This window comes from Enterovibrio makurazakiensis (genome assembly GCF_050336585.1).
In the GTDB taxonomy this organism is placed as follows: Bacteria; Pseudomonadota; Gammaproteobacteria; order Enterobacterales; family Vibrionaceae; genus Enterovibrio; species Enterovibrio gelatinilyticus.
This window is the reverse complement of the sequence record NZ_JAKJSE010000005.1, coordinates 1-57,671: the sequence shown is the minus strand read 5'-3', so window position 1 is coordinate 57,671 and position 57,671 is coordinate 1. Positions and strand designations below refer to the sequence as shown.

Here is a 57,671-nt window from a genome sequence, read left to right as displayed (position 1 = left end):
CACCGCAGCTTCGACACGTTGTGCCAACGTCAGCGCTGATTCTTCTTGTTCATTTTTTTGGCTGTCTTGATTAACGACAAGATCGAAATCCGTTCTGTGTTCCAAATATCCCATCGGCTGAACAATGTTGTCCGGGGTGATATCGATTTCAGCGTGATGTCGGTAGAAGCGGCGGAAACGCGTTTCTTCACCAATCACGCCGACAAAGAATGCAGCGAAAAGATCCAATAAGATCGACAGGAAAACCACCAAACCAAATTGAGCAGTTTGCTGAGAAACCTGAAATGCATCCGCGAGACTGTCGATAAGTCCAATAGCAGAACCTTGAGCAACAGGAGGAAGTGAATCACGTTCTCCCGCCAGTCGAATTTGCTCTTCTCTCAGCTTATTATTTTGAGCCTGTATACGAGTCACGCCAGTCGCGATACGTTCCATTTGAATGTACTTTTCTGCAGCGAGGTTGTTCAAATCGATTTGTTTTTCTATCGCCTCGATTTGTCGGTTGTACGCATCGACTTTAGCTTGTTCAATCGCGATAACACTTTGCGCTTTGTTTGTGGCGCTATTGATACCGCCCACACTTCCGCCAATCGAAATCGCAGCAAGTACAAGGTAGAAAGTCAGCGCAGTAAACGAACCCACATAATTACGATGAGCTCGTCGCTCTCCAAATTCGTACCACGCGTAAAACTTACCTGCCTCAAAGATGATCGCCAAGGTACCAAATAGTGCCTTCATCATTGGGCTGTCATCTATCGAGAGGAAAAGCAGGAGTGAGAATACCGTTGAGGTGACCACAGCAGCGCCAGTGAAGCTGTAAACGCTGATCATGGCGAAAGGGCCTTTAGGGTAACGATACCCGAGCATATTTTTGTAGTGCATAGTTTTCTTTCAAGTCACGGTATGAAGGGCGCGAGGATACCGCATTGACGGCTTACCTTCCGCAACTGTGACCTATCTAACAGTTTGACTGCTGCTTTCACAACCAAATCGTTAGCGTTTTATACGATTCAAGCTCTTCATCAACAACGTTTTATGACCAAAGTGTCAGTATCCTTGCTCAGATTGCATGGCCCATAGGTGCGCGGCGACTAAAGCACGCCACGGTGAAAAGTCATTAAGCCAAGCCTGCGTTTCCTTTTCTGAAGGTTTTTCGTCACAGCCAAGCAACTGTTGCAGGTTTCTTCGTACCGCTACATCGCCATGTAATGAGCCATCCAAATAGCCAAAGCCTCGCAGCAAGGTATAACTGACAGTCCAAGGGCCAACGCCTTTAATGGAAAGAAGGTCTCGTGAGACGGCGAGGGGGTTAGCGCTTGGGGATAGATCGAGTTCATTCTCTACCAGCATTTGGGCAACACGCTGAATGGTCGTGGCTTTGCTATTGGAATACCCACAGCTGCGATAGGTATCAATGTCTGTCGCGGCGAGCGTATTTGGGTCTGGAGAACACCAAATGCCACTACTGTGTGGCTTACCCGTCGTTTCGATGAGTCGTCGACGAATGGAAACTGCCGCTTCCACGCTGATCAGTTGCCCTGTAATCGCCCAAGTAATCGCTTCAAAGGGCGTGACTGTTTGGGGAATCCTTAAGCCGCTATGATGTGCCAGCAAACGAGAAATCTCAGGGTGGGAATGGTACTGGCTTTCAAAGGTCTCGATATCTTGATTGAGCCCTAACATGTGTATGAGTAGCGGCATTAGTGATGCGTTATCAAGCGGAGGTGTCTCCGCATCGGCATCGAGTTCTAGTCGTGCGCAGTTATCATTTAGTTCCAGACTCAAACAACAAGTTACACCATTAATCAGCATGCCTTTACGAAGTAGGTTACCGTCCACTTTCTCTGCTAATTCCGTTTTGTCACGTTGGTGGAATGCGAGAAAATCTCTGTGTCTAAAGGTACTTGGTAGTGACGTTGTCACGGAGTAGGTGGCGGTCATGAGACTGGTTCCTAATGTATCGTGAAACCAGCTTAAACCGCACAGTAAGACAAGGCGAGATAATTCATCTTAACGCACTATAACTGAATATTTTGGCGTTCATTTCTACAAACTGCCTCACATAAACGCACTAAGGCCACTTAGCCACACGCATATCATCGCCTTTGCGAAGCCAGTTATTATTGGGTTTGTCAGTTGCATTGTGTCTCTAGCACAAATACGACTAATTCCCAATTCTTGGTCAGAAAGTCTTAGCGACGTGTTGGTATCATCCCCAAAATCACATGCTAAATCAGTTGTATGTGGTTTTGGGATTTATACATTTACTAAAAAGAGTTGTAAACGACACGGAGGTTGGTGATGGGCTATTTCATAATGGCATTAAAAAACTACGCGGTATTTACTGGTAGAGCGAGAAGAAAAGAGTACTGGATGTTCATGCTGTTCTACCTGATCTTTTCTATTGTTCTCGCTATTCTCGATGGAGTCTTGGGGATTGGCGTTCTCTCTCTAATTTTATCATTGGGTATGTTTATTCCAAGTATCAGTATTGCTGCGAGAAGGCTTCATGATACGGGTAGAAGTGGTTGGTGGCAGTTGATCGCTCTCATTCCTTTGGTTGGCGCCATTATTCTGATCGTTTTTCTTGTTCAAGACAGTCGTGAAGACAACGAATATGGAGTTAACCCTAAAGGCATTAAAGCAGGTGTGACGGTTTAACGAGCCGATCTAGCCTGGAAAGTGATAATCACTGTCGTTGCTGTTTGATATGGCATTGGCGGTGATTTTTTTATCACTTGGCAATGGCCAACAACGTTTTATCGCTACTGCTTCCCAGTTTAGTTCTTACCCATTTAGTTCATACCTATTTAGTTCACACCAATGTAACGCCTTTCGGGTCGTCCGACACTGCCATAGTTAACCTGCGCTTCTAGCTCTAACGTGCTAACCATATATTCGAGGTAGCGACGTGCAGTTGTGCGGCTTGCACCAATTAAGTTGCCAACTTCCTCAGCATTGAGCGAACCCTCTAAGTCAGCAAATACGGCGCGAATTTTATCGAGCGTAATAACGTCAATGCCTTTCGGGAGACGCGGGAGATTGTTGCTGGTGGAATTATCGACCGTTGGTACGGACGTCATTCGTTGCGGAAGAAGTGTGTCGACATCCGTTTGGGCAAGCGATTCCATCGCTCTAAGTTTCTCTAGGTGGGCAGCATATTGTCCAATGACTTCTTGCAAGCGCTCAAACACTAAGGGTTTGAGAATGTAGTAGAAAACGCCACTGCGAAGGGCTTCTCTTAGCGTATCAACTTCTTTGGCTGCGGTGATGAGAATGACATCTGTGGCGCAGTTGTTGGCCCGCAGTTTTCGCAGTAAATCTAGCCCTGTTCCTTTTGGGAAGTGATTATCTAACAACAGCAGTTCGGGTTTAAATACTTCAACGAGGTCTTCAGCATCCTCCAAAGAATGGGCGATACCGACGAGTTCTACACCGTCAATACGGTCTAGGAAGCGTTTTTGAATCTCAGCGATTTGAACGTCATCTTCAGCGATAACAACGCGGATACTTTGAGTCATAGGTACAGCATTATCCTTTTTTCCTAGTTTCTCGTACGTTACGTTATTTTAGTTGTTGATCGTCGCCCTAGCTTTGGGAATGTATACGGTGAAGCGACTTCCTTTGTGAACTGTGGGTTCGAGCAAAATAGTGCCCCCCAGCTTTTGCAGTAGTTTCTCGACAAGATGAAGTCCAAATCCATGTCCTTCGCCTTGTTTCGTCGTGACGCCTTTACGAAAAATGCTATCTTGCTCATGCTCTGGGATACCGGAGCCTTCATCTTCAATTTCGAAAATCAGATCATTTCCCAAGTCTGTCATTGATAGTCGTACATCGGTACGTTGATTTTTCAATGTGGCTTCTAAGGCATTGTCTATCAAGTTACCTATAATGCTCACGATCTCTTCTCGAGGGATGTGATCAGGAATCTCCTTCATGCTGCTTTCTGGGTCAATTTCTAGGTGCAACCCCAGCTCCTTGGCTCGGTTGTATTTGCCCAGCATACACCCTGCGAGGATAGGATCAGGGACAGCTTCCACAAGCAGTTGAATTAAGGCTTGGTGGCTTTGGGTTTCTTGACCAATCAACGCCAGGGCTTCGTCGTTCGCGCCTAGTTCGATTAAGCCTGCAATGGTGTGAAGTTTGTTCGAATACTCGTGGGATTGGCTGCGCAATGTATCAGCATATTGCTCGATTTGACTGAGTTTTTTACTGATTGCATCAAGCTCGTCTTTGCGCCTAAAGCTTGATACAACCCCAGTAATGCTACCATCTTGCAGCACAGGAAGACGATTGACGATAAGGTTTCTGTCTTGCAGCCATACGTCTTTGTCGATTTGTGGTGTGCCCGTTCGAAGTACATCCATTAAACGGCTGTCGGGAAGCACTTCTTCTATGGGGCGCCCTGTAAGTTTGGTATTGGCATCCAACCCTAAGGTATCTATGGCAGCACGGTTGAACGTGGTGATGTTGCCTTCGCCGTTCACTGCGATAATCCCTTCTCTAATAGACTCTAGCGTTGCGTTTCGTTCCTGAAAGAGGCGTCCAATTTGCTCTGGCTCCAGCCCAAAAATCGCCTTTTTGAAGTGTGAGGCAAACCAAAGCCCTGTGAGCACGCTCAAGCCGAAACTCAGTACGATCACCATGTACAGGGTGTTTCTGTACCTGTCGATAATGCCTTCCACAGTGTCGAGCATAAAGCCGACGGAAATAATACCAATGACGTTCTCGTGGCTCGCATCAAAGATTGGCGCTTTTCCGCGTACGGATGCGCCAAGGCTTCCTATCGCTTTTTGGATGTAAGGCTTTCCATAGAGAAGGGCGGGCTCGTTGTAATCACCATCATCGTCATACATGGGTTTTCCCAAGCGTTTCCATGAAGGGTGTGCAAGTCGAATCCCGTTTCTATCTCCTATCACCACGAAGCGCGCATCGTTGATGTCGGCGAGTTCGAGAGTCAGCGTTTGCAGGAATTCGCTGTCACGGTTATCTACAGCGTCAACGACTTCGGGTATAGCGGCGATGGTCTTTGCAACGTGTAGGGCGCGTTGGCCGATTTGCTCATCCAGAGAATGGCTGAGGTACCCCAATGCAAACAAGCCAATTAATCCAGTTTGTAGCAGGGCCATCAGGCCCAAGATGAGCATCATGCGGGTTTTGAGCTTGAGAGAGCGAAGTGAAAACATAGATTTGAATGCGCCTTGATAACAGCCTTATAACTTAATGGTAGCGGCATTATCTATCTTGTTGAAATGATGATTCTTTGTGGTCTGTCACGCAAGTGAACAATATGAACATAATGCTTTTTATAGTTTAAAAAAACATTAAATCCACAAGGTTTCCAAGTGGCCGATCAGTTAATAGGTTGAATGGGTAGGACAACAGTCAATTAAGACAAGAATAATTAACGCGTCCAAAGGACGGAACGACACAAGGAAATATGTATGTTTTCAAAATTGTTCGCTAAAAAGCGCGCTATCGTTGCTGCGGTTGCGCTGACATCTGCAATGACGGCGGGTGTAGCTTCGGCTGCGGTAGAAGAAGTTCACTTCCTCATTCCAGGCGGTGCTGGTGGTGGCTGGGATGGTACTGCTCGTGGTACGGGTGAAGCCCTGTCTAAATCTGGCTTAGTAGAAACGGTATCTTACGAAAACATGTCTGGTGGTGGCGGTGGTAAAGCGATTGCACACTTGATTGAAGTTGCGGAGCAATCAGACAACACGTTAATGGTTAATTCAACGCCTATTGTGATTCGCTCTCTTTCTAAAGTTTTCCCACAATCTTTCCGCGATTTGACGCCTATTGCCGCGACGATTGGCGATTACGCCGCTTTTGTTGTGCCTAAAGATTCTAAGTACAACAGCTTCAAAGAAATCGTGGCTGACTATAACGAAAACCCTCGCTCAGTGGCAGTTGCTGGCGGTTCTTCACGTGGTGGCATGGACCACCTCGTTGCTGCGATGGCATTTAAAGCCGCAGGCGGTGATCCAAAACGTGTGAAATACGTGGCGTACGATGCGGGCGGTAAAGCCATGGCAGGGATGCTTTCGGGCGAAACCCAAGTGCTTTCTACAGGCTTTAGTGAAGCATTGGCGCTGAAAAATGCAGGTGAAGTACGTATTCTTGCTATCACCAGCGATGAGCGTTCTGCTGCGGCACCTGATGTACCGACCTTGAAAGAACAAGGTTATGACGCGAGCTTTGTTAACTGGCGTGGTTTCTTCGGTGCGCCTGGTTTGTCTGATGCCCAAGCGGATGAATACGCACAAACGCTCGAGAAAATGTACACAACTGATGAATGGGTGGAAGTTCGCGACCGCAATGGTTGGACTGAAATCTTCAAACCACGTGCAGAGTTCGTCACCTTCCTTGAAGGACAAGAACAAGAAGTGGGTAGTTTGATGAAGGAACTTGGCTTCCTACGTTAATCATGAAAAACACGCCGAGTTGCTAATAAGCACTCGGCGTTCTTATTTCTGACGGGCTTGCTCGTTTGTTGTTGTATCAAGGAGTGTCAGATGGTTGTCACTAAAGACCATATCGGTGGTCTCGTCTTTCTCTGTCTTTCAGTGGCCTATGGTTTTTACGCGCGTGAAATCCCTATGTTTCCCGGCGATGAGTATGAACCGTTTAACGCGCAAACTTTGCCCATCTTCCTATCTTGGTTGGGCGGAATTCTAGGTTTTCTTATGTTGGTAACGGCGCGTCGCGACGTTGCAAGCAAACTCTCTGTGGCCGGGCTTGATTTTCTGCTGGTGGCGAAGCTTCTCATCCTGATCATGATTTTTGCTTTCGCCCTTGAGTGGGTGGGCTTTATGTTATCGACGATTCTGTTTTTGGTGGGCGGATATTGGATCCTCGGTGAACGCCGTCCAAAAATGCTGTTCATTGCATCCGTGCCTTTTGCTGTCGGCATCTGGTTTATTCTTGCGAAGTTGTTGGATATCTATCTCGCACCAGGTCGCTTCTTTACACAAGTTTTAGGAGGGTAAGACGATGTGGGAAGGAATCTCAACGGGCTTAGGCACTGCCTTAATGCCGTTCAACCTCATGATGGTCGTCGTTGGCTGTTTCGCTGGCACCTTCATTGGCATGCTGCCGGGTCTTGGCCCTATTTCTGCGGTTGCGTTAATGATCCCGATTACCTACGGCCTTGATCCTGCGTCTGGCATCATCTTGATGGCGGGTGTGTATTACGGTGCGGTATTTGGGGGCTCAACGTCTTCTATTCTGATCAACGCGCCAGGTTGTGCAAGCACGGTTGTTACTGCGTTTGATGGCTACCCAATGGCGCAACAACGCCAAGCAGGTAAAGCGTTAGCGTTGGCGGCGTACTCGTCGTTCACTGGCGGCACGATTGGTGCAATTATCTTGCTTTTCGCGGCGCCTGCTTTGGCCTCGGTTTCTCTCAGTTTTCAATCTTCTGACTACTTTGCACTGATGATCCTCGGTCTTACCGCCGTTTCTGCCTTTGCGGGCAAAGGCCAAGTGTTGAAAGCCATGGCGATGACTGTATTTGGATTGATGATTGCCACGATTGGTACGGATGCGATAACAGGCGCACCGCGATTTACTTTTAACAATATCGATTTGGTGGATGGCATCAGTTTCTTATTGCTCGCGATGGCGACGTTTGCATTGGCAGAAGTTGTCACCACAGTGATGAAAGGGCAGCACAAAGAAAAAGAAGCGGACATGGACATGGCGGCGCTCGGCAGTATGAAACTGTCAAAAGAAGAAGTGAAAGAAGTCGCTCCGACCGTGGCGCGTTCTTCTATCTTCGGCTTTATCGTCGGTGTTTTGCCGGGGGCTGGTGCGACGATTGCGTCTTTCCTTGCTTATGGGCTTGAACGTAACCTCGCGCCAAAGCGTCTGAAAGAGAAATTTGGTAAAGGTGCACTGCGCGGATTGGCAGCGCCAGAGTCTGCGAATAATGCGGCGTCTACAGGCTCATTTGTACCCTTGCTGACATTGGGTATTCCTGGGTCGGGGACAACGGCTATCATGCTGGGTGCGTTGATTGCCTATGGTATTCAGCCGGGGCCACGTTTGTTTATTGATAATCCTGATGTGTTCTGGTCGGTGATTATTTCCATGTACTTCGGTAACTTGGTGTTATTGATCCTGAACCTCCCACTGATTCCGTACATTTCGCGCTTGTTGGCCATTCCGCGCCCCATCTTGATTCCGTTGATTTTGTTCTTCTCCATCACCGGTGTGTACTTGGTGAGTTTCAACACTTTCGATATCAATATGATGGTGTTAATTACCGTGGTGGCGATATTCCTTAAACTGCTCGATTTCCCGATGGCACCGATGTTACTCGGCTTCATTTTGGGCGGGATTATGGAAAACAACCTGAGTCGCGCATTGATTATCTCTGATGGCAGTTTGAGCTTCCTGTGGGATCGTCCGTTAACGCTGACCATCATGTGTATTTCGATATTTGTGTTGTTCTTGCCACTGATTCGACGTGTGCTCGACAAAATGGGGGTCGGCATCAAACTGCAGCCTAATAAAGCACAAGTCGATCGTAATGACGGCTAGGAGGACGCATGCACGATGCATTGTCATCCTTTAGGGTGTTGGATTTAACCAACGTACTGGCAGGCCCATTCGCCTGCCATCAGTTGGCGCACTTGGGTGCAGAAGTGATAAAAGTGGAGGTTCCCCATAGTGGGGACCTTGCGCGTCAATTGGGTGCTGATGCGGATTTAAACCGCGAGAAAATGGGCATTTCCTTTCTTGCTCAAAACTCGGGTAAACGCTCCATTACCGTCAACCTCAAACACCCTGACGGCAAAGCCGTGCTCAAAAAGCTGGTTGAATCTGCTGATGTGTTAGTGGAGAACTTCCGGCCGGGTGTCATGGCGCGCTTGGGGCTCGACTACGACGTGTTGAAAGCGGTAAATCCCAAGCTGATTTACTGCGCCATTTCTGGTTACGGTGCTGATGGCCCCATGAACAATCTGCCTGCCTATGATCAAATTATTCAGGGCATGTCGGGCGTGATGTCGATAACTGGTGCGCCTGATAATGCGCCGTACCGTGTTGGTTATCCCATTGCAGACACCATTGGTGGCCTGACTGCCGCATTTGCGATTTCTTCTGCGCTCGCGGGACGAGCTCACACGGGCAAGGGCTGCTTCATTGATGTGTCCATGTTGGAATCAACACTCGCCACCATGGGGTGGGCGGTATCGAATTTCCTTGTCGCAGGTCGTGAACCGCAACCCATGGGCAATGACAATGTGACTGCCAGTCCTTCTGGTGCGTTTAACACCGGTGATGGCCTGATCAATATCGCCGCCAACAAGCAGGAGCAGTTTGACGCCATTTGTGATTTGTTAGGGCGGGCTGAACTGAAAACTGACCCTCGCTTTAGCGAGCGACAAGCCAGACTGAAACATCGCGCTGTGCTGACAGAGATTCTTGAAGATGCGTTTTCAACGGATTCTGCCGAAGTCTGGGAACAAAAGCTCAATGCCATTGGCGTGCCAGCAGGGCGTGTGCTGTCGGTGCCTCAGGCACTGAGTTTAGACCAAGTAAAACAACGCGACTTTGAAGGCACATTCGATGATGTCGAAGGCGTAGGGCGAGATGTTCATATCGTCAGAACCGGTTTTCTTGTGGATGGACAACGCCCTAAAGTGGCATCGCCGCCACCCCAATTGGGTGAACACAGCGCTGATATTCTCTCTGAGCTGGGGTTTAGCGATGACGACATTAAAACGTTTAGAGCAGAGGGCGCAGTATGAGTATTCGACGGCCGACTAACGGCCCAGAAAAAGCGGTTGCCGATTGGTGGCGCACAGACATTATCGATATGACGCCGGGGGAGATTGGCTATTACGGGTATCCGATAGAAGATCTCATTGGCAACGTCAGCTTTACCCAAATGATTTGGTTGATGACGCAAGGTTCTCTGCCTTCGCCAGAAAAAGCGAAATTGCTCGATGCCGCGTTAATGTCTGCCGTTGATCATGGCCCACAAGCGCCAAGTATTGCGATTGCGCGTATGGCAGCAACCTGTGGCGTTGGTTTGAACAATGCGATGGCGTCTGCGGTGAATGTGTTGGGCGATGTACATGGCGGCGCGGGTGAGCAAGCAATAGCTTTCTATCACATGATTGATGACATTGTTCAAAACGAAGGTGTGGATATTGTTACTGCCACTAAGCAAGGGCTTGAGAAACAGCGCGAACTGTTCGGAAAATTTATACCGGGCTTTGGACACCGCTTCCATCCTGTTGATCCACGAGCACCGCGTTTAATGGCGGTGGTAGAAGGCGCGAAAACGGATGGTGTGGTAGAAGGGCGTTATTTGGCGATAGCTCAACAAGTCGAATTACAACTTGAACAGGAGAAAGGGAAGAAAATCCCGATGAACATTGATGGGGCAACGGCTGTGATTTACGCAGAACTTGGTGTTGCTCCTGAGCTTGCCAGAGGGTTGTTTTGTTTATCTCGTTCAGTAGGAATACTGGCGCACGCTTGGGAGCAGACACAACAAGGTGGCAGAAACAAAGGCCCAATCCCTCGAGACTTACTGTGGACGTATGACGGTCCTGCGAAGCGTTCGATGCCTGATAGCGATTAACTTCTGCGCGAGCTTGTTTGTTTAGTTCACCGACATCAACGCCATCCATCGATGGCGTTTTTGTGTTTGGAGGTGCAACGAAAGCTTGGTTTATCGTCTATCTTGAATAATTATGAACACTGTTTTATTGTTGCTTGAACTGTGACCATGTGTAGTATTACATTTGTCATTGCATTAAAGGACACTTTTAGGTGTCGTTGCGGTCTGTATTAGCATGCCGTATTTCGAACACACAGTAAGATAGAGGCTTGGTGTCACCAAAGGATAGGAGCATGAATATGAAAATTACATCGATTTTATTTACCTTGCTATTGTGTTTGCCCATAGCGGCGAATGCGGAAGAAAGTAGCTGGGATAAAGCAAAAGAGTCAGCGGCAGAAGCGTGGGATTCAGCGAAAGACGCAGGCGGAAGTGCGTGGGATGCAACGAAAGAGAAGAGCGGTGAACTGATTGATAAAGCAGAAGAAGGTAGTTCTGATTTATGGGACAGTGCCAAAGAAAAAAGTAGTGACCTTTGGAATAAGAGCAAAGAAAAGGGCAGTGAAATCATAGAGGAAGCAGAAAAGAAAGCTGATGAAGTGCTGACCAAGCCAGAAGAAACTGAACCGACTCCTGCACCAGTCGTACCGTTGAAACCAGAGGATTCCCCCGACTTCACTCAATCTGCTTGATTCGCGAAAGGAAGTGATCGTCATGGATATCCGGTTAAGAAAAGCGCTAAACAGTGATATTTCGTTTCTTATGTCGCTGCGAAAGCTAACCATGCAGCAGTATCTTGAAGCGGTGGGTATGCCAACCTCTGATGAAGCTCATTTAACGCGCATTAACTATAAGTTTGACTGCGCGGAAATCATCACGGTGAGTGACATCCCAGTTGGCTTATTCAAAGCGGAATTTATCGAAGACCAAAATCAGTGGTACCTCGTTCAGTTGCAAGTGCACCCTGACTACCAGAACCGAGGCATCGGTTATACCGTGCTTGAACGATTGTTGAGCTGTGCTAGTGAATCTGCATCTCGCATAAGGTTAAGCGTGCTAAAAACCAATCCGGCTCGAGATTTGTATATACGATTGGGCTTTGAGGTTGTTGAGCAAAGTGATTGTGAATACATCATGGAAAACAACAGTCTGCTGAAAAACATTGCAGAGTCAAAAGTGAAAAATACCGCTTAGTTCTTGCTTAAGAAGAGTGCAAAATACATCCAGAACTTAGACGTGGTGAATTACTGCACGACACTTTTTGAGTGATACAAACGACAAAGAATACTGAGCCAAAGGCCAAAGTCAAAAATCAAAAGTTAGAGAAAAGGGAGCGAATATGCTCCCTTTTTTGATCGTTTCATTCGCCTTACGGACTTAAAGCGTATTAACCGTCTTTGGGTAGCGAAGGGAGTGCGTGATCATTTTGCATATGTAGATGCACATCTTGTTGTGGGAATGGAATAGAAATTCCTTCCTTGTCGAAGCGGATTTTCACCTCCCGCGTTACGTCCCAGTACACATCCCAATAGTCGTCTGTTTTTACCCAAGGGCGAACAATAAAATCCACAGAAGAGTTATTGAGCACATGAACTTTGATCATGGGTTCTGGAGCTCGAAGAACAGCAGGGTGGTTTGTCACAATGTCATTGAGTACGTCTTCAACGTGGGGGATGCTATCGCTATAGCTGACGCCAAATACCATATCGACACGTCGAACGCGTTCATGGGTGACGTTCTTAATAACATCTCCCCAAATCTTGCTGTTAGGCACGATGATGATTTGATTATCAAAGGTTTTAATCGTCGTGTTTACCAAACTCATGTGGCTAACCTTGCCTTCGACACCCCCTGCGGCAACATAATCACCGACATCGAATGGGCGATAGATCAGCAGCATCATGCCCGCCGCGAAATTCGATAACGTATCTTGCAGCGCAAAACCGATAATGACACCAGCAATACCGAAACCGGTGAGAATTGGGGTGAGGTTCAAACCCACTTGTGACAAGGCGATCAGGATACCTATAAACCACACGCCCTTGCCAGACATGGAAATGAAGAACTCTTGCATGAGTAACGAAAAGTTGAGGTTCTTTGAGGCAACGGCACGCTTAACCACTTTTCGAGCAATATTGGCGATGAAGCGCGCAATAAAAAGAATGATTAAAAAGACAAGGAGTTGAAAAATGTGCTGCGGCGCATTCTCGAGTAACCATCCCCAAAATTTGCTAGACCAGGTCTTTACGATGGAGAGCAGTACATCGCCACTAAGCAGATCCTGCGTTACGCTGCCTGTCACTTCAAAATATAATCGTTTGTACTCAGCAGTCGGGATCCCTTCAGCGTCTGACAGGTCAATCATCACCTTAAGGCTGTCGGTTGTGATGCTCATTCGACGTTGAGTGACTAGTTTACTGAGTTGAAGGTTGGCTTTTTCTGCTTCAGGGGCAACTTTTAGCTGCGCATCTTCAGCATTCAATTGTTGCCTTAGGTACTCGATATTTGCAGCGAGTTGTTCAGAACGTTGGGAAACTTCTTGCTTTAAGTTGTCTTCTTCGTGGGGGGCGAGTGCGTTGAGCTCTTTCAGCCATGCTACGTTTTGTGATAGCTCTTCATACATACTATCTAGATATTTACGTGATTCTTCATACTCTGCTAGTAAACCGAAGACCTCTTCATTCTTGGCGTCATTTAATTTCTGGGAAAGGCTTGATGAACGTTTGATCAGATATTGAATAGCTTCGTTGGCATAAACTTGTTGCTGTTTTACCTGTTTAATAAGAAAGGGCTTCGCTACGTCGTCACGGTTTATGCTTGAGGCAATGAGGGCACGCAGTTGCTCATTTTTCTGAAACATTTGAAGCTGCATTGCGAGCTTGTCTTCGCCATCTACTTGGTTCTGCATAGAAACCAACTTCGTGAGTTCCTGATGAATCGCCAGTATGCGGTCTTCAATTTTTTCAGAAGCCGCCTTTTGATCTTCTGAGGTGGCTTGCATTGACTCAGTGTTTGCAAAAACGGGATAGGAAAACGCAATAATAACGGCGAAAAAGGCCACAGAAATTAATGACCAGTGCATGCGTAAACTCATCGATAAAGCTCCATCAGACCAAATTAACAATAGGGAAGTATGGCATTTTGTACGACGTTAGGTGTTCAAACTGGCTCTCACATTTGAATAAATAGGGCAATTGTTCAGAAGGGTGTTGTCTAGGTTTTTGAGGTGGTCTACGTATTTTCATATTTTACTTAAATTTACGTTGGTGCGATTGATTAGTGACCAGTGCGAGCGCAAAATATGACCGTTTATTAGCTTTCACTTTATAAGGAGATTTACCGATGAGTAATTCGTCATCATTATCCAAGCAGACGATCTTCTTTCATTGGTTAGTTGCAATCAGTTTTATCGCCGTTCTAGCATTTGGCTTGTACGTGGAAGATTTACCGAAAGGCCCAGAAAAGGGAGAACTTATTGGTTTGCATAAATCCTTTGGCGTATTGGTTCTCGTGTTAGCAGCATCCCGTTTGTTATGGCGCTTTAAGGAAGGTGCAATATCTTCTATTCCTGGCTCGCCGAGATGGCAGGAAAAAATCGCGGCTGGGGTTCATCATTTACTTCTACTCGCCACGTTATTGATGCCCATTTCAGGGATAGCCATGTCGATTGGTGGTGGGCGTGATGTGGGGGTTTTTGGTTTCACTCTCATTACTGCTGGCGAGAAGAATGAACTGCTGGGGCAGATCGGCCATACGACCCATGAAGTCCTTGCCAACATTGTGATTGTCACGTTGGCGTTACATTTACTGGGTGCCTTAAAACACCATATTATCGACAAAGACGCTACGCTTAAGCGAATGTTAGGGAAATCCTGACGTCCCTTAGCATCTCCGTTTTGAAAGCCATCTTAATCGGGTGGCTTTTTTGTTATGGCCGAACCTGAATCCTGCTAATCGAGAGCTATCTTCATTTTTCGGCTTTAACAAACTGATATCTTTAGAAGATATGCACAGTTCGTGGTCGTGCTTCTTTATTATTTACAAAGGAAGAGATCATGAGACGGATCATATTCAATCAAAAAGGCGGTGTTGGTAAATCCAGTATATCGGTCAACCTCGCAGCGCTCAGTGCTGCCAGTGGCAAGAAAACTCTGCTGATAGATTTAGATATTCAAGGTAACAGTAGCCATTACCTAGGGATTGATATTAATGCCAAGAACGACAAAACGGTGGCTGACTTGTTTGACCAAACCGTGTCATGGTTTTCTGTTTCGACGCCGATTAAGCAATTTCCTCAGCCCACCGCTTATGAAAATCTCGATATCATTCCTTCTAGCCCGCGTCTTGCGGCTCTTGAGCCTGAGTTAGAGCGTCGCTATAAAATATACAAACTGCGTGAAGCACTCGACGAACTAGAGAGTGAATATGAGCGGATATATATTGATACGCCGCCAAATTTAAATTTCTACAGCAAAGCGGGTCTAATCGCGGCGCATAATCTGCTCATACCTTTTGATTGTGATACATTTTCTCATCAGGCGTTGTTGACCTTAATGGATAACCTCGCGGAGCTTCGCGACGATCACAATCGTAATTTGGCGCTCGAAGGGGTGGTCGTAAATATGTTTAACGCGCAGGCGAAATTCCCCGCTCAGATTATCGAACGCGTACGAGAACTCGGTTTACCTCTGCTGGAACCATTTATTCCTCAATCTGTGAAGATGAAAGAGTCGCACTATCATCAAAAGCCGCTCGTTCATTTTGCGCCTCAACATAAGCTTGCTCAGCACTTTGCTGAACTCTATGCGCGATTAGAAAGTGCAGAACAGCAAGTGCCTTCACCTGGAATGTCCGCAAACAATGAAGGTGCAAAGGCTGCGCAGTCATAAAAGTGAATTGGATAAAATGTAACCTTTGACAAAGTTACAATAAAGCGTAACATTTAGATATGTTACCAATTAATGTAACTCAAGGTATGCATGAAAACTCAATACATACACTATGCGGGAGTGATGACTGGCGACCTCGTGGGCTCGACAGAGATGAGCGAGTCCACACGCCAAGGCTGTTTAGCCACATTGGAAAGCTGTTTCTCTCAGTTTCGTCAGCATGAAACCGGTCATCAAGCGAACAATAACTCCCTGATACCTGATGGCGCTGGTTCCGATGCCAGTGACCGCGACACGATGGGGGAGATCTATCGTGGCGATGCATTTCAGCTCTACACTCGCTCCCCCGAACACCTTTTGAACATGGCACTGACGATTCGCATTGCCCTGAAGAGCCTTGGCGAAGATGCCCGTTTATCATTGGCTGTTGCACCAACCAGCGAGCGTCAACTCCCTGTGAGAATGGCCAATAACTCTGATGCTTTCTTGCTATCAGGCCGCCATCTAGATGCCATGAAAAACCAGAGATTGGCGTTTTCCTCTAATGACGAAGACTTTGCTCGCGACGCTCACATGGTTCTTTCTCTACTTGATGACCATATCACACCGCTGACAACCAAAATGGCATTCGCGTTATCGGTTTGGATGCGTCAGCCTAATGCGCAACATGCAGAGCTTGCAAAGGCGTTGGGTATAACTCGAAGCGCATTCACAAGAATCATTAATCGAGCCAATTACGGCCGCATTGACGATACGTGTAAATGGTATGCTGACCGGCTTAAACGTTATCGGAACACTGGCAGGGAGGCTTAAATATGGTACTAACAATACTATTGGTATTGGCCGTGGTTCATGTGTGTGTAGAGTTTTACTTTTTTCCCGTTGTCACACGTCGCGCACGGCATGTTTTTTTGTCCGTTATCATTGAAAGCGTTCTGTCTTTGATTGCCCTCTATTTGCTCGCCATTCCTTTGATTTGGTCATTAGTCGGGGCGCTGTGTATCGGGTTATCAAATGTGGCTATCGCTGTGTGGTTTCGTTCGTCACCGGACGGGTTACGCTACTTGTTCGTCAAACAACTGCTGCACTTACTTGTGCTACTTGTGGTGGTTTTATTCGTGGTGGGTAGTGAAGAGAGAGTTGCTGCAAAACTGGCATTTGAACAAACAGATTGGTGGACACTGTTTTGTTGGGCCTTTGCGTACCTATTAGCAATGAAACCGACATCAACCGCCATTGCTATGCTCTTGCAAAACTGGACCGATGAAGTCGTGAATTCTGCGCCAAGTGAGAGCAATAAACCGCTAAAAGACGCTGGTGCATACATTGGATATTTTGAGCGAATGCTTATCGTGACATTTGTTCTGTGGGGGCAACTACCCGGCGTCGCCTTGGTGTTAGCCGCCAAATCCGTTTTTCGCTTTGGCGATTTAAAAGATCATGGCAGTCGCATGTTCACCGAGTACGTGATGTTAGGTACGTTTTCCAGCGCTTTGTTTGGTATCGGCTGCGGTTTGTTGGGCGGTTATCTCAGTAAGTTTTAGCGCCGCTCCGTGGATAAAGTCTACGCGCTAAAAAAGGCACCCATGGGCTGTCTCTCATACACAAATCCCTGAGCAACGCTCAGGGATTTTTTTTGAACTCATTCCACACACTGTGATCAGATCGTCTAGGGCTAAATATTCGAGGCGATTATTATGAAGATGACAAATCCAGAACAGTGGGCGCAATGTCAATTTGGGCACGCAAACCTCAGCGACTCAATACATACACAAAGACTTGTGATCAAGAGACAGTGCATTCCCGCCTTTCGGTCTACAGGTTGTTACCCATAAAGTAATGTTGTGTAGACCTGCACCTTGCACAAGGCTAATAGCAGGTCTACACTAAGTGACTTATTTGGTAACTTAGCGTAGACCTATGGCGAAATCAGATGAGCTACTAAACGTATTCGCGAAAGCGGTTCGCGCTGGCGGAGGCGTTCACAGTGCAACTGAGCTGGCTTTTATGTTGGGTGTGCCCTGTGACCCTGCTTTCAGAAAACTCCTAGCAGATTGCGTAAAGAAGGGCTTGCTAAGACGGGTGGTGAAAGGTTTTTATGAAAGTATGATTAGCCCCCCTGAGCCTGAGACTGCCATTTATAAAATCATCAAAAAGTTACGTAGTGGCGTAGTGAATTACATCAGCTTAGAAAGCCAGCTAAGTCATACCGGCGATATTTCGCAAATTGTGATGGGCAGGGTCACGGTGGTAACTAAAGGTCGAAGTGGGTGTTTTGATACGCCTTATGGTGTGATCGAGCTTACCCATACTAAAAGGCCCGTCGCTCAAATCGCCCCTAATTTGTATTACGACCCCGATATCAAAATGTATCGCGCATTCAAAGAGCAAGCGGTTGCCGATCTAAAGCACTGCCGTCGCAATCTACATATGCTGGAGAGCTAAGTATGAGGGAGTGTGTAGGAGATAAAGTATGCTGAAGCAACAAATTCGCCAAATCGTACAGTCAAACCCTGACTATGCAGCAGTCACGCCCGTGATAGAAAAAGAGATCTTGCATCATGACATTATGGACGTGCTGATCAAGCAAGGCGTTATGCAGCGATTAACCTTTATTGGCGGCACCTCATTACGTATGTGTTACAACAGCAGTAGGTTGTCAGAAGATCTTGATTTCAACGGTGGTCATGACTTCAAACCATCTGAATTTGAGGGGTTGGAGTCCGAGATACAGACTTATATTCAAAATAAGTATGAAACTGAAGTTTGGGTAAACAAGCCCTCTGGCGAGCAGCAAGGGGATACCGTTTCGTGGAAGATTAGTATCGTGAAAGAGCCTAATCGTCCTGATTTACCAAGACAAAAAATGCATATTGACGTCTGTGCAATACCCTCATTCGATATCGAAAAGCGTCCGTTAATCAATCACTATGACATTGTCGTGCCGACTGAAGGCATCTTGGTTCCGGTTCAGTCACTACAAGAAATACTGGCCGATAAGCTTATTGCGTTAGCGTATCGAGCAAGGCGTATTAAACCTCGTGATATCTGGGATATTGTTTGGATTAAGCAGCGCGGAATTGATTTATCAAAGATATTGGTTGAAAAGAAACTCAACGCTCGACACAAGCAAATAGATGACTTTCGACAGGCGCTCTCTACTGCGTTAACCAATCTAATGTCGGAAGAGGAGGTACACAATGACTTCAATATGGAAATGAGCCGTTTTATCCCTAAACAAATTAAAGAAAGGACGTTAGATAACCCAGAGTATTGGGCGTACGTTCAGGGTGAGGTAAAAGCCATCGCATCTGAGCTACTTCATGATGGCAAGCCAAAAAATCCATTTGACATGAGCTAGTTCTGAGTATTCGAATTTCATAAACTAGGCCTAGTTAACTAAATGGACAAAATGATTTCAGAGGTCTACAAATTGTTACCCATAAAGTGACTTTGTGTAGACCTCTAATCGCTGCATTTTCCCGTTCAGTAAAATACACAGATGAATATTTAACTTGCTCAACGCGGTTCGCATCTAGCTCAATCTTGGTTTCTTGTAGTTTGGTGATAAGACGTTCACGTTGCCAATTTAGAATTTCAGGCATCTTAGCGCGTACTTTTACGACTTCTGCTGCAATTCCATCAAGGCGCTGTTCGATCAGTGCTTTCATGTTTGCGCCTTCACTTGCACGTGCGGCAATGAAATCATCGACAGCTTCATCAAAGCCGCTCATGAGGGCTTTATTGATCACGTYCATATCTTGTTCTGGTGTTTCCATCAYGCCCGGCCATTGCAGGACTTGGAAAGGACCGATATTGCCTTCACCTGAGGTCTCTTWGACCCACTTGGCGGCGTGAATAACCTGTTTTKCCAACTCTTCGTTGATTTTCAACTCTGTGTTTGCAGAAGCATTGGCTTACTGGCTTTTATCGCTACACGCTTACTCCAGCTTCGCTTTATGAAGGAATACAAAGCAGAGTTGGAAACACAATGCTGTGAAACGCTATTGGGTCAGAAAGCTTGGAAATTACTTTGGCTGAAAATGGAGGGAGGTCCGCTACCTCAACAGACACCGGATATGCAGTGGGCATACGATCGTCTAGCCAGATTAGGCGGTTCGAAAGATACCAAGCGGACAGGCCGAGCTTCCGTAGAGGTATTATGGGAAGGATGGTCTAGGTTACAAACCATCCTTGAAGGCTACGAATTGGCAATGTCTCTCAATCACGAAGACTTGTGATCAAGAGACAGCCCATGGGTGCCTTTTTGATATGTGAAGACCTAGCTAGGGTTAACTAGCTACTCTCTCAAGTTGACGCTGTTTCCAAATAGAAGCACCAATACCAACGGTCAACGAGGCCAAAATAACGCCCAGTGAAACCGGTGTAGCGATAGCAAATGGTGTTTCAATCAGTAGCATTTTCGTACCGATAAAGCACAGCATGAACGCAAGCGTATGGTGAAGATACGCAAACTTACTCAGCATGCCACCGAGAACGAAGTACAAAGAACGTAAACCTAGTAATGCAAATACGTTCGCAGCCAAGACCAAGTAGGGTTCTTGAGTAACGGCAAAGATTGCAGGGATAGAATCCAGTGCAAACATCACGTCCGTCATCGCAATCACCATCACTACCACCAGCATTGGTGTAGCAAGAATGCCTAGCGAATCGCGGGTGAATAGCTTGTTTCCATCGTAATCAGGACTAACGCGCAAAAAGCGTTTCACCAATCTAACCGCAAAGCTGTCTGAGAAGGACTCGTTTTCTTCGCCATGTTGACGCCACATTTGTACGCCAGTCCAAATCAAGAAGAAACCAAACAGGTACAACACGAAGTGGAACTGCGCAATCAATGGCGCACCCAGAGAAATCATAATGCCACGCAATACCAATGCGCCGACAATACCGAGCATTAATATACGAGGAACGTGATTTTCAGGCACTTTGAACTGTGCAAAGATCAACGCGAACACAAACAAGTTATCGACGCTCAGCGATTTTTCAAGCAAGTAACCCGTGATAAACGAGGTGGCTGCTTCGCCGTTTGTCAGTTCACTGACGGGTGCCATATGTGGCCAATATAGATAAATAGCACCAGCAAATGCGAACGCGAGGGAGAACCAGAACACACTCCACATAGCGGCGCTGCGAAAACTGATCTTTCCACGAGTGATAAGCAGGTCGATGCCAAGCATCAAAACGGTAAGAACTAACAGGCCTTCGTAACCTGAGAAAAGTTCACTTAGGAACATGACACCTCCGGTGCGCGGAGGAATAGGGGGCAAAAGGAGCACCTAACCAACCACGCAGCTATAAGCAGATAAGCGAATAAATGGCGTTGGTCTCGTCAAAACACAGTGAAACTGTATTCTCGCGTGCCGGTAGCATTAGCTACGGGATGACGACAGCGCGACGGAATGACTACTCCCCAAAACGCCGCAATAGTAGAGCTTTTCTGACAAATTGGAAACAAGAAAATGCTTTGTAAAGAAGGTTTTAATCGGGCGTAATTAAAACTCTTTTTTATTCAAAGGATTGATAGCATAGAGGCTGAAGCGAGTGTGAACATGACTTTTGACGTTTTGCATCGTCAACTGGTTTTTCTCAAGCAGAAAAGCATGCAGAACATGGGTGGATACAAACTATGAACACTGCAAATGGCAAGGCATGTTGCTCTAATCCTCCGTATGAGAGAAGTAGAGCAACGAGGTGATAATATTGCGGGTGACGGCTAGATGTTGAATTTAGAGATAGCAGAAGTTAATTGTTGATTTGATGCTGACAACTTTTGAACATTGGCGAGTGTGGCTTCTCCACTTTCACCCAATCGGTCTACCATTTGGCTGATTGAATGAATGCTCTCGCTGATCTCATTTGAAGCTTGGCTCTGGGTTTGTGTGATTTCAGTAATATGGCTATTCAAGTTGTTTATTTCTTCTACGGATGTGCTCATGATATCTAAGTTGCTATCAACAAGATTGGTCTGCTCAACTGATTTTTGACAACTGTTTTTCGTATTTTCAATTGCTCGAACCGCGTTCACAGTACCTTCGTTGAGTTTTTGTAGCATATCATTGATTTCTGATGTGCTTTGTTGAGTACGGCTGGCAAGCGCTCGAACCTCATCTGCAACAACGGCGAACCCGCGGCCTTGTTCTCCCGCCCTTGCTGCCTCTATGGCGGCATTCAGGGCGAGTAGATTAGTTTGTTCAGCAATGTCACCGATTACCGTGAGTACGGATGCTATCTTATCTGCATTGTCACTCATGGTCTGAATATCGTTCTCCATCAGGGTTATTTCGCTAAGCAGGGCGTTTACGCTTTGTACCGATTGGCTGACTTGTTGTTTTGATTCAGCGGTTTGCTCATGGGTTTTCTGCGTGCAACTTAACGCTTCTGACGCGCTGCTTGCAACCGTATCTACCGTTGAGTTCATGCTCTCAACGCGAGAAACCACAAGCAAGGTTTCTTGTTTGTGATGGGTTAGCACGTCGTGATTCTCAACGGTTTTTGCTTTAACGTCTTTAACTTCAGAAGATATATTCGCGGTCGCGTTTGAAATTCCACCTACGATGTCTTGGAGATTTTGTGCAACCTCATTGATGCCTCGTGCAATAACACTGATTTCATCATTGGTATTCACGTCCACTCGCGCGGTGAGATCCCCTTTAGCCAGTTTCTTCATCACACGCATAACCTGGGACAGAGGTTTGAGCAGTTTGCTGACCAGAAACAAGGTGATCAGCATCACAAGGATGACCTGAACGAGAGAGAAAATGAGCGAATCCGTTCGGCTAGAGACGACCGTTTGATAGGCGTATTCTTGGTTCATGGCAACCGCTAAATACCACGGCGTACCTTCAATTGATGTGATATTGAATAGATAAGGGCGATTGGCAAGGGTCAGTTCGCTGACTATCGGGTTGGCTGCAAGTGTCGGAAGAGTGTCTGATGTCAATTGAGGAGACATTTCGCTGGCATTGGTCAACAGCAGCGATGTATCGACGCTTGCTAGCAGCGTTGCGTGGTTATCGAGCAACATGGCTTGCGTATTCTCACCGCTAATGCTGTTGATATAGTTGATGAGCTGTTTGATTTTAATATCGCCCGCAACCACGGCTTGCTCGCCAGATGTTCGCGTGTATTGCTGAGCTATAGTGACAACCAATTCTCCAGTCACTGAGTCTTTATAAGGCGCTGTAATGACAGGGTCTGTTGCGCTGATGGCTTCGATATACCAAGGTCTCTCCCTTGGGTCATAGCCTTCACTCGATGGCTTGCCGTTGTAACGAATCATATCGCCAGTACCCGTTCCGATATATACAGACTGAAATCCACCAGAGAGGCGCGCTTGATTGAGATAAGCGGGTAGTGTGGAGCCTGGCTCTAAAGCCAAGTCGGATTGCTTTGCGCTTTGAATGATCTCAATGCGGGGTTGTATCCAGTTCTGAATGCCTTTTGCACTAGCTGTTCCAACGGAGTCGATGAATCTGCTAACCGAATCTTCTGTATAGCTAACCAATTGTTGATCTTGCCGTTGATATTGAACAACAGCAACAATAATGATGATGCTGGCAATCGCTAGGGAAATCTTGTGTTTAATCGAACGGGGCATCAGCATTGTTAAGCCTCTCAATTGTCTATGTGTCTCTAAATTGAATCACATTAGTTAGCATAGAACAGACATCCCTTTTGTACTTCCCGGTACCGTCTATAAATTTGTGAAAAGGCAAGGAAGTAGAAGAACGATATATGAGGTAGAGCTACAGTGGCCACTTTCGAATACCGAATATGATAGTCGGCGATGTTGTAATAAAAAACCTCCATTAGGAGGCTTGATTTTGGATACGGGAAATTCTGATTACTGCGGACCAGAAGATAATCGCAGTGCTAGTTCCCACAAAGACTCTGGCACATCAACTTCGGTCAGCTCGTTAATATATTGCCCCGGTAGGCGGGTTCCTTCGTCTTGGGAAACTAAATCTGCAACTTGCTGGCAGCGTTCGTAGAAGTATTCAGAGTTTGCAGGGTCAATCACCAGAAAGTACTGACCGAGATCGTGTGGGTCGCCATTGGTGGCTTTTAGCGGTTTAACAAACTGAGAGGCAATACCGCCTGTGAGACCTGCTGTTAGCAGTTCTGCCATTAAACCAAATCCCCAACCTTTATATCCGCCCGCTGAAACCAAAGAACCCGCCAAGGCTTTATGTGGGTCCGTGGTGGGGTTGCCATCTTCATCTAGCGCCCAGCCTTCGGGAATGCTTTCTCCCGCTTCTTTCGCCATGGTGATTTTGCCGAGAGCGACAACCGTCGTGGATTGGTCAAACTGCATTGCAATGCCGCCATCGCCGTCTGGTACAGAGAAAGCGACTGGGTTGGTGCCGATGGTGCGAATTTTCCCACCCGGTGGTGCAACGATGGGCGAAGAGTTGGTAAAACCAATGGCGATAAAACCACGGCGAGCAATTTGCTCTGTAAAGTAGCCGAGTGATGTACAGGTGTGGCTGTGGCCAATGGCCAGTGCAGCAATACCGTTATCTTTAGCAGCATTCATGACAGTCGGAAATGCGCGAACAAACGCGGATTGCGCAAAACCAAATTTGGCATCCACCTGAACCACGCCAGACTTTGGCGTTGTAATCACAGGCTCTGCATCTTTAGAGACACGACCCGATACCAGTTGTTCACAATAACTCTGTAGATAGTAAAGCCCACAGATTCGATTCTGTCTGGATTCGTTTTTTGCAACAGCAAGCGCGACAGATTCTGCGATCCAGGGTAAAGCGCCATGCTTCTCTAGCGCAGTTTTACAAACATCATGGATCTCCGAAATGGTAATCGTTGGCATACATACTCCTTTAGAATGTGTCACTCAAATCGGGTGATTTGCTCTCAATGGTTCGTCCAAATAAAACTGCTTGAAGACGATACCTAAGCGGGAAACACCTGATTTTGTGTTTAATAGGTCAACTCATACGGTCCTTAAATGAGTCCCTTTTCGCAGATGTCCCTTAATAGTAGTTACTACGTGGATTCGGTTATTGAAACTCATGGGCCGCGTCATCGAGTGCATCCCATAAATAATCAGAACTTGAAATATCACTCAAAATGAGGAAACGCGTTTGCTTCAGATCGGTATTAGATGCGTTGACCACGACAGATGAGACACGCGCTACCGATGTTTGTGCGATATGCCCTGATGGAAACGCGTCTGGTTGGAGGTTCACGGCACAGACTTTGGCAAAAAGCTGTGGGCATCTATCGCCAGTGAGAACAAACATCGCTGAACTGTGTTGGCAGTATAAGCGTGTTACTTGTTGATGGCTCGTTGCTGACTTTTCCATGCTGAGAATGAGATCGGTATGTTGGTTCTTAACATCAATGATCCAATACTCAGTGAAGCCAAGCCTTAACACCCACAAGCCGTTGTCCATTCTCGTTGCTTGGTTTGGTTTAGAGGGCAGCGCAATGTGGTGATCGGTCAAAAACGACGCGGTTTGCTCTCCTCTGAATCCAATGCGGTTTGAGGTGGTCGCATCGTAGAAGGAGATGGAAGACAACTGGTGATTTTGATCAATGCTGCTGTCTCTTAGCTCTGGTTGAGAACTGATTAAAAAAGAAAACATACTAATTGACCTCCTGGCGTGCGCCATCTGGATCATAGAAGGGCAGAGGCACGACTTCTGGCCACACTTCCTTACCATCGATACGAATTGGGAACAGTGTGCCGGGTTTTTGTTGATCGATACCCACAAATGCAAGACCTATATATGCGTCCAGCGTTGAGGAAAAATCACAGGAAGTCACATTGCCCGTGATGTTTGAATCGTGACCAGCTTTGTCTAACACCAAATGGCCTTCTTCAGGCTTTGCCGACGATTTATCCAGTTTGAAACCCACCAATTTTCGGGTTTGTTCTCGTTGCATGACGATATCGACAGATCGAGACCCCACATAAAATGGCTTGGCTTTGGCTATCGCCCATCCCAATGACAACTCGCCGGGGTGCGACATGCCGTCGGTATCTTGACCAACAATAATATGGCCTTTTTCGAGACGAAGAAGACGCTGCGCTTCGACACCAAACGGGCGCATTCCAAACTCTTCGCCTGCTGACATCAGCAAATCCCAAATTTTGAGTGCGAATAAGGTTGGCATGTGGATTTCATAGCCAAGTTCGCCAACAAACCCTACGCGTGCTAGTCGAACGGGCATGCGATCAATGTGTCCTTCTCGGTAAAAAAGATACGGGAACGCATCGGGTGCGAAATCCACATCAGTACACACTTTTTCAAGCACTTTTCGCGCGAGAGGGCCAGCAATATTCACGGCGGAAAAAGCAGACGTCACGTTGGCAATATCAACATTTAATCGCCATTGTGCGTTCCACTTTTTCATTTCACGATAGACTGCATCAACACCGCTGGTGGTTGCTGTGACATAGTAATGATCTTCCGCTATTCGGCACGCTACGCCATCGTCCACGACCACGCCTTGTTCATTGGTTAACACGGCGTAGCGTGTTTTCCCTACTGGCTGTTTAACAAAGGCAAAGGTATACATGCGATTGAGAAATTCGGGCGCATCTGGACCGCAAACTTCAATGCCACCGAGGGTACTCACATCAATGATGCCGACGTTTTGTCGAACCGCTAGTGCTTCCTCTTGGATCAGCACCTGACGATTGCTTGGTTCACCATAATAAGCGGGACGTTGCCATGCGCCTGCAGGCATGAATTGTGCACCGAGTGCTTCATGCCTTGCATGCATCGGTGTGAGCCGAACAGGGTTAAATATTCTGCCTGCAAGATAGGCCAGCTTCTCTGGGATAAAGGGCGGACGTGCTGTTGTTACGCCTGTTTCACTGACAGTTCTGTCTGTGGATTCCGCCACAAGACGTGCAGTCGCGAGCGCGGAATGGCGGCCTTGAGAAGGCCCCATGCCCACGGTAGAAAAGCGTTTGACGAGTTGGATATCGCGGTAGCCCAAACGCGTTGCATTGATGATGTCTTTAGATTGAAGGTCTTCATCGAAATCGACAAAGTCTTTGCCTTTGGGGTGGGGAAAGATGGGCCAAGGAAGGTTTGTGATTTGGTCACAGCTAATCACGTTACCAGCCACATCAGCCAACCCGATTTTGCTTAAACATGTTTGGGCGGCACTTTCGCCGTCTGCCAACACTTTTCCGAGTGCATGAATACCATTTACGGATCCCGCCACATGGAGGTTGTCCGGCAGGTTCTTGAGTGTAAAGCGTGCGGAGGTGTCGTTATAGGTCAATTGCGCGCCTGCCTGACACAACAATTGATACGTCGGCATGTAACCCGATGACACACAGAGAAGATCGCACTCGATGGTAGAAATACGTTGCGCGACGTTGCCATTCTCATCGAGAGAATAGACCTCGACAGAGGAAAGGCGATTGTTTCGGGCTTGTGCTTCATACACAGTCGCACCCAGCAACACGGGGATCCCAAATCCCTGCACGGCATTAACTAAATCGGCGCACCGTTGGGTTCTACGCATATCGATGATGGAAGCCACATCTACACCTTGTTGCGCGAGTTCGATGGCTGCAAGGTAACCGTCGTCATTGCCAGTTAACACCACGGATGTGTTACCCGGTTTGATCGCATAATGCTTCATGAGGCGCATGGCGGCGCTGCAAAGTACAATACCGGGAAGGTCGTTATTTCTGAAAACGACGTGCTGCTCGAATTCGCCAGATGCCACGATGCACTGCTTCGCTCTGACTTTGTACATGCGGTTGCCAGTAAGAACGGGCAGGTAGTTGTCTGTGAACCATGCGTTACATACGGCGTCCGTCAATACGCGGATCTTAGGATGGTCGATGACAGCAGAACGAAGGGCGTTAAGCTTTTCATCGGCTATTTCACCGTTGATGTCGAAACGGTGATAGGTGAGCGCGCCACCCAACTGCTTGTTTTCATCAACAAGCAAGACCTCTGCACCACCTTGTGCAGCGGTAATGGCGGCATTCAAACCGGCAGGGCCTGCGCCCACAATCATCACATCGCAGAACAGATAAGCTTTGTCATGGTAGGTGGGTTCAAACTGTAGGTTCGCTTTCCCCAATCCTGCTTTTTTGCGGATCAGTGGTTCCCATTTGTCCCAAATGCCTTTTGGCTTATAAAACGCACGATAGTAAAAGCCAACCGGCATAAAGCGTCCGACTTTTTCGAGTAGAGCATCTTTGTCATTTTCTAGTGAACCATTGTAATTTTGGCCCATGACCATTGGCGCTTGCGAAATATCGACACGATCTGCCAACACATTGGCTTCATCGGGAAGTTGAACCAGCGTATTGGCATCTTGACCCGCCATGGTTAGTGGCCCGCGAGGACGGTGATATTTGAAAGAGCGGGACATCAGCCATTGGTTGTTTGCAATCAAGGCACTGGCGACGGTGTCGCCTTCAAAGCCAAGATATTGTTTTCCTTCAAACTCAAAGCTAACGGTGCTGTCGCGAGAAATCAAAGAGCCCATAGGCGGCGACAATCGATGGTTATCAATCATGGCTGTGCTCCTTTCCCATCGCCGCTTTTAGCATCAATAGCGTTAGCTTTGCGTGTATCAGCATCGGAAGTATCCGTGTCGAAAGTGACTCTTTCTTTGTATATTTCACTGGGATCATAGGTTCGAATAATCTCATCTGAGGCGGTGTGTCGTTCTGCAATAAACCAATAGCCAGAGGCACTGTGAAACCACCACTCTTTGACGATTTTGATGGTGTTGTCTGAATAGAACACATATTCCGCCCATGCTTTGTCAGAGCAGTTTTTATGGTCGGGCATGGCTTTCACTTCGCCGCCATAGACAAATTCATTGATGTTTCTTGGGCCGTTCAAAGGACAAGGCATTATCTTCATATCACTACTCCTAATGGCTCGCGGCCGTGGCCCCCATTTCGTTGACTTGTCGGAATGCATCAAACCTGTCCATAGCAAACGGTGCGATCAGATCTGGCACTTTCCCGCCTGATGCCACCAGTTCTGCCATGGATTTTCCGCAGATCGGCGTGGCTTTAAAACCCCACGTTCCCCAGCCTGCATCCAAGTAGTAATTGTCGACGGGGCTCAACCCCATGATTGGGCTATAGTCGCTGGTCATGTCCGTTGTGCCAGCCCATTGGCGCAGCAATTTGAAATTGGCCATGAAAGGGAACATTTCTATCGCGCTGGCGATCAGGCTTTCTTTCAGATCAAGCGTCGAACGTGTGTTGTAAAGCGGGTAAGGATCGGAGCCTCCGCCGAACACAATTTCACCTCGACCCGTTTGCTGTACATAGCAATGAAGGGCAGAAGAACTGACCAGTGGGTCGAGGAAAGGTTTAACGGGTGTGGTCACCATGGCTTGCAGGGGATAACTGGTAAGCGGCATTCTAAAACCCGCCATGGCAGCAACAATCGAACTGTGTCCTGCAACGGCTTGTACCACAGCACCACAGCCGACGGTTCCTCGGTTGGTCTCGACCGACACGACTTTTCCGTTTTCGGTGTTGATGTTGGTTACTTCCGTCAGTTGATGTAACTCAACGCCACGTTGTGTTGCGCCTTTCGCGTAGCCCCAGGCTACGGCGTCATGCCTTGCTGTCGCGCCATCCATGTGCCAAAGGCCTGCAAGAATAGGAAGATCCGCAGGGTTCATGTTGAGGGTAGGGACGAGCTCTCGAATTTGTTGGGGGTCGATGAGTTCAGTGCGTCCACCAAAATGCTTGTTTACTTCGGTGCGTTGTCGAAAAGATCGAACCGTGGCATCGGTATGCGCCAGCGTTAGCTGCCCACGAGAGGAATACATGATGTTGAAATCAAATTCGTTCGAGAGGTTTTGGAATAGTTTCACTGACTCGCTATAGAACTTCACACCTTCGGACGTGAGGTAGTTTGAGCGAATAACTGCGGTGTTTCGTGCGGTGTTACCGCCGCCAAGGTAACCCTTTTCCAAAATCGCGACGTTGGTAATGCCGTGATATTTCGCGAGGTAATACGCCGTTGCGACGCCGTGTCCGCCGCCACCAATGATGACCACATCATAGTGGCGTTTGAGATCGGTCTGGATGGGGAGGTCCATGTCCTTCTCAAAAGGATAATCGTTGGTAAGACCATATTTTAATAATGAAAAAGGCACTGTACGTTCCCTCGTTACAATCTGTTTAATCGCTATTTGGTAGAAGATTGTTAATTTGTCGATTGATTTAGGCTGTTTGCATTTAGGCCTAAATATCGTGCTGACTGGCTGCCGTTAGCGTGTTTTTGATCAAGCAGGCGATGGTCATTGGGCCAACCCCACCTGGCACAGGTGTTATTGCACGGCATTTATCTGCAACATCAGCGAAATTGACATCACCGACCAGTTTTCGCTTACCGTCGACTTCAGTGGCGTTTATGCCAACATCAATCACCACTGCGCCCGGTTTCACCCAGCTCTTATCAACGAGTTCAGCCACGCCAACCGCAGCCACCAAAATATCGGCCTGTCGGCAGAGCGCGGCAGCATCAATCGTTTTAGAGTGAACAATACTGACGGTGCAGTTGGCTTGAAGTAATAGGTTAGCCATTGGCTTCCCAACGATGTTAGAACGCCCAATCACAACAGCGTGTTTTCCTGTTAGGTCGCCCATTTCTCGTTTAAGCATCTCCATACAGCCTAGAGGCGTGCAGGGAACGAGTTTGGCTTGCCCAGATGATAGAAGCCCCACGTTGACGGGATGAAACCCATCAACGTCTTTTGTCGGGTCGATAAGATTAATGATGCGTTCTTCAGAAAGATGCTTGGGCAAGGGGAGTTGCACCAGAATACCGTGAATGTCTTCACGTTCGTTTAGCTCCACGACCACATCATCGAGCGTTTGTTGTGAACACGATGCATCAAGACGTTTTACCAACGAAAACAACCCCGCTTTTTCTGCGCATCTGATTTTGTTACGAACATAAATGGTGCTGGCAGGGTCTTCGCCTACTAATACCACGGCAAGTCCAGGTTGCGGGTAGCCTTCTTGCATCCGTTCTTGTACTTCCTGCGTCATTTCTTCAAGCAATAAATCAGACAGTTTCCGACCATCGATAACCTTTACTGGCGACTCTTCTTGCATGGTTACCTCTGTCGATTATTGGAATACAACGGTTTTATTTCCGTACATAAAGACGCGGTGCTCTAAATGAAGTCGAACCGCTTGTGCGAGGGCGATGGTTTCAGTATCGCGCCCAACGGCAACCAGCCTGTCAGATGAATAGGTGTGACCAACGGGTTGAACACTCTGTTGAATAATCGGTCCTTCATCGAGATCTGACGTGACATAGTGCGCCGTTGCTCCAATCAATTTCACGCCGCGAGCATGTGCTTGGTGATAGGGCTTCGCACCCTTAAAGCTTGGCAGAAAAGAGTGGTGAATGTTGATAGCTTTTCCATGCAGCTTCTTACACAGATCATCAGACAGGATCTGCATGTAGCGAGCGAGCACGACCAACTCGGTTTGTGTCTCTGCCATCACGTCCAGCAGCGCTGCTTCTTGGCGCGGTTTATTTTCAGGGGTCATGGGCAACCAAATGAAGCGAATACCTGCACGTTCCACCATAGGTCTCAGGTCTTTATGGTTGGACACCACAGCAGTGATTTCCATTGGCAATTCGCCATTTTCGTGACGGTACAACAGATCTTTGAGGCAATGGTCGAATTTACTGACCATGATCAACACACGCGTAGGGGCGTCGGCATCAAAGAACTGCCAATCCATGTTGAAACGACTGACTTGCGCTTCAAAGCCTTCCTTGATGGTCTCCAAATCCACATCCGGAGACTCAATGCGGCAGACGGCACGCATAAAAAAGTTTTGGTTTTCTTCATCATCAAACTGATGCAACTCAGAAATGTAGCAACTCAAACCTGCCAGATAGGAAGTGACGGCGGCAAGAATGCCACTTGATGCATCGCACGTTGCTTTGAGAATAAATTCCTTTGAGTCTGGCATGTTTCGTCCTGTTTGATTGCTCTCGATATGTTCACCTTAATATGTGAAATCACATAAAATTAACAATCAAGATGGACATTGGAGCGAAAGAACCACATATTTTATTCAAATATGAAAATTCCATTTACAGATGAGAAAAACATGAGCAAGGCAGACTACCAAGTTCAATCGCTCGCGAGAGGGCTGGAAATTATCGAAATGTATGATGCGGAACATCGAATACTCAGCACCCATGACTTTGCTGAGAGACTGGGTGTTAGCCAATCATCGATATACCGCATTGTCCAAACTTTGATTGATAAGAACTACCTGAGAAAAGTAGCAAGAAATGCGTATACCATCGGCCCTCAAGTGGTGTCTCGTGGTTTTTCGTATCTTGCAGGGCAAAATTTGGTCGATGTTGCTGCTCCGCACTTACAACGGCTAAGGGATGAAACCAGCATATCTTGTCATTTGTCGGTGAGGGACGGTCTAGAAACCCTGTATATCTATCGTGCCCAAGCCTCGCAAAGGTTGTCTGTGAATATTCCACTTGGGACAAGGCTTCCGTGCCATACCAATGCGATGGGACGCATCTTGCTGCAACAACTCAGCGACATTGAATTGAGCGCGGTCTACCAAACCATTCAGCTTGATATGTACGCAAGGCCTAATCCTCAAACGCTGCCAGAACTCAAACACCTTATTACGACAGAAAAGAAACAAGGCTTCGCATTCTCACGCTCTGACAATGCAACGGCCATTGCTGTACCCATTACTGATTATCTCGGAAAAATCATCGCCGCTATCAACATATCGGGCGCAGAACAAATTATGGATAAGCAGCATCAATTTGAGGCTGCCAAAACGAGCCTGTTGAACACTGCCAAAGCGATTTCCTGCGAGGCAGCAGGATAAATGGAGATTGATTTGAACGTGTTATTTCGCAGAATAGATAACAAGTGTTTGGATTTGATTTATTTTGCAGAGGAAGGGAAGAGGATAGATGGGAACTGCAAATTTGAAAGCTCTCGTTGTAATGATGCTAGTGACTCTATCTTCTGGGTGTTCGGTTCCTAATCAAACATTGAGTGTAGAAACAATGGCAGCTCGAAATAGCCTTAAAGACTATGGTTTGGTTTCCTGCCTCATTGCGATTGAACCAAATAGTTTATTAGCAACCGATCTAGGGCACTCAAAGCGCTCACTGTCTTTTATGGGAAGGGGGAAATATAAGTTAACTCAAGATGAAAACACATTCGAGATCATACATGATCCGTATTCTGAAACTGTTGTTTTCATGGTCAAAGCTGCGGAAAAATCAGTGGGCTATATGAAGAGTGGTGCAACCGCCAAAAGCCTTGGATGCTTCAAAGTGTATCACTCTAACGTTTTTAATGAGTTCGTTGCAGGGCAGGATGAGTACATTGTTCCGTTAAGGTAACAAAGGATTAAACAAACAAATATCGCAGCTTAACGACCTATTTTGGAAGCGTGAAAACTGGGATTAATCGCGGTTTTCGCTAGCGTTTCTATAGATGTATAACAGCTAATTATCGAAAAAAGCTAAAGTAGCTAGAGACACAAAGAACCGTTCATCCAATCGTGATGATAGCGGGTGTGCATTCGTTGCTCATGTTCATTGCGGAATCTGTAATTTACGAAAAGTCATATATAGAAAGGCTTAAGGGTGTCTACCGAGTCGGTGGCTATTCAGATGAAGCTTCGAAGATAAGGGAAAATAGACGAATTTGTATTTAGAGTGGGGAAGATGCCGCTTCGAGAAAGGCTAGCTTCTTCCCCAACAATCATCACAATTTAAATCTTGCGAGCAAATCAGCTAGGGTGCGCATTGTGATAGATAACACCCGTCAGATTACAAGTTTACTTAGTTAAAATTGTCTGCAGGATCTGGCAGTTCAACCGAACCGATATCCACTGCGATACCCACAATACGAGGATGTCCGCGCTGGTCTGTTATTGGATTACTACCAGATCCTCCAACACCATGATCAACTAACGGGCTACCTGGGATTGGCATATGAGTGGGAATAGGACCGCTACCGTTGTAACTGAGAGGGGCTAACTGCGAAGGGCCAACCAAGGTAGCATTGCACGTTCCATCGTCAATGTGTACACCGCCGGTGAGCGTGACATTACTACTGCCATCTAAATCGCAATGACCTCCAGCTAAGACCGTATTTCTTAAAACACTACCCGAGGAATTAAACGAAAATAGAGAACCGCCATCATTCTCGGCAAAGGTACTGTTGTCTATTTTTACTGCAGAGCTGTTATTCGCATAAAACGCCCCGCCTCCAATGCCAGAGTGATTTCCTGAGAGCGTACTATTGCTTAATTCAACAATGCTCATGTCAGATTTGATCGCGCCACCATGGATATCTGCACTGTTAGTAGATAGCGTACTGTCACTGACTACGATGTGTGCATTATATTTGGCGACGATTGCCCCGCCAATATTGGCACTATTTTCCGATAAGAAACTTCTGGTTAGTTTGATTACGCTAGGGAACACTGAGCTCCCCCAAGCACTCATCGCACCCCCAGTAGAGGATTGATTACCTGATGCCATGATCGTATTCAAATTCACCGTACCGGAATAAAAGAAAAAAGCGCCACCTTCAACACCGGCATGGTTGTTTGAAAAAGAGCTATTAATAGCATCGAAAACAACATTACCCTCGGCGTAAACAGCCGCAGCATAAACCCAGGCATGGTTATTTGAGAATTCACTTCGAGCAACGCTTAGTGACGTAAATTGTGATGACCCAGCCTGAATGCGAATGGCACCTCCAGTGTGAGCAGTGTTCCCTTCAAAGACACTGTCGATCACACTTGCCTCAACGCCAGGACCAGCAAAAATAGCGCCACCATAACCAACAGTTGAGTTGCTTAAAAAACGGCTGTTGCGGATGTTTATGCCGGTTGGTGATGACCAACCAAAGGCGGCAATAGCGCCTCCAAAAGCAGAGCTTACCGTGGATGCACTGTTGCCCGAAAAGGTGCAATCAACAATTTCTAGTTGAGCGCCTTGATGGGCATATATGCCACCACCATAGTGAGCTGTGTTGTTTGATACTAGGCAATTTGACAAGTGGACAAAGGAAGATGACTCTGCATGAATTGCCCCTCCATCCCCGTCGGCGAAATTGTTTAAGAGTTTACTGTCAGTTACTGTGACAATTGCACCAGACAGGGCGGCTATCGCTCCTCCGCTTGACCCGGAATTACTGGCAGTAGTGCCAAATCCGTGAATCAATTCTAGATTCGATATATTAAGTGTGACTCCTTCAACAACAAATATTGAATAGGCGTCATCCCCGCTGACAGTAATCGTATTATTGCCTGTAGGGCCGGTGATGGTCAGCTCATCCGTGATTGTTGGTAAGTCTGCGCTTAACAGTATTGTGCTGTTAGACAAATTACTGGCAAAGAGAATTTCGTCGCCTCCATTGCTTCCAGCTGTACAGCCACCAGAAGTACCGCCAGTGTTCGCTGCGATAATAGCATCTGCCAAACTGCATAAAGTGCTTCCACTGCCTCCATTCGTTGAATTGACAACGATGATGGCAGCCTGAACGTTTAATGACATTATTGCGGTGAAAAATAATATTACTTTCAAAAGTCTGTGCATAACTTCATCTCCAGTGGGTGTGAAACAAGGAAGCTAACTTCCCGATGCCCAGTGATTAGAAACCTGAATGAGTTCGAATTGGGACTTCTCTCCAAGTTGGTTTGGTTTGAATCATGATGCTTGCTTTGTGATTGCCGGGAGATTAATTGGCCTGGCGAATATTATTAAACCAAATGAAGTCACTCATAGGAGGGCAGACTGATGATCAATTGTGGCGAAAAAAGGCAATGATGTATGAACGGGCTTGTTGCAAAAAGTCCGTAGTGACCCAAATGTTCATATCGCCTTAGCGGATGGGTAGTCAATGGCCAACAACGAATTCAAATGGAAACGTAGATTCTTTTGATGGCACCAAAGTGGTCCCAAACAGATTGTTGAAGTGAGAATTAGTCGTTAGTGAGATTTCATCGGATTAGCGAAGTTAGTGAACAAACAAAAAAGCCTGCTCGAAAGCAGGCTTTTTTTGTTTCTTACGAAAGTGGTGGGCGATACCGGGCTCGAACCAGTGACCCCCTCCTTGTAAGGGAGGTGCTCTCCCAACTGAGCTAATCGCCCGAATAATCGCGATTGGGATTCTCTAAAAGAGAGTGCGATTATTGGAATTTGGTGGGTCTAGGCAGACTCGAACTGCCGACCCCTGCCATGTCAAGGCAGTACTCTAACCAACTGAGCTATAGACCCAAATTCTGATTCCATCCTGGTTAGGGAAGGAATGGTGCGTCCGGGCAGACTCGAACTGCCGACCCCTGCCATGTCAAGGCAGTACTCTAACCAACTGAGCTACGGACGCATTACATGTTTCTAGGAAAGCTTGGTGCGTCTAGGCAGACTCGAACTGCCGACCCCTGCCATGTCAAGGCAGTACTCTAACCAACTGAGCTATAGACGCATCGTTTGCTGAACTTCAGCGAGGCTTTCCGTGAAAGCGGGGTGAATATTAGCGAGTAGGGCGAAGGCGCGCAAGCGTAAAACACGACTTTTTTGCGCTTCTGCGTGCGTTTGATGCTTTGATGAGCAAATTGCTCTCTCTGTGTACATGAAACCACAAGTAATTGGTTTCACAAAGGTAACGAGTGGACTATTTTTTGATCGAATTGCCGATTTCCATTTGGCATCGAGCAAAGAGGGTTTGCCAATAGCTGACATGATCTTTGACGGATGTTTGAAATTTTCGGTAGTGCTCGCCACCAAAATACGCGCTATTGAAGTCTGAGTTAGGTACGGTTGCTGAAACTTGGCGGTGAAGTGCGTCCAGTGAAGGCTGAGCATCTAGGTAAAGGCTGTTGAGTTTCGACAAGTAGGGTTGGACGGCACCAATAAAAAACGTATCGAAAACATTCCTCACATAGTTCAGTTTGGTTTGATTTCTATTCGCACCACATATCACCAAAGCGTCATCACGCTTAAGTTGCTGCGTGATGGTGTTGAGCCAACGTGTGCTTTCATCCATGGAGTAAAATAGTGCGCCGAGGTAGCGCTGTTTTTCGATAGACTCTTGCAGCGCTATCACGTCCATATTGGTGAGAGTTGCATGACTTATTTCCGAATATCTATGAATGGCCAGTAGGGCTTCACTGTGCGGGAAAGGCGTGTCGGGAGTGATAAGAGTGGTGCTTGGCGGCGTGAGTTGCTTTCTCCATGCATCACTGCCTATTAAGGTATTCCAATACACGCGCGCGAATTGTTGATTCTTTTGATCTTGAATATCTTCGAGAAGCTCTATCAGCGTAGGATCTTCAATGAGACTTAAACAGCCTGCCAGTGTGTTGAGTAATTGGATCTCGTAGTCCAGTTGGTGAAAAGCATCCTGGACTTTACCGAGAATCGAATTTCGTTCTGCAATGAGTTGGAACAGACCACACTGGCGCAATTCATAGGCATCAAATAGGCCCATTCGTACTTCGTCAATAGGCAACATAGCATCCCGCTTTCGTGGTAGTGCGATAAATATGGATTCTTGAAGGACAAGTGGGTCTGTATCGACGACATTGGCGAGACGCTGCTGGTAGGTATCAAAGGATTGTACGGCAGGATCGGTTCCGAAACAGCCACTGAGAAGGTGTGCCAGTAATGTAATGGTCAACAAGCGTAACATCTTCAAGCCGTCAGGTTCCCTAAGCAGCACCTACATAATGGTTGTTACGAAGTATATGAAAATGACGATCGAAAATCGTGCAGCACAAAGAAAAATCCCGACATGAAGTCGGGATTTATGAAGCTAGAAACTAAGAAGATTACTTTTCGGCCATCGCCAACTGGTAAGAATCCGGTTGTCGACGAATCCACTGCAGTCGCATACCAAGCATAATTGCCGCAGAGGTTAATCCGATAATAATACCAATCCAAAAACCGTACGCGCCCATCGGCTCCACGATCCAGTCAGTCATACCCAACACATAACCCATCGGCACGCCCAATATCCAATAGGCAATAAAGGTACGCTCGAAAATCGCGCGCATATCTTTGTACCCGCGCAGTGCACCGGCAGCGACAACTTGAATCGAGTCAGTGCATTGATAGATGGCAGCAAGCAACATTAGGTTTGCGGCAATGGCAACCACCTCAGCATTGTCCGTATATAGTCCAATTATTGGCTCTCGGAACAAAACAGTCAGAGCAGCGGTAAAAATCGCGGTGCATAAGCCAATCAGAATGCCCAGTTTGGCAGCGCGCGCAGCGCCTTCGATGGAACGCTCACCTAATTGATGGCTAACACGAATACTGACGGCTGTCGCCAAACTCATTGGCAACATAAACACCATAGACGAGAAGTTAATCGCGACTTGGTGAGCAGCAACAATGGTTGAACCTAACGGGGCAATCAGGAGCGCAATCACAGCGAATAGGGTGACTTCAAAGAAGATGGCAGCAGCAACAGGGACACCAAGTTTGAATATACGCCACAGCGCAGAAACATCTGGCTTACTGAAGCCAGTAAAGGCTTCCACACGGTTAAGGCGTTTGTTGATTTTGATGTAAACAAGCATGGCTGCCAGCATGAGCCAATAAACAATCGCAGTAGCGACACCACAACCCACACCACCCAACTCAGGTGCGCCGAATTTACCGTAAACAAAGATCCAGTTTAGCGGCACGTTTGCAGCAAGACCGATAAAGCCAATCACCATCGCAGGAATGGTCAGTGACATACCTTCAGCAAGGTTGCGTAATGCTTGAAACAATAAGAAAGCAGGCACCGCCCAGCTCACTGCATGCAGATAACCAATGGTTTTCTCTGCAAGTGCGGGCTCGACGTCCATATAGTTAACGATATGACCAGCATTAATAAGAACCAAGATGATAGGTACTGACATGATCAATGCCATGTATATACCTTGCTGAACTTGAAACGGAATTTTGCTTTGACGGCCTGAACCATGCAGTTGTGCAATGATCGGTACCATGGCAAGCAAAATACCAATGCCAAACAGAATGGAAGGTAACCAAATACTGGACGCCACAGCAACGGCAGCCATATCAGTAGCACTCACGCCACCCGCCATAACGGTGTCGACGAACCCCATAGAGGTCTGCGCAAGTTGCGCGATAAAAACAGGAATACCCAACTTGATGATGGATTTGGCTTCTAGGCGATAATTTTGCACCTACAACTCCGAAATAAAAATGAAGCGGAAAAAAGGACAGCGCATTATACGTCCGCATAGATATTGGGCAATCAATACTATGGAGAAACTACAGAATATTCACATATGGTGTTGTGTTAGGGTTATGGCGCCGAGCAAGCTGTTGTTTTACTAATTGTTGCTGAAATTGTCTGAAAGCTTTGTTTCTGTTTTCAGACTTACAGATACTCAAGTCATCTGAAGATGCTCGATTTCAGAGGCCCTTCCGGCGAGGTTACTGACACTATGCTCGGTGTTATCTCTTTTTGATGGAGATAACTACACAGGCAAAGGGACGGCTTGATCATAACGCCAGTAAAACTCGCTGAATCCTACATCTTCAGGTTGCTTGGGTATACACTGAGCGCTAAGCGTTTGAAATACAGGTTATGAGGGCGGATATGTTTACGGGAATTGTGCAGACAACGGCTGAAGTTGTTCAAATAGACAAAAAAGTGGATTTTCAAAGCCACGCTGTTCGTTTCACTCAGGAACTGCTCGATGGATTGGCGCTTGGTGCTTCGGTTGCCCATAACGGTTGTTGTTTGACCGTGACGAGAATTGAAGGTGATTTGGTGTGGTTTGATTTAATGCAAGCGACACTCAATCTGACCAATCTAGGCTCTGTGGAAGCGGGAGATAAAATCAACCTTGAAAGAGCAGCAAAATTTGGAGACGAAATTGGTGGGCACTCGATGTCGGGCCACATTATGTGTACAGCTCAAGTCGTTGAAGTGATTGATTCGCCGAACAACCGTCAAGTGTGGATGGAACTGCCAGAGAACATAACAAAGTATGTTTTTGACAAAGGTTACATTGGTATTGATGGAATTAGCCTTACCGTGGGTGCTGTCGATGGTCGGCGGTTCTGCGTCAATTTAATTCCTGAAACCCTTCAGCGCACGAATATGGGGTGGAGAAAGCAGGGAGATAGTGTGAACATCGAGGTTGACCCTCAGACTCAGGCGGTTGTGGATACGGTAGAACGTGTTTTGGCAGCGAGAGGACAGTCGAACTAATCGGTTCATGTTGAACGGTATAGATGTAAAAAAGCCAGCGAGTGCTGGCTTTTCAGTGTTAAACGGTTCGCCGTAAAAAATCAGAAAATTTGCTCGTCGTCTGCATCAACGAATAAGTTAATGGTCTTGTGCAGTGAATCTATCTGCAGGTTTAGGTGAATAGCATTACAGCATGCGGGGCAGTCATCATAAAATTCTTGGTCGCCGCCACTCGTGTCTAACGTAATTCGAATCTTATGCCCACAATGCGGGCAGTCGATTCCTCTCTCTGTATAATTTTGCATGTCCAACTCCCTATCTGAACTGCGAGCTTTTCAACATGAAGGTAAAAAGGTAGCTGTTTCCTCAACCTTTCACGTGTTCCCATTCTAAGAAGCTAAGAATCTTTGCTCAGTGAAATAAGGTCAAACTATGACCCGAGGCCAATATTTACGTTATTGCATTCAGTTGCATTATGTATAAATACAAAAACATAATCTGGTTGAAGTGGTTTACGTAAGAGGATGTTTCAATGTGTGAAGGGGTTTGTCTAAATGCGAGCGGTATTGGAATAATGGATGAATCAAGGGCGAAGCATACAGAAAACCTCACCCTTTTCGTCAATAATTTGGACTTATTTCGTCAACATTTCGGCGGTTAATTCGTCTAGCGAGTTAAGTTTCACGTCACTAATCACCCACTGTTTTTGCGTTGCAACCAGATGCTCAGGAACAACAACAGTACGCATTTGTGCGGATTTAGCTGCAAGCAACCCAGCAAAAGAATCTTCAAAAGCGATACAGTTTTCTGGTGAAATCCCTAGGCTTTCTGCTGCATTCAGGTAAACCTCAGGGTGTGGTTTGCCGTATTTCAAATGTTCAGCGGAATGGCAGTGCTCAAACCATGCTTCTAATTCAAGCGCTTTCAATGTGGTTTCAATTAGGCGAAGCGGCGACGAAGACGCCAATGCAATGCGAAGGTTGGCTTCTTTACATAGTGTTAGTGCGTGTATCACACCCGGCATGATAGGTTTGTGAATGGCAACAAGCTCAATGACTTTGTCTAAAATCATGTCACAGACGTCGTCACATGAAGGGCCTTGCCAACCCTGACTTTCAGAGTAGTGCTTGACGATTTGGTCAATGCGGATGCCAGTGGTATTGATTGTATCTTGTCGGGTAATGTTGATACCAAGATCACCAAACACAGCCAATTGTGCGTCTTGCCAGAATGGCTCAGAATTAACGAGCAGGCCGTCCATATCAAAAATTGCAGCTTTAATCATTGGGATAATCATCTTTCGAAAGGAAAAAACGCGCGCAGCAAAAGAGGGCGCTTAACGCCCTCAATCTAATTCAACTTATCGTGATTCGTAAATGACTTTATTCGGTTAATGCCAGTTTGTTGACCAGTGCTTCAGTTTCTTCCAAATAATGACCGCCAAAGAGCAAGCAATGGTTAATCATATGATAAAGATTGTAGATATCTTTGCGAGATTCAAACCCTTCATCGAGTTGCCAGACTTCGTTGTAGCCTCTGTAAAATTCGTCTGGGAAGCCGTTAAATAGAAGGCTTGCCGCAATATCAACTTCGCGGTCGCCCCAATAACAGGCGGGGTCAAAAACTACTGGACCGTTAACGGTGGTTGAAGCATTACCTTTCCAAAAATCGCCATGTAGTAGGCTGGCTTTGGGCTGGTGTCCGTTCAACCTTTCCTTGACTGCTTCAACAATGGTCTCAACATCACCAAACGACATGCCGCGTTCTTCAGCCAGTTTTAACTGCCAGCCTATTCGATGGTCAGCAAAGAAGTTGGACCATTTTCGGTGCCAACTGTTACGTTGTTCGGTTGTTCCAATGTAGTTATCAATATCAAAGCCGTACTCCAATTGATCTCCCCATTGATGAAGCTTCGCCATATCTTTACCTAGCAAGTAGCCGCTTTCTGAATCTAGCGGCTTCATCGGTAAGTAGTCGAGAACCAACACGGCTTTTTCTTTGATGACACCCATGTAGACAACTTGCGGTACAGAAACCTCTCCACTATTTGCAAGGTGTCTTAGCCCTTCGGCTTCAGCCTCATAAGTAGGGAGGTTCTCTCGGGAGTTTATTTTGACGAAGAAGCGAATTTCACCGCAGCTGATGGCATAACATTCATTGATGTCGCCACCATCAATAGGCATTTTTTCTTCGACTTCAAACTCCTGTCCGAGCGCAAGAGAAAGCTGAACAGAAAGGGAGTGCCACATAGAAACACCTCTGCATAATGAATGAAAAATTGGTGAGATAACAAAATAGTAGCGCAATATGACAAGAGTGAAGTGTGGCGAACCTAACAATCTATGATAGATGTTCGAATTTTGTACAAAAAACACCGAAGCCTTTTACGGTTAAGGCTTCGGTAAGACAAGTGATAGAGATTGAACAGTTAGATGCTAGGTAACAATTGCGTGGGCATGTATTTGTTGTGGCTAGCATCCAGTAGATGAAGATTCGCTTTCTCTATATCTGGCGCGAAATAACGGTCTTTATCATAGAAATCAACATGGCTCCTTAGCTCCGCCTTGATTTGTTCAAGCTTTAGCGTGGTTTTTAGCGGGGCGCGAAAATCGAGTCCCTGACAGGCCGCGAGTAATTCAACGGCGAGAATTCCACGTGTGTTTTCAGCCATTTCGGCGAGTCGACGTCCCGCAAACGTAGCCATTGAAACATGATCTTCTTGATTGGCGGAGGTAGGTAGGCTGTCTACTGACGCGGGGTGAGCTAATGTTTTGTTTTCGCTCGCGAGAGCGGCTGCGGTTACCTGTGCAATCATAAATCCACTGTTGACGCCGCCATTATCAACCAAAAATGGAGGAAGCTTACTTAACCCGCTATCGATTAACAGCGCCATCCGACGCTCTGAAAGACTTCCTATTTCTGCAATGGCCAAAGCGAGGCCGTCAGCGGCCATGGCAACAGGCTCTGCATGGAAGTTACCGCCGGATATAATGTCGTCATCATCGGCGAAAACCAATGGGTTATCAGACACTGCGTTAGCTTCGATTTCGAGTACGTCAGCGGCTGTGCGAATTTGTTGTAAGCATGCGCCCATCACTTGCGGTTGGCATCGCAGTGAGTATGGGTCTTGCACCTTTTCACAGCTTTGGTGACTGCTGCCAATCTCGCTCTCGTCTTCTAATAGATAACGATAGGCTGCCGCAGAGTCAATTTGGCTAACGTGTCCACGAACACGGTGAATACGAGGATCGAATGGACGACGGCTCCCCAAAGCGGCTTCGACCGATAAGCTGCCACAGGCCGTGGCTGACGCGTAAAGATCTTCTGCGGCGAATAAGCCTTCGAGAGCAAATGCCGTGGAAGCTTGTGTACCGTTTAGTAGTGCAAGCCCCTCTTTAGGCCCAAGGGTTATGGGAGAGAGCCCAGCGATTTTTAACGCCACGGCGCCGGAAATGATTTCACCTTTGTGTCTGGCTTGTCCTTCTCCCAATAATACGGTGCTCATGTGCGCAAGCGGGGCTAGGTCCCCTGATGCGCCGACAGAACCTTTTTTGGGGATGCAAGGATAAACCTCAGCATTGATTAGTGTTGCTAGTGCTTCGACGACCGAAAATCGAATGCCGGAATAACCGCGAGCAAGACTATTGATTTTCAATACCATCATGAGTCGAACGGTTCTGTCGTCCATAAACGCCCCAATGCCTGCGGCATGTGAGAGCACAATTGAACGCTGCAGGGTTTCAAGGTCTTCTTCATTGATACGCGTGTTGGCGAGCAAACCAAAACCTGTATTGATGCCATAGACAACGCGATCTTCTGAGAGAACACTGGCAACCGTATCTATACTGGCTTGCATTTGTGATTCTACGTCGTCTGCAAACGACAATTGCACGCCTTCTCGACTGATCGCGCGCATTTGTTTGACGGTGAGTTCACCCGGGGTAAGTGTCAATGCGTTCATGTATTTTCCTTTACTTAGACACTGGGATATTAGGGATATCGAGCAACGGCAAATCGAGCTGTTGTTCTTTGGCACAGTTAATCGCAATGCCATAGCCTGCATCTGCGTGACGCATCACACCTGTTGCTGGGTCATTGTGAAGAACTCGGCCAATACGTCTGGACGCATCTTCAGTTCCGTCACACACAATCACGACACCGGAGTGTTGTGAGAATCCCATTCCGACACCGCCGCCATGGTGGAGCGATACCCACGTTGCGCCTGACGCGGTATTGAGTAACGCGTTTAACAATGGCCAATCAGACACGGCGTCAGAGCCATCAAGCATGCCTTCAGTTTCACGGTTCGGACTGGCGACCGATCCTGAATCGAGGTGGTCTCGACCGATTACGATTGGCGCTTTTAGTTCGCCATTTTTGACCATTTCATTGAATGCTAACCCTAACCGAGCACGATCTTTCAATCCTACCCAGCAAATGCGCGCAGGTAGACCTTGGAACTGAATACGTTCCTTAGCCATATCTAGCCATTGATGTAATTGAGGGTTATCGGGGATAAGCTCTTTGACTTTTTGGTCCGTTTTGTAGATGTCTTCAGGATCGCCTGATAGCGCCACCCAACGGAAAGGGCCAATACCTTGGCAAAATAATGGGCGAATATAGGCTGGAACAAACCCTGGGAAATCAAATGCGTTTTCGACGCCTTTTTCCAGCGCCATTTGTCGTATGTTGTTACCGTAGTCCAATGTTGCTGCGCCACGGCTTTGCAGTGTGAGCATGGCATTGACTTGTTCGGCCATGGAAGACTTGGCGGCTTCTACGACGCCAGCTTCATCCACCTTTCTTTGTTCAGCAGCATATTCCATACTCCAACCTTTTGGCAGGTAGCCATTCAGTGGGTCATGGGCTGAAGTTTGGTCTGTGACCACATCGGGTGTGATCCCTCGGTCAACAAGCTCTGAAAATACATCAGCGGCATTGCCCAGTAAGCCAATGGAAATGGGCTTATTGTCGTCAATAGATCGTTGCAAAAGTGATAAAGCATCATCAAGGTTGACGGCTTTCTTATCGACATAACCCGTACGAAGGCGATAGTCGATTCGGCTTTCATCACAATCAACCGCAATCATCGAAAAGCCAGCCATGGTTGCCGCAAGGGGTTGTGCGCCGCCCATGCCGCCCAAGCCGCCAGTAAGGATCCAACGGCCTGTTGCGCTGCCACTGAAGTGCTTCTTGGCGACGGCAACAAAGGTTTCGTAAGTGCCTTGAACAATGCCTTGAGAGCCAATGTAAATCCAGCTTCCTGCGGTCATTTGCCCATACATCATCAGGCCTTGCTTATCGAGTTCGTTGAAGTGTTCCCAATTTGCCCAATGTGGTACTAAGTTCGAGTTAGCGATCAGAACGCGAGGTGCATCTTTGTGTGTAGGAAACACACCAACGGGTTTGCCGGACTGAACCAGAAGCGTCTCATCGTCTTCCAACCGTGAAAGGACCTCGACAATCTTGTCGTAACATTGCCAGTTTCTTGCTGCTCGCCCAATGCCGCCATATACCACCAATGCATGAGGATGCTCTGCGACATCAGGGTGTAGGTTGTTCATCAACATGCGAAGAGGGGCTTCGGTTAACCACGATTTGGCGGTGAGCTGTGTTCCTGTAGGGGCGTGTATGTCCCTATTAAGGTCCAAACGAGGGTCATTCATCGCGTTACTCCTTTTGCAATGTGGCTGGTGGGTTCAGATAGGCTGTGTGTGATGGTCCATACAAGGCGTGCAGCCAGTCTTGCTGTATGGTTATCAATATCGAATAAAGGGTTTAACTCAGCAATATCAGCGAGTTTTAGCTTTCGGTTTCCGCGTTTGTCATTGGCGTTGCAGATCAAGCGGATGAGGTGTTCTACTTGAGGGAAATCGACACCGTGAACAGCAGGGGCGCTAACACCTGGTGCAATACTGGCTGGGAAGACATCAAGATCGATCGTCAGATACAGTACATCAACGTCATTCATAAACGAGGCCAATTTCTCTGATATCTCGCTTAAGCAATGTGGTTGACACTCTATGTCTTCGACGGTGAGCACATTGAGTTCTTGAGCCTTTTTAAACAGCGCTTGAGTATTGCTTGCTCTGCTCACGCCGAGACACGCATAGTGAAAAGGCCAAGCATGTTGCTCACAAAACGCGGCAATTTGTGAAAATGGCGTGCCGGAACTGCCATGTTCCGATGAGCCAGAAGGTGTCCTAAGGTCAAAATGAGCATCAAAATTAATAATGCCAATGCGAGGAACGGAAGGTGTGTTTTGCTGCAAATAGTGGTTCGCCAAGCCTTTAAAGCTTCCCCAAGCAACGTCATGTCCGCCACCGAGAACCATTGGGAAAAGATGGTTATTGAGCGCGTGACTGACATTTGTTGCGAGTTTGGCTTGTGCGCTTGTAAGGTCATTATCATCACAACAAACATCTCCGGCATCAAAGATAGCCAGTTCGTTGTGGTGCCAAGGAAGGTTTGCCAGCATTTTCCGGATAACCACGGGAGCGTTGCGCGCACCTCTGCGTCCTTTATTGCGCTCGACGCCTTCATCGCTGGCGAAGCCAAGCAGCGCAACACCCGATGAGCCCGCATTTTCTATGGGTTGGACTTTTTGGTGAAAACGCAAACCCAGTTCGCCATCTTCATCGTCAACTCTGCCTTGCCAAATGTTCTTATCAATCATTGGCAATTATCCCTTTCAGATAGCGAGCGTGGAGGGGAGAAAGGCCGATTTGATAACTGATTTCAGCGGGCGTTTCGACATTCCAAACGGCAAAGTCAGCGTCAAAACCTTCTGCTATCTGTCCTTTGGCAAGTAGTCCTGTCGCCTGCGCTGCGTGCCTTGTCACACCATACAGCGTTTCCTTTGTGGTCAACCCAAACAATGTTGAGGCCATGTTCATCATTAAAGTGAGGCGAGCAAACGGGGACGTACCTGGGTTGAAATCTGTCGCGACTGTCATCGGTACTTGGTGTTTACGCAGTAAATCAATGGGCGGCTTTTGAGTTTCTCGTAAGAAATAAAATGCACCGGGGAGTAACGTGGCAACTGTGCCATGTTCGGCGAGGACTTTAACCCCGCTTTCATCGAGGTATTCGATGTGGTCGACTGACAATGCCCCCATACGTGCAGCCAACGCACTGCCACCCAAGTTTGATAGTTGCTCTGTATGACCTTTGATGTGCAAACCGTGCTTAAGGGCGGCATCAAACACTCGGGACATTTGAGCCGGAGTGAATGCCATGGTTTCACAAAATACATCTACGGCGTCCGCGAGGTTTTCCTCTGCTGCCGTGGGGATCATTTCGTTGCAGACAATGTCAATGTAGGCATCGGCGTTGTGGTTATATTCTGGAGGAAGGGCATGCGCCCCTAGCAAGGTAGTTGTGATATTCACGCTAACGTTTTTCGCGATCATTTTCGCGGCTCGTAGCATTTTCAGTTCATCTTCTACCGTCAGGCCATAACCACTTTTAATTTCGATGGTTGTGACGCCGTCACGGATGAGGGATTGTGCACGAGGAATTGCGAGTTCGACAAGGTGTTCAATTGAGGCTTCACGGGTCGCTTTGACCGTAGAAAGGATGCCCCCTCCAGCTTTCGCTATCTCCTGATAAGAGGCGCCATTAAGCCGTTGCTCAAATTCGGTTGCGCGATTACCTGCAAATACAAGGTGAGTATGCGAATCAATGAAACCCGGTGTAACAAGTCGATGTTCCAGTGAAAGGCACTCAAATCCATCCATTGGCAAGTCGTATCCGACACCTGTGATAGTTCCATTCTCTACCGCGATCATCGCGTTTTCAATGACTTGATAACCACCAGTCAGTTCAATGCCTGTGTGCATTGCAACTAAACGGCAATCAGTGAACATCCTTTTCATAGTGCGCCTCTCTAGTGTATATACAAATGTATAGACAAATGGAGCGCTGTTTTCAAGATGTTAAATGAATGAGTTGTGACCTAGGGTGTAAATTAAAGTAGCCGAAGGGGGATTTTGAGGGTTGGAAAGAGTTGGAAAGAGTTGGAAAGAGAGAGTAGTGGGGCCTTCGCCAAAATTGGTGATATGGGATTCATAACCTGTCGTGAGGGTACCGACAGGCTATCTTCTATAGGCATAGGCAATAGCCGAATCATAAATTGACGCTGGCGCTCAATTTGTAGCGATTGCCTGGGTGGAACAACAGGGCAGAACTGACTAACTGATTGTCACTCCAGGTGCGTCGATGTAATAACAAGCAAGGCTGGTCGGTGTCTATTTTCAGCAGGATAGCAATATGCTTGGGGGGCAAAATGGCTTCTACCGTGTGCTCTATGGTGCCGAGCGGACAATTCTCAGTGAGATACTGATTTGGGGTAATAACTGAGAAATCTTGATTCAGATAATCAGGGGCGAAAGCTGGGTTAATCCAACGAAGTTCAACCTGCAGTGGCACGTCATCGGCGTAGTGAACAATTTCACTTTTGAACACGTCACTGCCGAGCTTTATGCCTAATCGCATTGCGACGTTTTCTGATGCACTGACCCTTCTCAGTGTGATTATTTCGCTGTTGTGTCGTCCGCCGCGCTCAGTGATTTCATCTGCAATATTACGAATTTCCATCAGCGGGCTTTCTGCTTTTCGATGACAGACAAACGTACCTAACCGTGGGGTACGTTCAAGCCATCCCTCGCTAACAAGATCTCTAACGGCTTTGTTAGCAGTCATCCTGCTGACAGAGAACTGTTCGCAGAGTTCTGCTTCTGTAGGCACCTTCGAACCAACCGACCACTCTTTTGATTCGATTTTTTGAATAAGAAACTCTTTAATCTGTATATAACGCGGAGATTTAGTCATTACATCGCAACATTAATTCGTATATACAATTAATAGTTAACGAACTTTCTTTGAAAATCAAGAATGAATAGGTATTGATCTGACACTCTGCATGTCAGAAAAGGGATGAATTGTTCTATTTCTAGGAAGTGAATAGAACTCAGTCAAACAGTCAAATCGTTGTATTAAGATGTTCATTGCTATACGCAGGTAACCTGAAGATGCTCGCTGAATGCTGCATCTTCAGGTTGTTTGGATTAGACAGATCTTCGCTCAGTTTCAGGGCTCGTTTTTATTGCTAGTTTGTAACAATTGGCCCACAGTCATTTTCGAAGCTTTGGAATGAATCTTCCCACTTTTGGAGTTATGGACAATGAATTTCATCACCACCTTTGGTTTAGTGGCTTCTATTTTGGTCGCAAATAGTGCCCTCGCATCTGGTGACTACTCTCTGGGTCCTCGACCTCAATTTCTCGTGCTTGATATGGATGATGGGGAGCTCAAGCAAAAGTTAATGGCGTGCCTGAATCAATCGGCACAGAAAAGTCATTTTTCAATCGGGCATCGTGGCGCTTCTATGATGTTCCCTGAGCATACTAAAGAGTCATACATTGCTGCGGCAAAAATGGGGGCAGGCATCATTGAGTGTGACGTCACGTTCACCAAAGACAAAGTCCTAGTTTGTCGCCATTCTCAAAATGACCTCCATACGACAACGGATGTTTTGGCTCACCCAGATTTGGCGAGTAAATGCACCGTTCCGTTCACGCCAGCAAATCCAGAGGAGGGCAAAAAAGCGAATGTCGAATGCCGGACGTCGGATTTTACATTGGCAGAGTTTAAGCGCTTAAAAGGCAAAATGGACGGTGCGGATGTGATGGCAACGACGCCGACGGCGTACATGAATGGTACGGTTGGTTGGCGGACGGATCTCTATGCCAGCCGAGGCACGTTGATGACTCATGCTGAAAGCATTGAATTGTTTAAAGATCTTGGCGTAAAAATGACGCCAGAATTAAAATTGCCAGTCGTCGATATGCCTTATGAAGGGCTTACTCAGCAAGGCTACGCGCAGAAAATGGTGGATGAGTATAAGGCTGCTGGGGTCAAAGCGGGTGATGTATTTCCGCAGTCGTTCAGTATTGACGATGTGAAGTATTGGGTTGCCAATGCCCCCACATTTGCTCAGCAAGCCGTGTTTCTTGATGGGCGAATGTATAAAAATAAGATGTGGAAACCGACGTTAGCTGACATGAAAGAGATAAAGTCATCGGGTGTTCAGTACATCGCCCCACCAATGTTTGCGTTGGTGGAAGTGAATCAGGAAGGTCAGATTGTTCCCTCAGAGTACGCCAAATTGGCGAAAGAAGCAGGTTTAGGGGTGATAACGTGGACACTCGAACGTTCAGGGCAGTTAGGAAATGGCGGCGGTTGGTATTTTCAAACTGTGAAAGAGGTGACTAACAACGACGGGGATATGCTCACGCTGTTAGATGTGTTGGCAAAAGAGGTGGGAGTGAAAGGCGTATTCTCAGATTGGCCTGCGACAACGACATTTTATGCAAACTGTATGGGGCTATGAACTAGCGGTTAGATGGGGCTGACTCCAGAATGCGGACAAAAAAAACTGGTCTCGGAGACAGACTCGCGAGACCAGAAACTACAGCATTGCAACATCGAAAGTGAATACGATAGAGGTATTATTTTTGGTTCACTTTTGTGCGATCTTATTCTTGCCCATCGAGTTCAGATAGTTTCTTGGCATATTTTATGTAGGCTCGTCGTTCGAGCGTCGGCAGTTGCCTGTTAACCGCGAGAAAAGAAATAAAGCCGTCCACAATAGGCTCTAGTGAAGTTTTAGCAGGGGAGTCGCAATCAATATATCTTGGCAACAATCTATGCATTTGTTCTAGCAGGCTGGGCGTAAGTTGGAACTCACGGTCCATTTCTTGCGCATTGGCCAGTGCGAGAGACACTTTAACAAATGCATCTTGGTCTCTGTCTTCTTGTGTTACCGGAGATGAGCAGGTTGACATGATCAACTGGCTGTAACTGAATACGTGATGTTGTAAATCATTGTTGTTATCGTCGGCGAGAGTGACGCTTGAATAAAGTAGTGTTGCGATAAGCGAATAAATGGCTGTTCGTTGCATTCCAAGAAAATCTCTGTACGACCGTAAGGCTAGGACGGGTTTATACCATTTTCCTGATTGTTTTCCTTTCAAAACAATTGTTTTGACATTTATGTGATGTTAATTCAGGCGTTTTTGACGCTTTCTAACCCTTGAATGAGAGTGCTTTTCTAATGAAACTGTCTTCAATTCGACAGAAGAAGGCTATTTTCATGTAGAATGTCGCCAATTTAATTCTTGGCGTTATCCGAAAAATGAAACAAGGCTACAGTTGTATTGGGTTAGTAAACCCTAAAACACCCGAAAATGTGGGTTCTGTTATGCGTGCCGCTGGCTGTTACGGCGTAAACTCGGTGTTTTACACGGGAACACGTTATGACAGAGCAGCGAAGTTCTGCACTGACACCAAAAACCGAGTGTTGGACACGCCGTTGATTGGCGTTGAAGATCTTAAGGCAATTGTGCCTGTAGGGTGTATTCCTATTGCTGTTGAGCTTGCAGAAGGTGCAAAACCTTTGCCGGACTACAAGCATCCTGCTCGTGCGTTTTACATCTTTGGCCCAGAAGATAACTCGCTAAAGAAAGATATTACTGACTTTTGTGCAGAGACCATTTATGTGCCTACCAACGGTTGCATGAACTTGGCTGCAGCGGTCAATGTGATTTTGTACGACCGCATGGCTAAGGGCACGAATTTTTCTGGTCACCTTAAGTAGAAATAGCGGGATTTCAGTTCGAGCTGTTTGGATAAAAAGCCTCAGGATAACTGAGGCTTTTTTGATCCGGAATGCTGCGGGGCAGTTCACACCGCTTTGTCTGTTAGCTAATCAATAACAAACTACCCAAACCTAAGAAAGCGACAAACCCTACAATATCAGTAACGGTAGTCAGTATGACTGAACCTGATAACGCGGGGTCGATTTTGAATTTGTCGAGTATGACAGGAATAAAAATCCCTGATATTGCGGCGCAAACAATATTGGCAACGATGGCGACGCCAATCACCACTCCTAGCCACAAGCTATCAAACCAATATCCCGCAACCAGACCAATTACGATTGACCACAACACCCCGTTTAGCGCTCCGACCTTTATTTCTTTCGTCAGTAGGGGTTTGAGGTTGGCTTTTGATATTTGCCCCAACGCCAAGCCACGAACAATCAGAGTGAGTGTTTGACTGCCAGCAATGCCGCCCATAGAGGCCACAACAGGCATTAACACAGCCAATGCGACAACCTGCTGAAGTGTTGCTTCGAACAAACCGATAAACCAAGACGCCAAAAAAGCGGTCATAAGGTTTATGCCGAGCCAGATCGCGCGATTTTGAGCACTTTTGCGCACAGGAGCAAACAGGTCTTCGTCTTCATCAAGACCGGCTTTTGCCATTAATTGTGATTCCGCTTTTTCGCTCTGTAGCTCATAAGCTGTACCCATATCTAAGCGCCCAATAAGCAATCCACTGTCAGTCACAACAGGCAGTGAAGACTCCCCACTTAACGCGACTTTATCTGCGGCTGAATAAATGCCTTCTTTCGCGTTCAGTGAAGGGAAGTCGTCTTCCGAAAACTCAGAAATTCTCAATGTAGGGTCGACACCAAACAGGCGATTGATTCTCACTGTGCCTTCCCAGTTGCCACGATTATCAACCAAAAAAATAACGTGGCTGTGCGGTGGCAGATGACGGCGCAACAATCGCATCACTACTTTGATTTTGGTTTTGGCGGGCACGACTAAGGGCTGATGATCACACCAGTGTCCAACTTCATCATCTTCAAACTGTTGTGCTGCTGAGTAGCGATGCTGCTGCTCTTCGTCCATGCGACCAAGAACATTCTCGAGCAAGTGATCGGGAATACTGTCTTGAAGCTCAAGCAGGGTATCTGCATCTATACCCGTGAAAAGCGACAGTAAATGGTCGTCGTCTTGATTAGAAAGAATTGAAGCGCTGGCATCCGTGCGCATTTCTACCAAAACGGGCACTTTCATTGAATCAGCGAGCTGATCCCATGTGTTTAGACGTTCCGCAAAAGGAAGTGACTCGAGAAGGAGTGCTAAATCAACCGGTGACGTTTCAAGTTTTAGTTGTTCAATAATGGCTTGTTGCGAATTCGCGTCGCCATTTTCTGTCAGTAGCTCACTGACAACATCCTGAATGGACTGGTTTTCCATATATCCCCAAAAGAAGCAGATAAGACATAGTGCAAGGGTAAGGAAGGGGTCTCACAATGGCAACCCTAAACGAGCCGCTGGTTGCATCGATTGAGAAGCGAAAACAATGGATAGTAGATGAGCGACAGAGGTTAGAGGAGTACGCAAAAGCCCAGGCAAAAAAGAGCTGTCAGTGCCCGAAGTGCGGGGGAACGGGAGTGACAAATGTGGTTGATATCTGTTCTGGATGTGGAGGTAGTGGAGGTGTGACGCTTAAGGCGATGGGGTGCGAAAGCATTTGAGGTAGATGGGGATTTCGGAGGTGAGTGATGGCGTTTGGAGTAGGGTGCCTGAACACTTATATGAACAAGTGTTGATGGGGCTGTATTGGGATGGGTGTGAGGTGAATCGGGTGTTGGGGCAATGCCTATTGAACGAGAATGGTCAATAGGGGGCAAATAGATGTCATTACTGAGCGCTAAGACGTTTTTGGACATTTCTGAGTTAGAGATTGCGATCGAAACAGTCTGCTTTGGATAACTTCAAATTGGGGGAAAGGTGATAGGCTGCTCTCGCCTGTCAATCAGTGGCGGGCATACATACATCCGGCGCTCACCCGAGCAATTGACTTAATAAAGCAGCAACGGGCTTGTCCAACACCCGAATAAAGTGTCGGCTGCGCGACACTTATTCTTATTTGTTATAGCACTGCTATTGACTAAATAGATCGTTATAGAAATTCTTAATTTGAGGATTTTGAAACTGGATTGCTTTGTATAAATCTAGTGCATTGGGAGTCTTTGGAAAACTACCAGCGCTAGCCCCAATCTCATTGACAAATTCAACTACTATCTCATAATCCCATGTATACTGAACGTCATCTAGATAATATTTAAAGTCCTTTTTGTATACTCTCAAGTTACGATTGATGTAGTTACACACGTACAATACATCTATTCGTGAATCTTGTGACCTCATATAGTTATATGGCTCTTGTTCATGCCATTGAATATTCTGATGCTGCGTCAGTTCAATCAGCTTATCTATAATCTCAACGGTTTCGCGTCTACTAAACATTTATTTTCCAACCATAAGTGATTTTTTTACGTATTCAAACTCTGCCGCTATTGCTGATAGAGATGTTTTAATCTCTCTAACCGTAGCTTCAGTTTGATATTTATTACTACTGGAGAACAAACTCTTCTTTCGGTATTGTTTGATTTTTTGCCTTGCTTCTTTAACGTCCGCTAAAAGGTCTTTCTTTGCACCAGACTCAATGACACGTAACTCAACATCTACCCGAGCAATAAGATCATCAATATCGTGCTTGTTTTCAGTAAAGTTCGATAATAGCGAGGATAACTCGGAAGACATATCCGAAATGTTTTTCTTATGATCTTCAACATTAGACCGAAAAAAGAATCGATTCTTAATACCCCATACTAATGCAAAAGTGACAAACGTGACGATTAGACCGACAATTGAAGCCAAGCTCCCAATATCAGACAACATATTAGTGGTAGTGTTGGCTGAGTTCGCCACCTGCTCAATGCTCACTAATTATACTCCAGTATCAATTTAAACTATTAGACTCCGGGATTTTACCAAAACTTATGATGTTGAGGTAGATAAAGTGCTATAACAATTTATTAGATCCCAAAGTGGGGTAATTAAACACCCCTCTTTGGGATTTTTTGCGCATCCGCCAGACACTTGGACTTAGCTTAAACGCATGTTTTGAATAGAGTATCATCATACATCCGAAAATCACGAACGCGAAAATACGACAAAGTGGGGTATTTCTACATACGTCACGATTGGCATTAGAAAATCTATCGAAAATCCTCGGGATGAGATTGGTACCGTTAGCTTTCGCTAGCAAGAAAAGGGGCACTTTTGAGTTAGCACACGAGGCCAACTCAAAAGTGGACAAAACTACGTTAGGTACAAAGCACTAACTCTGCCTTTAGGTCAAAAGACAGCGCTGGTTTAACATTTGTACTCGTCTAACAAACGTTGTGAGACAAAATACACACTACCTTTAGCTCTTGTACAAGCTACGTATAGCTTATTTAACGTCGATGGTGCCAAAGTAGCCAATCGACCTTTCGTATAGGCTGTGAATGTGGTCGGGTTTAGAACTATGCAGATGTCAGCGAAGTCATCCAAGCCTTTCGTATTTCCCCAATTGTCAGTCCTTCCAACATACTTGTAGCTTTCTTTAAAAAACAATTTAATGATGGAATCGTCGGAGAATAACCTCTCAATTTGTTCAGTATCGTCAATTAGGGCAATATTGACCTCATCTTGTCGATGGGAACTTATTGTGATGCCAATTTTCTCGGTAACAAATCTGCAAACTGTTGGGCTACATCTATGACTATGGGAAAGTGTATCTAAGTCAATTGTGTATCCTGCATCTTTGAGCTTGGTAAGATAACCTTCATAGTTGTTATGTAGATTTTTTTGAATATTACCATCTCGGCTAGTATCAAAAGTATGTTGGAAAAAGTCACCAACGAATAATACCTCCACATCCATTTTCGACAGCTCACAAAGCAAGTTGAAGTCATTAGCTGCGAAATCTTGAACTTCATCTACGCAGAAGAAATCAAAGTATTTTTCAATACGCCTAGTAACGTCAGATACACAATCACAATCAATCATCATCTTCGCAATACGATTGTGGTAAAGTCGGTCACCTTGACTAACGTAATGCTCATGAGTGTTGCGTTTCGCAAATCTAAGTGGTTCACTATAGCTAACCCCCTTTATCTTTATGTCGTTACCAATTATTGGTCGCACGCAAAACGATATGAGGAATGAGAAATAGGTATAAACACGCACACCCTTAGGCATGACCCCCAATTTTCTTAAAATTCGTTTTTTAAGATTAGTGGTATTATTAACTGTGTAAGTAATAATCAACGCACGACTATTTATGTGCAATTTATCAATGATATGTTGTGTTTTGCCCGATCCTGCGACTGCTAGTACTACTCGCTTATCCATTCAATAGCCTCTCTAATGTAAGGAGGCACTGTGATTTCATTCGCTTTCTCGTCAAGTAACCTAAATGCTGCGGTAGTTTTGTTCTTCAGCATATACTCTTGCGGATTTAATTGAACCCGTCCTACAGAGAATAAGTCGTCGCATATTTCTTTATTATCTTGATACATGCATATTTCAAAGGTTGTTCTTGTGTTATCTGTGTCAGCGCACACAGCTATACAGTCTGCCTGATAGTCATGATAATTATCTATACAGTTTTTCTGATGGTCACTGTCATTATCACGGATTACCGCTGTCCTAATGTTCAGCAGCTTAGAAACTTCCATATATCGTTTAAAGCTAGTACCACCGACTGATATGATATGGACGCCATCTTCGCTTGGTGAATGACCTTTCGTGCGCTCGTATAAGCATTCCATTAGAATATATTCCGCATCACCCTCAACAAGAATGACTTTTTCAGAAAGGACATGCTCTAAGATGTTATGATTTGGGGCTTTAGCAAAAAACTTTGCCGTGTCCTTCGTGAGATCCGAAAGGGTGGCAGGTCTGATGGCTGAACTGTTCAGTAAGATCGACTTCCTTAAGTCTAACCTTGAGCTGATTAGGCTGCTATGAGTAGCAATTATGACCTGATTATCATGAGCCTTTTCTACCTGACCAATTAGCTTATACATGCTGGTGTGGCTCAGGTGGTTCTCAGGTTCTTCTAGTAATAAGACATCTATTGTTTTGCCTTCATCACGCTTTCTCAATGCGAATTCGGTCTTAATAAAGCATTGTTTTCCCTTGCCACGGTTTTCAATGGGTATCCCTTCTTCTGTGAGGGTGAGGTCAGTTTCCAAATTAAACTTTGAGCCAGAGCGGATAGCAAAATCGTACCCTTCTAAATCATCATTAATCACATTTAGTTGAGTATCCCTGAAGGCATTTTTTTGCTGTCTATATTCATTCATTAGACTGTAACGGACAGGTTGATCCACGGTCGCTTCATACATGGCTTTTACATACTGACTGTTTGCGTACTCGTTGTTTATTTGAGTGCTATCAATAGACAAAAATCGTAAAATCTTCCGATAACTGGAGTATGCGTCCCCATTGAAAGTAATAAACTTGGCGACATAAAATTCGAATGGAAAATTATCACCTTCAGCATCCAAAACTTGCCGTATCTCCGCGCTTAACTCTTCGTTCGGCTCACAGATCAATTGAAGCCCGTCAGCATAAGTTCCATCACTGTTGTTTCTGCCGTTGAGGTCTGGGTTATCTGCGTCACTTAGAAACAATTCAATATGAAGACTTGGAAGGCGGTTTATATTTTTCTCACCCGCTAGAAATTCTGAAACAGCACTGGCATTAAGCAAAGCTTCAATCCCCAAGCTTTCTATCTTGCTTCTACTGCCACTCAATACAAGCTCAATAGCCGTTAATATAGTGCTCTTTCCTGCTTCATTATCCCCAACCAGAATGTTTCTTTTTGGATCAAAATAGATCTCATACTCTCGGAATTTCTTAAAGTTTTTGATTTTTGCCTTCAAAATATGCGTCATTATAGTACTCGCCTAACGATGAAAATTACTAGTTAGAATATTGTACAGATTTCATATTGATTAGAATGCAATTGCAATCACGAGTTACAATTTCGAAAGGAGCAAAGATGAGTCCACAGGTAAGGATTTCTTACCTGTTGCTAACACGTTTTGGGGCAAAAGCTACTTACGCTACCGCCCTTTGCTTGTCGGGACACAACACGCCATTACTGCCTAAAATTTCTAGCGGAAATGTACCATTAAGTGCATAAGGGTAGGCATGATTTAGATCGTGTTTACGGTGCTGGTGGGGAGGGGGTTATTC

At 46.3% G+C, this 57,671-nt stretch carries 50 protein-coding genes, 4 tRNA genes and 2 pseudogenes (1 of these 56 running past the window's edge); 21 read left to right on the top strand and 35 right to left on the bottom strand.

Annotated elements, in window-relative coordinates; genetic code table 11:
* On the bottom strand, positions 1-882 hold the 5' portion of the coding sequence (locus L4D06_RS02550; protein ID WP_274163970.1) for a Preprotein translocase subunit SecY. Its footprint begins 147 nt before the window's first position; only the first 882 of its 1,029 coding nucleotides appear in the window; its start codon is at positions 880-882; its stop codon lies beyond the left edge, outside the window.
* Positions 883-1,047: 165 nt separating this feature from the next.
* A complete protein-coding gene (locus L4D06_RS02545; protein ID WP_429737757.1) occupies positions 1,048-1,941 on the bottom strand; it encodes a DNA-3-methyladenine glycosylase family protein in 894 nt (297 codons plus the stop codon).
* A 360-nt stretch (positions 1,942-2,301) separates the two neighbouring features.
* On the opposite strand from L4D06_RS02545, the gene L4D06_RS02540 reads away from it, so the two are divergent.
* Positions 2,302-2,661, top strand: a complete 360-nt coding sequence (locus tag L4D06_RS02540; RefSeq protein ID WP_429737756.1) for a DUF805 domain-containing protein — start codon at positions 2,302-2,304, stop codon at positions 2,659-2,661.
* A 149-nt stretch (positions 2,662-2,810) separates the two neighbouring features.
* Here the strand turns inward: L4D06_RS02540 and L4D06_RS02535 are convergent, their stop codons facing one another.
* Positions 2,811-3,521, bottom strand: coding sequence for a response regulator (locus L4D06_RS02535; protein WP_429737755.1), 711 nt, complete (start codon positions 3,519-3,521; stop codon positions 2,811-2,813).
* Between the two features lie 48 nt (positions 3,522-3,569).
* Positions 3,570-5,186, bottom strand: a complete 1,617-nt coding sequence (locus L4D06_RS02530) for an ATP-binding protein (protein ID WP_274163974.1) — start codon at positions 5,184-5,186, stop codon at positions 3,570-3,572.
* A 258-nt stretch (positions 5,187-5,444) separates the two neighbouring features.
* On the opposite strand from L4D06_RS02530, the gene L4D06_RS02525 reads away from it, so the two are divergent.
* The 7 genes from L4D06_RS02525 (at position 5,445) to L4D06_RS02495 (ending at position 11,773) form a co-directional block, all read left to right on the top strand.
* Positions 5,445-6,428: a tripartite tricarboxylate transporter substrate binding protein gene (locus L4D06_RS02525; protein ID WP_429737754.1), complete on the top strand. Its 984-nt coding sequence runs from the start codon at positions 5,445-5,447 to the stop codon at positions 6,426-6,428.
* Positions 6,429-6,518: 90 nt separating this feature from the next.
* On the top strand, positions 6,519-6,992 hold the full coding sequence (locus tag L4D06_RS02520) for a tripartite tricarboxylate transporter TctB family protein (RefSeq protein ID WP_429737753.1): 474 nt from the start codon (positions 6,519-6,521) through the stop codon (positions 6,990-6,992).
* A gap of 4 nt (positions 6,993-6,996) precedes the next feature.
* Positions 6,997-8,547: a tripartite tricarboxylate transporter permease gene (locus L4D06_RS02515; protein WP_429737752.1), complete on the top strand. Its 1,551-nt coding sequence runs from the start codon at positions 6,997-6,999 to the stop codon at positions 8,545-8,547.
* A gap of 8 nt (positions 8,548-8,555) precedes the next feature.
* Positions 8,556-9,758, top strand: a complete 1,203-nt coding sequence (locus L4D06_RS02510; RefSeq protein WP_429737751.1) for a CaiB/BaiF CoA transferase family protein — start codon at positions 8,556-8,558, stop codon at positions 9,756-9,758.
* The gene (locus L4D06_RS02505; protein WP_429737750.1) at positions 9,755-10,600 is read left to right on the top strand and encodes a citryl-CoA lyase; all 846 of its coding nucleotides are present in this window, start codon (positions 9,755-9,757) and stop codon (positions 10,598-10,600) included. The genes L4D06_RS02510 and L4D06_RS02505 overlap by 4 nt, the downstream gene beginning before the upstream one ends.
* Before the next feature lie 272 nt (positions 10,601-10,872).
* Positions 10,873-11,271 (top strand): ATP synthase subunit B family protein, encoded by a 399-nt coding sequence (locus L4D06_RS02500; RefSeq protein ID WP_274163980.1) that lies wholly within the window; start codon positions 10,873-10,875, stop codon positions 11,269-11,271.
* A gap of 22 nt (positions 11,272-11,293) precedes the next feature.
* Complete coding sequence (locus tag L4D06_RS02495) at positions 11,294-11,773, top strand: GNAT family N-acetyltransferase (protein ID WP_429737749.1); 480 nt, start codon at positions 11,294-11,296, stop codon at positions 11,771-11,773.
* A 193-nt stretch (positions 11,774-11,966) separates the two neighbouring features.
* On the opposite strand, the gene L4D06_RS02490 is transcribed toward L4D06_RS02495, so the two are convergent.
* Positions 11,967-13,673: a mechanosensitive ion channel domain-containing protein gene (locus L4D06_RS02490; protein WP_429737748.1), complete on the bottom strand. Its 1,707-nt coding sequence runs from the start codon at positions 13,671-13,673 to the stop codon at positions 11,967-11,969.
* A 248-nt stretch (positions 13,674-13,921) separates the two neighbouring features.
* Between L4D06_RS02490 and L4D06_RS02485 the strand changes: the two genes are divergently transcribed.
* The 6 genes from L4D06_RS02485 (at position 13,922) to L4D06_RS02460 (ending at position 18,829) form a co-directional block, all read left to right on the top strand.
* Complete coding sequence (locus L4D06_RS02485) at positions 13,922-14,455, top strand: cytochrome b (RefSeq protein WP_429737747.1); 534 nt, start codon at positions 13,922-13,924, stop codon at positions 14,453-14,455.
* 179 nt (positions 14,456-14,634) lie between these two features.
* Positions 14,635-15,468, top strand: a complete 834-nt coding sequence (locus tag L4D06_RS02480; RefSeq protein ID WP_274163984.1) for a ParA family protein — start codon at positions 14,635-14,637, stop codon at positions 15,466-15,468.
* A 90-nt stretch (positions 15,469-15,558) separates the two neighbouring features.
* Positions 15,559-16,281, top strand: a complete 723-nt coding sequence (locus L4D06_RS02475) for a winged helix-turn-helix domain-containing protein (protein WP_429737746.1) — start codon at positions 15,559-15,561, stop codon at positions 16,279-16,281.
* Between the two features lie 2 nt (positions 16,282-16,283).
* Positions 16,284-17,012, top strand: coding sequence for a DUF3307 domain-containing protein (locus L4D06_RS02470; protein ID WP_429737745.1), 729 nt, complete (start codon positions 16,284-16,286; stop codon positions 17,010-17,012).
* 376 nt (positions 17,013-17,388) lie between these two features.
* Positions 17,389-17,913 (top strand): type IV toxin-antitoxin system AbiEi family antitoxin, encoded by a 525-nt coding sequence (gene abiEi, locus L4D06_RS02465; protein ID WP_429737744.1) that lies wholly within the window; start codon positions 17,389-17,391, stop codon positions 17,911-17,913.
* A gap of 28 nt (positions 17,914-17,941) precedes the next feature.
* Entirely contained in the window at positions 17,942-18,829 is an 888-nt protein-coding gene (locus L4D06_RS02460; protein ID WP_429737743.1) for a nucleotidyl transferase AbiEii/AbiGii toxin family protein, read from the top strand.
* 154 nt (positions 18,830-18,983) lie between these two features.
* On the opposite strand, the pseudogene L4D06_RS02455 reads toward L4D06_RS02460, so the two are convergent.
* A pseudogene (locus L4D06_RS02455) lies at positions 18,984-19,385 on the bottom strand (YicC/YloC family endoribonuclease); the annotation flags it as partial.
* Between L4D06_RS02455 and L4D06_RS02450 the strand changes: the two are divergent.
* Positions 19,386-19,709: pseudogene (locus tag L4D06_RS02450) on the top strand (IS4 family transposase); the annotation flags it as partial.
* 51 nt (positions 19,710-19,760) lie between these two features.
* Here the strand turns inward: L4D06_RS02450 and L4D06_RS02445 are convergent.
* From L4D06_RS02445 to purU, 9 genes are all read right to left on the bottom strand, one after another.
* Complete coding sequence (locus tag L4D06_RS02445; protein WP_429737742.1) at positions 19,761-20,723, bottom strand: TerC/Alx family metal homeostasis membrane protein; 963 nt, start codon at positions 20,721-20,723, stop codon at positions 19,761-19,763.
* A 479-nt stretch (positions 20,724-21,202) separates the two neighbouring features.
* Positions 21,203-23,092 (bottom strand): methyl-accepting chemotaxis protein, encoded by a 1,890-nt coding sequence (locus L4D06_RS02440; protein ID WP_429737741.1) that lies wholly within the window; start codon positions 23,090-23,092, stop codon positions 21,203-21,205.
* A gap of 240 nt (positions 23,093-23,332) precedes the next feature.
* Positions 23,333-24,319: an Ldh family oxidoreductase gene (locus L4D06_RS02435; RefSeq protein WP_274163991.1), complete on the bottom strand. Its 987-nt coding sequence runs from the start codon at positions 24,317-24,319 to the stop codon at positions 23,333-23,335.
* Between the two features lie 190 nt (positions 24,320-24,509).
* Positions 24,510-25,097, bottom strand: coding sequence for an aminomethyltransferase family protein (locus tag L4D06_RS02430; protein WP_274163992.1), 588 nt, complete (start codon positions 25,095-25,097; stop codon positions 24,510-24,512).
* Position 25,098: 1 nt separating this feature from the next.
* On the bottom strand, positions 25,099-28,008 hold the full coding sequence (locus L4D06_RS02425) for a glycine cleavage T C-terminal barrel domain-containing protein (RefSeq protein ID WP_429737740.1): 2,910 nt from the start codon (positions 28,006-28,008) through the stop codon (positions 25,099-25,101).
* Entirely contained in the window at positions 28,005-28,361 is a 357-nt protein-coding gene (locus tag L4D06_RS02420; protein WP_274163994.1) for a sarcosine oxidase subunit delta, read from the bottom strand. The genes L4D06_RS02425 and L4D06_RS02420 overlap by 4 nt, the downstream gene beginning before the upstream one ends.
* 10 nt (positions 28,362-28,371) lie before the next feature.
* A complete protein-coding gene (locus tag L4D06_RS02415) occupies positions 28,372-29,619 on the bottom strand; it encodes an FAD-dependent oxidoreductase (RefSeq protein WP_429737739.1) in 1,248 nt (415 codons plus the stop codon).
* 88 nt (positions 29,620-29,707) lie between these two features.
* Complete coding sequence (folD, locus tag L4D06_RS02410) at positions 29,708-30,583, bottom strand: bifunctional methylenetetrahydrofolate dehydrogenase/methenyltetrahydrofolate cyclohydrolase FolD (RefSeq protein ID WP_429737738.1); 876 nt, start codon at positions 30,581-30,583, stop codon at positions 29,708-29,710.
* Between the two features lie 15 nt (positions 30,584-30,598).
* On the bottom strand, positions 30,599-31,459 hold the full coding sequence (gene purU, locus L4D06_RS02405; protein WP_274163997.1) for a formyltetrahydrofolate deformylase: 861 nt from the start codon (positions 31,457-31,459) through the stop codon (positions 30,599-30,601).
* Positions 31,460-31,600: 141 nt separating this feature from the next.
* On the opposite strand from purU, the gene L4D06_RS02400 reads away from it, so the two are divergent.
* Both L4D06_RS02400 and L4D06_RS02395 read left to right on the top strand, forming a co-directional pair.
* Entirely contained in the window at positions 31,601-32,356 is a 756-nt protein-coding gene (locus tag L4D06_RS02400; RefSeq protein ID WP_274163998.1) for an IclR family transcriptional regulator, read from the top strand.
* 88 nt (positions 32,357-32,444) lie between these two features.
* The gene (locus L4D06_RS02395) at positions 32,445-32,882 is read left to right on the top strand and encodes a hypothetical protein (protein ID WP_274163999.1); all 438 of its coding nucleotides are present in this window, start codon (positions 32,445-32,447) and stop codon (positions 32,880-32,882) included.
* A 444-nt stretch (positions 32,883-33,326) separates the two neighbouring features.
* Here the strand turns inward: L4D06_RS02395 and L4D06_RS02390 are convergent, their stop codons facing one another.
* The 7 genes from L4D06_RS02390 to L4D06_RS02360 all read right to left on the bottom strand — a co-directional run bounded on the left by L4D06_RS02390 (position 33,327) and on the right by L4D06_RS02360 (position 38,698).
* A complete protein-coding gene (locus L4D06_RS02390; RefSeq protein WP_429737737.1) occupies positions 33,327-35,093 on the bottom strand; it encodes a choice-of-anchor Q domain-containing protein in 1,767 nt (588 codons plus the stop codon).
* A 479-nt stretch (positions 35,094-35,572) separates the two neighbouring features.
* Positions 35,573-35,648: transfer RNA gene (locus tag L4D06_RS02385), tRNA-Val, on the bottom strand.
* 49 nt (positions 35,649-35,697) lie between these two features.
* Positions 35,698-35,774: transfer RNA gene (locus L4D06_RS02380), tRNA-Val, on the bottom strand.
* Positions 35,775-35,806: 32 nt separating this feature from the next.
* Positions 35,807-35,883 (bottom strand) — tRNA-Val (locus tag L4D06_RS02375).
* Between the two features lie 22 nt (positions 35,884-35,905).
* Positions 35,906-35,982: transfer RNA gene (locus tag L4D06_RS02370), tRNA-Val, on the bottom strand.
* 189 nt (positions 35,983-36,171) lie between these two features.
* Positions 36,172-37,188, bottom strand: a complete 1,017-nt coding sequence (locus L4D06_RS02365; RefSeq protein WP_429737895.1) for a DUF3080 family protein — start codon at positions 37,186-37,188, stop codon at positions 36,172-36,174.
* A 139-nt stretch (positions 37,189-37,327) separates the two neighbouring features.
* Complete coding sequence (locus tag L4D06_RS02360; RefSeq protein WP_274162483.1) at positions 37,328-38,698, bottom strand: MATE family efflux transporter; 1,371 nt, start codon at positions 38,696-38,698, stop codon at positions 37,328-37,330.
* Positions 38,699-39,117: 419 nt separating this feature from the next.
* Between L4D06_RS02360 and L4D06_RS02355 the strand changes: the two genes are divergently transcribed.
* Complete coding sequence (locus tag L4D06_RS02355) at positions 39,118-39,735, top strand: riboflavin synthase subunit alpha (RefSeq protein WP_429737736.1); 618 nt, start codon at positions 39,118-39,120, stop codon at positions 39,733-39,735.
* 80 nt (positions 39,736-39,815) lie between these two features.
* On the opposite strand, the gene L4D06_RS02350 is transcribed toward L4D06_RS02355, so the two are convergent.
* From L4D06_RS02350 to hutC, 8 genes are all read right to left on the bottom strand, one after another.
* Positions 39,816-40,019 (bottom strand): CPXCG motif-containing cysteine-rich protein, encoded by a 204-nt coding sequence (locus L4D06_RS02350; protein ID WP_028025481.1) that lies wholly within the window; start codon positions 40,017-40,019, stop codon positions 39,816-39,818.
* A 329-nt stretch (positions 40,020-40,348) separates the two neighbouring features.
* A complete protein-coding gene (gene hxpB, locus L4D06_RS02345; protein WP_429737735.1) occupies positions 40,349-40,999 on the bottom strand; it encodes a hexitol phosphatase HxpB in 651 nt (216 codons plus the stop codon).
* Positions 41,000-41,096: 97 nt separating this feature from the next.
* Positions 41,097-41,963 (bottom strand): fructosamine kinase family protein, encoded by an 867-nt coding sequence (locus tag L4D06_RS02340; protein WP_274162486.1) that lies wholly within the window; start codon positions 41,961-41,963, stop codon positions 41,097-41,099.
* Between the two features lie 179 nt (positions 41,964-42,142).
* A complete protein-coding gene (hutH, locus tag L4D06_RS02335) occupies positions 42,143-43,675 on the bottom strand; it encodes a histidine ammonia-lyase (protein ID WP_274162487.1) in 1,533 nt (510 codons plus the stop codon).
* A 10-nt stretch (positions 43,676-43,685) separates the two neighbouring features.
* Positions 43,686-45,380: a urocanate hydratase gene (hutU, locus tag L4D06_RS02330; protein WP_429737734.1), complete on the bottom strand. Its 1,695-nt coding sequence runs from the start codon at positions 45,378-45,380 to the stop codon at positions 43,686-43,688.
* Complete coding sequence (hutG, locus tag L4D06_RS02325; RefSeq protein WP_429737733.1) at positions 45,377-46,390, bottom strand: formimidoylglutamase; 1,014 nt, start codon at positions 46,388-46,390, stop codon at positions 45,377-45,379. The genes hutU and hutG overlap by 4 nt, the downstream gene beginning before the upstream one ends.
* Complete coding sequence (gene hutI, locus L4D06_RS02320; RefSeq protein ID WP_429737732.1) at positions 46,383-47,591, bottom strand: imidazolonepropionase; 1,209 nt, start codon at positions 47,589-47,591, stop codon at positions 46,383-46,385. Before hutI ends, hutG begins: the two co-directional genes overlap by 8 nt.
* Positions 47,592-47,841: 250 nt before the next feature.
* Positions 47,842-48,546 (bottom strand): histidine utilization transcriptional repressor HutC, encoded by a 705-nt coding sequence (hutC, locus tag L4D06_RS02315; RefSeq protein WP_274162491.1) that lies wholly within the window; start codon positions 48,544-48,546, stop codon positions 47,842-47,844.
* A 352-nt stretch (positions 48,547-48,898) separates the two neighbouring features.
* Here hutC and L4D06_RS02310 point away from each other — a divergent pair, with 352 nt between their 5' ends.
* Complete coding sequence (locus L4D06_RS02310; RefSeq protein ID WP_429737731.1) at positions 48,899-50,107, top strand: glycerophosphodiester phosphodiesterase family protein; 1,209 nt, start codon at positions 48,899-48,901, stop codon at positions 50,105-50,107.
* Between the two features lie 145 nt (positions 50,108-50,252).
* On the opposite strand, the gene L4D06_RS02305 is transcribed toward L4D06_RS02310, so the two are convergent.
* Positions 50,253-50,678, bottom strand: coding sequence for a hypothetical protein (locus L4D06_RS02305; RefSeq protein WP_429737730.1), 426 nt, complete (start codon positions 50,676-50,678; stop codon positions 50,253-50,255).
* A 233-nt stretch (positions 50,679-50,911) separates the two neighbouring features.
* Between L4D06_RS02305 and L4D06_RS02300 the strand changes: the two genes are divergently transcribed.
* Positions 50,912-51,373 (top strand): RNA methyltransferase, encoded by a 462-nt coding sequence (locus L4D06_RS02300; RefSeq protein ID WP_274162494.1) that lies wholly within the window; start codon positions 50,912-50,914, stop codon positions 51,371-51,373.
* A gap of 103 nt (positions 51,374-51,476) precedes the next feature.
* On the opposite strand, the gene L4D06_RS02295 is transcribed toward L4D06_RS02300, so the two are convergent.
* Positions 51,477-52,826 (bottom strand): magnesium transporter, encoded by a 1,350-nt coding sequence (locus tag L4D06_RS02295; RefSeq protein ID WP_274162495.1) that lies wholly within the window; start codon positions 52,824-52,826, stop codon positions 51,477-51,479.
* Between the two features lie 56 nt (positions 52,827-52,882).
* Here L4D06_RS02295 and L4D06_RS25495 point away from each other — a divergent pair, with 56 nt between their 5' ends.
* Entirely contained in the window at positions 52,883-53,107 is a 225-nt protein-coding gene (locus tag L4D06_RS25495) for a hypothetical protein (protein ID WP_489685839.1), read from the top strand.
* 775 nt (positions 53,108-53,882) lie between these two features.
* On the opposite strand, the gene L4D06_RS02290 is transcribed toward L4D06_RS25495, so the two are convergent.
* The 3 genes from L4D06_RS02290 to L4D06_RS02280 all read right to left on the bottom strand — a co-directional run bounded on the left by L4D06_RS02290 (position 53,883) and on the right by L4D06_RS02280 (position 57,367).
* Positions 53,883-54,362 (bottom strand): hypothetical protein, encoded by a 480-nt coding sequence (locus tag L4D06_RS02290; RefSeq protein WP_429737729.1) that lies wholly within the window; start codon positions 54,360-54,362, stop codon positions 53,883-53,885.
* Between the two features lie 432 nt (positions 54,363-54,794).
* A complete protein-coding gene (locus L4D06_RS02285) occupies positions 54,795-55,817 on the bottom strand; it encodes a DEAD/DEAH box helicase family protein (RefSeq protein WP_429737728.1) in 1,023 nt (340 codons plus the stop codon).
* Positions 55,802-57,367, bottom strand: coding sequence for an ATP-dependent nuclease (locus tag L4D06_RS02280; protein ID WP_429737727.1), 1,566 nt, complete (start codon positions 57,365-57,367; stop codon positions 55,802-55,804). Before L4D06_RS02280 ends, L4D06_RS02285 begins: the two co-directional genes overlap by 16 nt.
* Between the last annotated feature and the right edge of the window lie 304 nt (positions 57,368-57,671).

Excerpts from the sequence above, each read along its gene's own strand:
- L4D06_RS02545 (WP_429737757.1), bottom strand. The coding sequence starts at position 1,941 with ATGACCGCCACCTACTCCGTGACAACGTCACTACCAAGTACCTTTAGA.
- L4D06_RS02540 (WP_429737756.1), top strand. The coding sequence starts at position 2,302 with ATGGGCTATTTCATAATGGCATTAAAAAACTACGCGGTATTTACTGGT.
- L4D06_RS02535 (WP_429737755.1), bottom strand. The coding sequence starts at position 3,521 with ATGACTCAAAGTATCCGCGTTGTTATCGCTGAAGATGACGTTCAAATC.
- L4D06_RS02530 (WP_274163974.1), bottom strand. The coding sequence starts at position 5,186 with ATGTTTTCACTTCGCTCTCTCAAGCTCAAAACCCGCATGATGCTCATC.
- L4D06_RS02525 (WP_429737754.1), top strand. The coding sequence starts at position 5,445 with ATGTTTTCAAAATTGTTCGCTAAAAAGCGCGCTATCGTTGCTGCGGTT.
- L4D06_RS02520 (WP_429737753.1), top strand. The coding sequence starts at position 6,519 with ATGGTTGTCACTAAAGACCATATCGGTGGTCTCGTCTTTCTCTGTCTT.
- L4D06_RS02515 (WP_429737752.1), top strand. The coding sequence starts at position 6,997 with ATGTGGGAAGGAATCTCAACGGGCTTAGGCACTGCCTTAATGCCGTTC.
- L4D06_RS02510 (WP_429737751.1), top strand. The coding sequence starts at position 8,556 with ATGCACGATGCATTGTCATCCTTTAGGGTGTTGGATTTAACCAACGTA.
- L4D06_RS02505 (WP_429737750.1), top strand. The coding sequence starts at position 9,755 with ATGAGTATTCGACGGCCGACTAACGGCCCAGAAAAAGCGGTTGCCGAT.
- L4D06_RS02500 (WP_274163980.1), top strand. The coding sequence starts at position 10,873 with ATGAATATGAAAATTACATCGATTTTATTTACCTTGCTATTGTGTTTG.
- L4D06_RS02495 (WP_429737749.1), top strand. The coding sequence starts at position 11,294 with ATGGATATCCGGTTAAGAAAAGCGCTAAACAGTGATATTTCGTTTCTT.
- L4D06_RS02490 (WP_429737748.1), bottom strand. The coding sequence starts at position 13,673 with ATGAGTTTACGCATGCACTGGTCATTAATTTCTGTGGCCTTTTTCGCC.
- L4D06_RS02485 (WP_429737747.1), top strand. The coding sequence starts at position 13,922 with ATGAGTAATTCGTCATCATTATCCAAGCAGACGATCTTCTTTCATTGG.
- L4D06_RS02480 (WP_274163984.1), top strand. The coding sequence starts at position 14,635 with ATGAGACGGATCATATTCAATCAAAAAGGCGGTGTTGGTAAATCCAGT.
- L4D06_RS02475 (WP_429737746.1), top strand. The coding sequence starts at position 15,559 with ATGAAAACTCAATACATACACTATGCGGGAGTGATGACTGGCGACCTC.
- L4D06_RS02470 (WP_429737745.1), top strand. The coding sequence starts at position 16,284 with ATGGTACTAACAATACTATTGGTATTGGCCGTGGTTCATGTGTGTGTA.
- abiEi (WP_429737744.1), top strand. The coding sequence starts at position 17,389 with ATGGCGAAATCAGATGAGCTACTAAACGTATTCGCGAAAGCGGTTCGC.
- L4D06_RS02460 (WP_429737743.1), top strand. The coding sequence starts at position 17,942 with ATGCTGAAGCAACAAATTCGCCAAATCGTACAGTCAAACCCTGACTAT.
- L4D06_RS02445 (WP_429737742.1), bottom strand. The coding sequence starts at position 20,723 with ATGTTCCTAAGTGAACTTTTCTCAGGTTACGAAGGCCTGTTAGTTCTT.
- L4D06_RS02440 (WP_429737741.1), bottom strand. The coding sequence starts at position 23,092 with ATGCTGATGCCCCGTTCGATTAAACACAAGATTTCCCTAGCGATTGCC.
- L4D06_RS02435 (WP_274163991.1), bottom strand. The coding sequence starts at position 24,319 with ATGCCAACGATTACCATTTCGGAGATCCATGATGTTTGTAAAACTGCG.
- L4D06_RS02430 (WP_274163992.1), bottom strand. The coding sequence starts at position 25,097 with ATGTTTTCTTTTTTAATCAGTTCTCAACCAGAGCTAAGAGACAGCAGC.
- L4D06_RS02425 (WP_429737740.1), bottom strand. The coding sequence starts at position 28,008 with ATGATTGATAACCATCGATTGTCGCCGCCTATGGGCTCTTTGATTTCT.
- L4D06_RS02420 (WP_274163994.1), bottom strand. The coding sequence starts at position 28,361 with ATGAAGATAATGCCTTGTCCTTTGAACGGCCCAAGAAACATCAATGAA.
- folD (WP_429737738.1), bottom strand. The coding sequence starts at position 30,583 with ATGCAAGAAGAGTCGCCAGTAAAGGTTATCGATGGTCGGAAACTGTCT.
- purU (WP_274163997.1), bottom strand. The coding sequence starts at position 31,459 with ATGCCAGACTCAAAGGAATTTATTCTCAAAGCAACGTGCGATGCATCA.
- L4D06_RS02400 (WP_274163998.1), top strand. The coding sequence starts at position 31,601 with ATGAGCAAGGCAGACTACCAAGTTCAATCGCTCGCGAGAGGGCTGGAA.
- L4D06_RS02395 (WP_274163999.1), top strand. The coding sequence starts at position 32,445 with ATGGGAACTGCAAATTTGAAAGCTCTCGTTGTAATGATGCTAGTGACT.
- L4D06_RS02390 (WP_429737737.1), bottom strand. The coding sequence starts at position 35,093 with ATGCACAGACTTTTGAAAGTAATATTATTTTTCACCGCAATAATGTCA.
- L4D06_RS02365 (WP_429737895.1), bottom strand. The coding sequence starts at position 37,188 with ATGTTACGCTTGTTGACCATTACATTACTGGCACACCTTCTCAGTGGC.
- L4D06_RS02355 (WP_429737736.1), top strand. The coding sequence starts at position 39,118 with ATGTTTACGGGAATTGTGCAGACAACGGCTGAAGTTGTTCAAATAGAC.
- L4D06_RS02350 (WP_028025481.1), bottom strand. The coding sequence starts at position 40,019 with ATGCAAAATTATACAGAGAGAGGAATCGACTGCCCGCATTGTGGGCAT.
- hxpB (WP_429737735.1), bottom strand. The coding sequence starts at position 40,999 with ATGATTAAAGCTGCAATTTTTGATATGGACGGCCTGCTCGTTAATTCT.
- L4D06_RS02340 (WP_274162486.1), bottom strand. The coding sequence starts at position 41,963 with ATGTGGCACTCCCTTTCTGTTCAGCTTTCTCTTGCGCTCGGACAGGAG.
- hutH (WP_274162487.1), bottom strand. The coding sequence starts at position 43,675 with ATGAACGCATTGACACTTACCCCGGGTGAACTCACCGTCAAACAAATG.
- hutU (WP_429737734.1), bottom strand. The coding sequence starts at position 45,380 with ATGAATGACCCTCGTTTGGACCTTAATAGGGACATACACGCCCCTACA.
- hutG (WP_429737733.1), bottom strand. The coding sequence starts at position 46,390 with ATGATTGATAAGAACATTTGGCAAGGCAGAGTTGACGATGAAGATGGC.
- hutI (WP_429737732.1), bottom strand. The coding sequence starts at position 47,591 with ATGAAAAGGATGTTCACTGATTGCCGTTTAGTTGCAATGCACACAGGC.
- hutC (WP_274162491.1), bottom strand. The coding sequence starts at position 48,546 with ATGACTAAATCTCCGCGTTATATACAGATTAAAGAGTTTCTTATTCAA.
- L4D06_RS02310 (WP_429737731.1), top strand. The coding sequence starts at position 48,899 with ATGAATTTCATCACCACCTTTGGTTTAGTGGCTTCTATTTTGGTCGCA.
- L4D06_RS02305 (WP_429737730.1), bottom strand. The coding sequence starts at position 50,678 with ATGCAACGAACAGCCATTTATTCGCTTATCGCAACACTACTTTATTCA.
- L4D06_RS02300 (WP_274162494.1), top strand. The coding sequence starts at position 50,912 with ATGAAACAAGGCTACAGTTGTATTGGGTTAGTAAACCCTAAAACACCC.
- L4D06_RS02295 (WP_274162495.1), bottom strand. The coding sequence starts at position 52,826 with ATGGAAAACCAGTCCATTCAGGATGTTGTCAGTGAGCTACTGACAGAA.
- L4D06_RS25495 (WP_489685839.1), top strand. The coding sequence starts at position 52,883 with ATGGCAACCCTAAACGAGCCGCTGGTTGCATCGATTGAGAAGCGAAAA.
- L4D06_RS02285 (WP_429737728.1), bottom strand. The coding sequence starts at position 55,817 with ATGGATAAGCGAGTAGTACTAGCAGTCGCAGGATCGGGCAAAACACAA.
- L4D06_RS02280 (WP_429737727.1), bottom strand. The coding sequence starts at position 57,367 with ATGACGCATATTTTGAAGGCAAAAATCAAAAACTTTAAGAAATTCCGA.